54 protein-coding genes, 2 tRNA genes and 1 other RNA gene (1 of these 57 only partly in view) are annotated in these 56,077 nt (G+C 64.0%); 24 read left to right on the top strand and 33 right to left on the bottom strand.

The annotated features are described in order from the left end of the window. Both HKX24_RS05485 and HKX24_RS05480 read right to left on the bottom strand, forming a co-directional pair. Positions 1-776, bottom strand: partial view of a DMT family transporter gene (locus tag HKX24_RS05485; RefSeq protein ID WP_276153847.1) — the 5' portion only. It extends 154 nt beyond the left edge of the window; the window shows 776 of its 930 coding nt (coding positions 1-776); its start codon is at positions 774-776; its stop codon lies beyond the left edge, outside the window. Positions 777-831: 55 nt separating this feature from the next. After that, on the bottom strand, positions 832-1,431 hold the full coding sequence (locus HKX24_RS05480) for a LysE/ArgO family amino acid transporter (protein WP_209219057.1): 600 nt from the start codon (positions 1,429-1,431) through the stop codon (positions 832-834). A gap of 91 nt (positions 1,432-1,522) precedes the next feature. Here HKX24_RS05480 and HKX24_RS05475 point away from each other — a divergent pair, with 91 nt between their 5' ends. Further along, entirely contained in the window at positions 1,523-2,404 is an 882-nt protein-coding gene (locus HKX24_RS05475; protein WP_271693235.1) for a LysR family transcriptional regulator ArgP, read from the top strand. Here HKX24_RS05475 and HKX24_RS05470 read toward each other — a convergent pair. Beyond that, positions 2,401-3,141, bottom strand: coding sequence for a YebC/PmpR family DNA-binding transcriptional regulator (locus HKX24_RS05470; RefSeq protein WP_271693234.1), 741 nt, complete (start codon positions 3,139-3,141; stop codon positions 2,401-2,403). The two genes, HKX24_RS05475 and HKX24_RS05470, sit on opposite strands and share 4 nt — an antisense overlap. Before the next feature lie 119 nt (positions 3,142-3,260). Between HKX24_RS05470 and HKX24_RS05465 the strand changes: the two genes are divergently transcribed. Together HKX24_RS05465 and HKX24_RS05460 are read left to right on the top strand one after the other, a co-directional pair. Next, the gene (locus tag HKX24_RS05465) at positions 3,261-5,033 is read left to right on the top strand and encodes an SLC13 family permease (protein ID WP_271693233.1); all 1,773 of its coding nucleotides are present in this window, start codon (positions 3,261-3,263) and stop codon (positions 5,031-5,033) included. Between the two features lie 75 nt (positions 5,034-5,108). Next, the gene (locus HKX24_RS05460) at positions 5,109-5,966 is read left to right on the top strand and encodes a bile acid:sodium symporter (protein WP_271693232.1); all 858 of its coding nucleotides are present in this window, start codon (positions 5,109-5,111) and stop codon (positions 5,964-5,966) included. Between the two features lie 70 nt (positions 5,967-6,036). Here HKX24_RS05460 and HKX24_RS05455 read toward each other — a convergent pair whose 3' ends face one another. Beyond that, a complete protein-coding gene (locus HKX24_RS05455; protein WP_271693231.1) occupies positions 6,037-7,434 on the bottom strand; it encodes a hypothetical protein in 1,398 nt (465 codons plus the stop codon). 319 nt (positions 7,435-7,753) lie between these two features. On the opposite strand from HKX24_RS05455, the gene HKX24_RS05450 reads away from it, so the two are divergent. Beyond that, on the top strand, positions 7,754-8,788 hold the full coding sequence (locus HKX24_RS05450; RefSeq protein ID WP_276153846.1) for a hypothetical protein: 1,035 nt from the start codon (positions 7,754-7,756) through the stop codon (positions 8,786-8,788). 1 nt (position 8,789) lies between these two features. Here HKX24_RS05450 and HKX24_RS05445 read toward each other — a convergent pair whose 3' ends face one another. The 4 genes from HKX24_RS05445 to mgtE all read right to left on the bottom strand — a co-directional run bounded on the left by HKX24_RS05445 (position 8,790) and on the right by mgtE (position 13,495). After that, entirely contained in the window at positions 8,790-10,562 is a 1,773-nt protein-coding gene (locus HKX24_RS05445; protein ID WP_271693229.1) for an SLC13 family permease, read from the bottom strand. Positions 10,563-10,656: 94 nt separating this feature from the next. Beyond that, entirely contained in the window at positions 10,657-11,469 is an 813-nt protein-coding gene (locus tag HKX24_RS05440; protein ID WP_271693228.1) for a TIGR00282 family metallophosphoesterase, read from the bottom strand. Positions 11,470-11,507: 38 nt separating this feature from the next. Further along, a complete protein-coding gene (locus HKX24_RS05435; protein WP_271693227.1) occupies positions 11,508-12,095 on the bottom strand; it encodes a 5-formyltetrahydrofolate cyclo-ligase in 588 nt (195 codons plus the stop codon). Beyond that, positions 12,092-13,495 (bottom strand): magnesium transporter, encoded by a 1,404-nt coding sequence (gene mgtE / locus HKX24_RS05430; protein WP_271693226.1) that lies wholly within the window; start codon positions 13,493-13,495, stop codon positions 12,092-12,094. The genes HKX24_RS05435 and mgtE overlap by 4 nt, the downstream gene beginning before the upstream one ends. Positions 13,496-13,617: 122 nt before the next feature. On the opposite strand from mgtE, the gene guaD reads away from it, so the two are divergent. After that, a complete protein-coding gene (gene guaD, locus HKX24_RS05425; protein ID WP_276153845.1) occupies positions 13,618-14,919 on the top strand; it encodes a guanine deaminase in 1,302 nt (433 codons plus the stop codon). Positions 14,920-14,943: 24 nt separating this feature from the next. On the opposite strand, the gene HKX24_RS05420 is transcribed toward guaD, so the two are convergent. The 4 genes from HKX24_RS05420 to HKX24_RS05405 all read right to left on the bottom strand — a co-directional run bounded on the left by HKX24_RS05420 (position 14,944) and on the right by HKX24_RS05405 (position 18,084). Beyond that, entirely contained in the window at positions 14,944-15,363 is a 420-nt protein-coding gene (locus HKX24_RS05420) for a CAP domain-containing protein (protein WP_271693224.1), read from the bottom strand. Beyond that, complete coding sequence (locus HKX24_RS05415; protein WP_271693223.1) at positions 15,360-16,694, bottom strand: 8-oxoguanine deaminase; 1,335 nt, start codon at positions 16,692-16,694, stop codon at positions 15,360-15,362. Before HKX24_RS05415 ends, HKX24_RS05420 begins: the two co-directional genes overlap by 4 nt. 134 nt (positions 16,695-16,828) lie before the next feature. Next, a complete protein-coding gene (hisN, locus tag HKX24_RS05410) occupies positions 16,829-17,629 on the bottom strand; it encodes a histidinol-phosphatase (protein WP_271693222.1) in 801 nt (266 codons plus the stop codon). Between the two features lie 80 nt (positions 17,630-17,709). Beyond that, complete coding sequence (locus HKX24_RS05405) at positions 17,710-18,084, bottom strand: helix-turn-helix transcriptional regulator (protein ID WP_168612238.1); 375 nt, start codon at positions 18,082-18,084, stop codon at positions 17,710-17,712. Between the two features lie 625 nt (positions 18,085-18,709). Between HKX24_RS05405 and HKX24_RS05400 the strand changes: the two genes are divergently transcribed. After that, complete coding sequence (locus tag HKX24_RS05400) at positions 18,710-19,486, top strand: Bax inhibitor-1/YccA family protein (protein ID WP_271693221.1); 777 nt, start codon at positions 18,710-18,712, stop codon at positions 19,484-19,486. Between the two features lie 76 nt (positions 19,487-19,562). On the opposite strand, the gene HKX24_RS05395 is transcribed toward HKX24_RS05400, so the two are convergent. From HKX24_RS05395 to HKX24_RS05385, 3 genes are all read right to left on the bottom strand, one after another. Continuing rightward, on the bottom strand, positions 19,563-20,252 hold the full coding sequence (locus tag HKX24_RS05395; RefSeq protein WP_271693220.1) for a VIT family protein: 690 nt from the start codon (positions 20,250-20,252) through the stop codon (positions 19,563-19,565). Positions 20,253-20,268: 16 nt separating this feature from the next. Then, positions 20,269-20,427, bottom strand: coding sequence for a hypothetical protein (locus tag HKX24_RS05390; protein WP_156505794.1), 159 nt, complete (start codon positions 20,425-20,427; stop codon positions 20,269-20,271). A gap of 72 nt (positions 20,428-20,499) precedes the next feature. Further along, positions 20,500-21,192 carry a metal-dependent hydrolase gene (locus HKX24_RS05385; RefSeq protein ID WP_271693219.1) on the bottom strand — a complete coding sequence of 231 codons (693 nt, stop codon included), beginning with the start codon at positions 21,190-21,192 and terminating at the stop codon, positions 20,500-20,502. A gap of 304 nt (positions 21,193-21,496) precedes the next feature. Here HKX24_RS05385 and gatC point away from each other — a divergent pair, with 304 nt between their 5' ends. The 6 genes from gatC (at position 21,497) to rpmG (ending at position 25,585) form a co-directional block, all read left to right on the top strand. Then, positions 21,497-21,784: an Asp-tRNA(Asn)/Glu-tRNA(Gln) amidotransferase subunit GatC gene (gatC, locus tag HKX24_RS05380; protein WP_209219074.1), complete on the top strand. Its 288-nt coding sequence runs from the start codon at positions 21,497-21,499 to the stop codon at positions 21,782-21,784. Beyond that, positions 21,784-23,271 carry an Asp-tRNA(Asn)/Glu-tRNA(Gln) amidotransferase subunit GatA gene (gatA, locus tag HKX24_RS05375; protein ID WP_271693218.1) on the top strand — a complete coding sequence of 496 codons (1,488 nt, stop codon included), beginning with the start codon at positions 21,784-21,786 and terminating at the stop codon, positions 23,269-23,271. The genes gatC and gatA overlap by 1 nt, the downstream gene beginning before the upstream one ends. A 37-nt stretch (positions 23,272-23,308) precedes the next feature. Beyond that, on the top strand, positions 23,309-24,073 hold the full coding sequence (locus tag HKX24_RS05370; protein ID WP_271693217.1) for a hypothetical protein: 765 nt from the start codon (positions 23,309-23,311) through the stop codon (positions 24,071-24,073). Positions 24,074-24,076: 3 nt separating this feature from the next. After that, a complete protein-coding gene (locus tag HKX24_RS05365; protein ID WP_271693216.1) occupies positions 24,077-24,766 on the top strand; it encodes an N-acetylmuramoyl-L-alanine amidase in 690 nt (229 codons plus the stop codon). Positions 24,767-24,777: 11 nt separating this feature from the next. Continuing rightward, positions 24,778-25,258: RNase P RNA component class A (gene rnpB, locus HKX24_RS05360), an RNA gene on the top strand. Between the two features lie 159 nt (positions 25,259-25,417). Beyond that, a complete protein-coding gene (gene rpmG, locus HKX24_RS05355; RefSeq protein WP_007119221.1) occupies positions 25,418-25,585 on the top strand; it encodes a 50S ribosomal protein L33 in 168 nt (55 codons plus the stop codon). 259 nt (positions 25,586-25,844) lie between these two features. Here rpmG and HKX24_RS05350 read toward each other — a convergent pair whose 3' ends face one another. Then, the gene (locus tag HKX24_RS05350; RefSeq protein WP_067267564.1) at positions 25,845-26,300 is read right to left on the bottom strand and encodes a nucleoside deaminase; all 456 of its coding nucleotides are present in this window, start codon (positions 26,298-26,300) and stop codon (positions 25,845-25,847) included. Positions 26,301-26,362: 62 nt separating this feature from the next. Here HKX24_RS05350 and HKX24_RS05345 point away from each other — a divergent pair, with 62 nt between their 5' ends. The 9 genes from HKX24_RS05345 (at position 26,363) to dtd (ending at position 34,400) form a co-directional block, all read left to right on the top strand. Beyond that, the gene (locus HKX24_RS05345; RefSeq protein ID WP_271693215.1) at positions 26,363-27,457 is read left to right on the top strand and encodes a pseudouridine synthase; all 1,095 of its coding nucleotides are present in this window, start codon (positions 26,363-26,365) and stop codon (positions 27,455-27,457) included. A 113-nt stretch (positions 27,458-27,570) separates the two neighbouring features. Further along, the gene (locus HKX24_RS05340; protein WP_271693214.1) at positions 27,571-27,801 is read left to right on the top strand and encodes a hypothetical protein; all 231 of its coding nucleotides are present in this window, start codon (positions 27,571-27,573) and stop codon (positions 27,799-27,801) included. Positions 27,802-27,804: 3 nt separating this feature from the next. Next, complete coding sequence (locus tag HKX24_RS05335; protein WP_271693213.1) at positions 27,805-28,719, top strand: 5-bromo-4-chloroindolyl phosphate hydrolysis family protein; 915 nt, start codon at positions 27,805-27,807, stop codon at positions 28,717-28,719. Continuing rightward, a complete protein-coding gene (locus tag HKX24_RS05330) occupies positions 28,719-29,915 on the top strand; it encodes a toxic anion resistance protein (RefSeq protein ID WP_271693212.1) in 1,197 nt (398 codons plus the stop codon). Before HKX24_RS05335 ends, HKX24_RS05330 begins: the two co-directional genes overlap by 1 nt. A gap of 22 nt (positions 29,916-29,937) precedes the next feature. Beyond that, a complete protein-coding gene (locus HKX24_RS05325; RefSeq protein ID WP_271693211.1) occupies positions 29,938-30,900 on the top strand; it encodes a DUF2927 domain-containing protein in 963 nt (320 codons plus the stop codon). 35 nt (positions 30,901-30,935) lie between these two features. Further along, positions 30,936-32,057 carry an SPFH domain-containing protein gene (locus HKX24_RS05320; RefSeq protein WP_271693210.1) on the top strand — a complete coding sequence of 374 codons (1,122 nt, stop codon included), beginning with the start codon at positions 30,936-30,938 and terminating at the stop codon, positions 32,055-32,057. A gap of 108 nt (positions 32,058-32,165) precedes the next feature. Continuing rightward, positions 32,166-33,278 carry a TFIIB-type zinc finger domain-containing protein gene (locus HKX24_RS05315; RefSeq protein WP_271693209.1) on the top strand — a complete coding sequence of 371 codons (1,113 nt, stop codon included), beginning with the start codon at positions 32,166-32,168 and terminating at the stop codon, positions 33,276-33,278. Then, entirely contained in the window at positions 33,275-33,952 is a 678-nt protein-coding gene (locus tag HKX24_RS05310) for a nitroreductase (protein WP_271693208.1), read from the top strand. The genes HKX24_RS05315 and HKX24_RS05310 overlap by 4 nt, the downstream gene beginning before the upstream one ends. Position 33,953: 1 nt before the next feature. Further along, positions 33,954-34,400: a D-aminoacyl-tRNA deacylase gene (dtd, locus tag HKX24_RS05305; RefSeq protein WP_271693207.1), complete on the top strand. Its 447-nt coding sequence runs from the start codon at positions 33,954-33,956 to the stop codon at positions 34,398-34,400. 191 nt (positions 34,401-34,591) lie between these two features. Here dtd and HKX24_RS05300 read toward each other — a convergent pair whose 3' ends face one another. From HKX24_RS05300 to HKX24_RS05280, 5 genes are all read right to left on the bottom strand, one after another. Beyond that, entirely contained in the window at positions 34,592-34,852 is a 261-nt protein-coding gene (locus HKX24_RS05300) for a hypothetical protein (RefSeq protein WP_271693206.1), read from the bottom strand. Further along, entirely contained in the window at positions 34,842-35,084 is a 243-nt protein-coding gene (locus HKX24_RS05295) for a DUF1127 domain-containing protein (RefSeq protein ID WP_067267708.1), read from the bottom strand. The genes HKX24_RS05300 and HKX24_RS05295 overlap by 11 nt, the downstream gene beginning before the upstream one ends. A 259-nt stretch (positions 35,085-35,343) precedes the next feature. Further along, positions 35,344-37,224 (bottom strand): acyl-CoA synthetase, encoded by a 1,881-nt coding sequence (locus HKX24_RS05290; RefSeq protein ID WP_271687984.1) that lies wholly within the window; start codon positions 37,222-37,224, stop codon positions 35,344-35,346. A gap of 148 nt (positions 37,225-37,372) precedes the next feature. Beyond that, the gene (locus HKX24_RS05285; protein ID WP_271693205.1) at positions 37,373-39,184 is read right to left on the bottom strand and encodes an ABC transporter transmembrane domain-containing protein; all 1,812 of its coding nucleotides are present in this window, start codon (positions 39,182-39,184) and stop codon (positions 37,373-37,375) included. 154 nt (positions 39,185-39,338) lie between these two features. After that, a tRNA-Gly gene (locus HKX24_RS05280) sits at positions 39,339-39,412 on the bottom strand. A 168-nt stretch (positions 39,413-39,580) separates the two neighbouring features. On the opposite strand from HKX24_RS05280, the gene HKX24_RS05275 reads away from it, so the two are divergent. Beyond that, positions 39,581-40,522, top strand: coding sequence for a YihY/virulence factor BrkB family protein (locus HKX24_RS05275; protein ID WP_067267703.1), 942 nt, complete (start codon positions 39,581-39,583; stop codon positions 40,520-40,522). Here HKX24_RS05275 and HKX24_RS05270 read toward each other — a convergent pair. From HKX24_RS05270 to HKX24_RS05245, 6 genes are all read right to left on the bottom strand, one after another. Then, complete coding sequence (locus tag HKX24_RS05270) at positions 40,513-41,094, bottom strand: hypothetical protein (RefSeq protein ID WP_271693203.1); 582 nt, start codon at positions 41,092-41,094, stop codon at positions 40,513-40,515. The two genes, HKX24_RS05275 and HKX24_RS05270, sit on opposite strands and share 10 nt — an antisense overlap. Further along, positions 41,091-43,331, bottom strand: a complete 2,241-nt coding sequence (locus HKX24_RS05265; protein ID WP_271693202.1) for a molybdopterin cofactor-binding domain-containing protein — start codon at positions 43,329-43,331, stop codon at positions 41,091-41,093. Before HKX24_RS05265 ends, HKX24_RS05270 begins: the two co-directional genes overlap by 4 nt. 1 nt (position 43,332) lies before the next feature. Next, on the bottom strand, positions 43,333-43,791 hold the full coding sequence (locus HKX24_RS05260) for a (2Fe-2S)-binding protein (protein WP_271693201.1): 459 nt from the start codon (positions 43,789-43,791) through the stop codon (positions 43,333-43,335). Between the two features lie 126 nt (positions 43,792-43,917). Next, a complete protein-coding gene (locus tag HKX24_RS05255) occupies positions 43,918-45,078 on the bottom strand; it encodes a hypothetical protein (RefSeq protein WP_271693200.1) in 1,161 nt (386 codons plus the stop codon). 94 nt (positions 45,079-45,172) lie between these two features. Beyond that, the gene (locus tag HKX24_RS05250; protein ID WP_271693199.1) at positions 45,173-46,609 is read right to left on the bottom strand and encodes a TolC family outer membrane protein; all 1,437 of its coding nucleotides are present in this window, start codon (positions 46,607-46,609) and stop codon (positions 45,173-45,175) included. Between the two features lie 121 nt (positions 46,610-46,730). Continuing rightward, positions 46,731-47,384 (bottom strand): methyltransferase domain-containing protein, encoded by a 654-nt coding sequence (locus tag HKX24_RS05245; RefSeq protein WP_067267693.1) that lies wholly within the window; start codon positions 47,382-47,384, stop codon positions 46,731-46,733. Between the two features lie 143 nt (positions 47,385-47,527). On the opposite strand from HKX24_RS05245, the gene HKX24_RS05240 reads away from it, so the two are divergent. Beyond that, a tRNA-Cys gene (locus HKX24_RS05240) sits at positions 47,528-47,601 on the top strand. A gap of 116 nt (positions 47,602-47,717) precedes the next feature. On the opposite strand, the gene HKX24_RS05235 is transcribed toward HKX24_RS05240, so the two are convergent. Continuing rightward, positions 47,718-49,346 carry an alkaline phosphatase family protein gene (locus tag HKX24_RS05235; protein WP_271693198.1) on the bottom strand — a complete coding sequence of 543 codons (1,629 nt, stop codon included), beginning with the start codon at positions 49,344-49,346 and terminating at the stop codon, positions 47,718-47,720. 198 nt (positions 49,347-49,544) lie between these two features. Between HKX24_RS05235 and HKX24_RS05230 the strand changes: the two genes are divergently transcribed. After that, the gene (locus tag HKX24_RS05230; RefSeq protein WP_271693197.1) at positions 49,545-50,567 is read left to right on the top strand and encodes an NAD-dependent epimerase/dehydratase family protein; all 1,023 of its coding nucleotides are present in this window, start codon (positions 49,545-49,547) and stop codon (positions 50,565-50,567) included. A 9-nt stretch (positions 50,568-50,576) separates the two neighbouring features. Here HKX24_RS05230 and ptsP read toward each other — a convergent pair whose 3' ends face one another. From ptsP to HKX24_RS05205, 5 genes are all read right to left on the bottom strand, one after another. Further along, complete coding sequence (gene ptsP, locus HKX24_RS05225) at positions 50,577-52,820, bottom strand: phosphoenolpyruvate--protein phosphotransferase (protein WP_271693196.1); 2,244 nt, start codon at positions 52,818-52,820, stop codon at positions 50,577-50,579. A gap of 161 nt (positions 52,821-52,981) precedes the next feature. Then, a complete protein-coding gene (locus HKX24_RS05220) occupies positions 52,982-54,220 on the bottom strand; it encodes an aspartate kinase (RefSeq protein WP_136720516.1) in 1,239 nt (412 codons plus the stop codon). 87 nt (positions 54,221-54,307) lie between these two features. Continuing rightward, positions 54,308-54,952 (bottom strand): SDR family oxidoreductase, encoded by a 645-nt coding sequence (locus HKX24_RS05215; RefSeq protein WP_271693195.1) that lies wholly within the window; start codon positions 54,950-54,952, stop codon positions 54,308-54,310. A gap of 26 nt (positions 54,953-54,978) precedes the next feature. Continuing rightward, a complete protein-coding gene (locus HKX24_RS05210) occupies positions 54,979-55,446 on the bottom strand; it encodes a DUF1178 family protein (protein WP_271693194.1) in 468 nt (155 codons plus the stop codon). Positions 55,447-55,540: 94 nt separating this feature from the next. Further along, a complete protein-coding gene (locus tag HKX24_RS05205; RefSeq protein ID WP_067267814.1) occupies positions 55,541-56,008 on the bottom strand; it encodes an NUDIX hydrolase in 468 nt (155 codons plus the stop codon). Positions 56,009-56,077 lie beyond the last annotated feature (69 nt).

Raw genomic sequence — 56,077 nt, 5'->3', positions numbered from 1 at the left:
GCCCAGACCAATTGCAGGAAAGTGACCGGCTGCGTCACCGTCACCGGGGCGGCGGCAAAAGCCAGCGTCATGGTGAAATGCCCCGCCGTTGCGAAAAAGGCGACCCCGGCGAGGATCAGCAGTTCCTGCGGTGTCGGCGTGATCCAGACGGCAAAGGCGAAGGGCGCCAGCCCGATGGTCACGAAGATCGACAGCATGGTCACGATCATCACCGGGCGCGCCTCATCCGCCAGCACCTTGGCCAAGAGGTAGGACCCGGCAAAGACCACCGCCGCCAGCAACATCGCCAAATGCCCGGTAGAGACTTCGCGAAAACCGGGCCGCAGGATGATCGCCGCCCCCGCCAGCCCCAGACAGACCGCCACGATGCGCCGTGCGGCCAGCTTCTCCCCCAGAAAGATCGCGGCACCCACGGTGACATAGATCGGCGCGAGGTAGTTCATCGCGGTCACCTCGGCGATGGGCAGGCGGGTCATGGCGTAGAACCACAGGATCACCCCGCCCGCGTGGCACAGGCCCCGCATGCCGAAAAGCCCCCATTGCCGCCGGCTCACCGGTGTGGCCAGCAGCGACCGCAGGACCGGCAGGACAAAGACCAACCCCATGGCGTAGCGCAGGAAAGCGGCTTCTGCCGAAGGCAGCCGCGGCCCCATGTATTTCACCAGCGCGGTCACGCCGATGAAACAGGCCCCCGTCACCAACATCCAAAAGACCCCGACAAGCGGGCGGTTGGGCGGAGCGGGAATGTCGGGGGTGGTGGCGGGAGAGTGTGTCATGCCGCGACCCTTTCCCAAAGCGCTGCCAAGGGCAAGATGGGCGCGGCATTTTTATTCACATCGCAAGCAATTTGATGGCAATCGCCCACATGGTCACGGCGATGATGGCGTCCAAGACCTGCCAACTGCGCGGTCTGGCAAAGAGCGGCGCCAGCAGCCGCGCGCCATAGCCCAGTGAGAAGAAGAAGACGAAGCTTGCCAGCACCGCCCCGATGCCAAAGCTGAGCCGGTCGGGATATTGCGCCGAGATCGAGCCGAGCAGCACCAAGGTGTCGAGGTAGACATGCGGGTTCAGCCACGTCAGCGCCAGCAGCGTCAGGATCGCCTTGCGCAGGCTGCGGGTGGATTGCCCCTCGGCCTCCAGCGCCTCCCCGCCCTGCCATGCGGAAACCGCGTTGCGCCAGCCGTACCACAGCAGGAAAGCCGCGCCGCCATAGCGCATCAGCGGGCCGAACCACGGGGCCGCCTCGGCCAACGCGCCAAAGCCCGCGACCCCCGACATGATCAACACCGCATCCGAGGCGGCACAGACGAGCACCACCGGCAGCACATGTTCGCGGCGCAGCCCTTGGCGCAAGACAAAGGCGTTTTGCGCCCCGATGGCCATGATGAGGGTGAGGCTGAGGGCGAAGCCGGGAAGGAGTGAGGTGAACATCAAAGGCGTCCTATAACATGGGTTGCCTTTGCCTAGCCCGGCGGTTCAGATTACTCAAATTCAATAGTCTACGTTAGGATTAGCAAATCTTATGCAGCTCGACAGCGCGCAGCTAACCGCATTGGCCCATATACTGCGGCTCGGCAGTTTTGATGCCGCAGCGGCGGTGCTGGGGGTGACCCCCTCGGCAATCTCGCAACGGGTGAAGGCGCTGGAGGATCGTGTGGGGGCCACCCTCGTTCTGCGCGGCCAGCCCTGCACCGGCACGCCCATGGGCCAGCGTCTTGCCAAACATGCGGAGGATGTGGCCCTGCTCGAAGCGCAGGCGCTTGGCGCGGGCGATGCCACCGCCCCGCCCCGGCTGCGCCTTGCGGTGCCTGCGGATGTCTTGGCCACATGGCTGATCCCGGCGCTGGCGCAGGTGCCCGACATGCTCTTCGATCTGATGATCGACGACCAAGACACCTCTGCCGATTGGCTGCGTCGGGGGGAGGTCAGCGCGGCGGTGACGGCGCAAGCCCGCGCGGCACCGGGCTGCGACGTGCTGCCCTTGGGGGCGCTGCGCTACCATGCCACTGCCAGCCCCGCCTATCGCGAGACCTGGTTTGCCGAAGGCGTCACGACCGAGGCACTGGCCCGCGCGCCGATGCTCACCTTCGATCATAAGGATCAACTGCAAGGGCGATGGTTGATGCGAAAGACCGGGCAGCGACTGACCCCGCCAAGCCACCATCTGCCCTCAAGCCACGGCTTTGTCGCGGCGGCGCAGCAAGGGCTGGGTTGGGGGATGAACCCCGCGCCGCTGGTGGCCGAGGATATTGCGGCGGGCCAGCTCGTGTCACTGGACGAGGCGCTGCCGCTGGATGTGCCGCTTTACTGGCAGGTCGCGCGGATCATGGTGCCCGCGCTGGCCCCGCTCACCGCCGCCATAAGGGCCGCGGCACGCGAGGCGCTGGTGCAAATACCGCGTTAAAGCTGCGACATAACCTCGTCGGAGGCCTCAAAGTTGGTGGTGACGCGCTGCACGTCGTCATCTTCCTCAAGCGCATCGATCAGCTTCATCAGCTTTTCCATGTTCTCGAGATCCATCTCGGTGGTGGTGGTCGGACGCCAGATCAGCTTGGTCGATTCCGACTCGCCCAATGCGGCCTCAAGCGCGGTCGACACGTCGTTGAGATCGGTGTCGGCGCAATAGATCACATGGCCTTCTTCGGAGCTTTCCACGTCTTCGGCACCGGCTTCGATCGCGGCCATCATCACGGTGTCTGCGTCGCCCACGGAAGCGGGGTAGATCACCTCGCCCTTGCGCTCGAACATGAAACCGACTGAGCCTGTCTCGCCCAGATTGCCGCCATTCTTGGTGAAGGTCGAGCGCACAGTCGAAGCGGTGCGGTTGCGGTTGTCGGTCATCGCCTCGACGATCACCGCCACGCCATTGGGGCCATAGCCCTCGTAGCGGATTTCCTCGTAATCCTCGCCCTCACCGCCGACGGCCTTCTTGATGGCGCGTTCGATGTTGTCCTTGGGCATGGACTGGCCCTTGGCCTCTTTCACCGCCAGACGAAGACGCGGGTTCTTGTCCGGGTCGGGGTCGCCCATCTTGGCCGCGATGGTGATTTCCTTGGAGAGTTTGGAAAACACCTTGGCGCGCAGCTTGTCCTGACGGCCCTTGCGATGCTGGATGTTTGCCCATTTGGAGTGACCGGCCATGAATACCTCGTTCTGGCAATGCGTTTGCGCCACTCTATATGCCAGCATCACCGCTGGAACAAGCCACCCGGCCTGTGCTTAGCTTTCCGCCCGTGAAGCAACCAAGTTAGACCGGATCTATGACCACTGATCAGATTATCCTCTTCACCCTCTTCGGCGCGGTCTTTGGTCTGCTGCTTTGGGGGCGGTTCCGCTATGACATCGTGGCCTTCGGGGCGCTGATGCTCGGCGTGGTGCTGGGGGTGGTGCCCACGGAAAACGCCTTTGACGGTTTCGGCCATCCGGCCACGCTGATCGTGGCGCTGGTCTTGGTGGTTTCGGCTGGGTTGGTCCGTTCGGGCGCGGTGATGCTGATCACCCGCACGTTGGTCGACAGTTCGCGCAGCTTGGGCGCGCATATCACCATGATGGGTGCCGTGGGCGGGGTGCTGTCGGCCTTTATGAACAACGTCGCCGCCTTGGCCCTGCTGATGCCGGTCGACATCCAGACCGCACGCAAAGCGGGCCGCGCGCCGGGGCTGAGCCTGATGCCGCTCAGTTTCGCCACCATCCTTGGCGGCATGGCCACGCTGATCGGCACGCCGCCCAATATCATCATCGCCTCCATCCGGCAGGAATCCTTGGGCGCGCCTTTCAAGATGTTCGATTTCGCCCCCGTCGGCGGGTTGGCCGCCATTGCGGGGCTGATCTTTGTCGCGCTGATCGGCTGGCGGCTGATCCCCGCCCGCGAAGACGCCATGATCGAGGCCGAGGACATCGCCCAATATATCGCTGAGCTAACCGTACCCGAGGGCAACAAACAGATCGGCAAACGGCTGGCCGAGTTGCAAGAAGAGGCGCATCGCGCCGATGTGGCGATCTTGGGCCTGATGCGCGACGGCAAGCGACGCTATGGCACGGCGCGCAACGTGGTGCTGCAAGCCGGAGACGCGATCGTGCTTGAGGCCACGCCCGACGCGCTGGACGAGTTCCGCAGCACGCTGAACCTCGCGCTGGCTGACCGGGACCGCGAAGACCTGCTACTGGCCGATGGCGACGGGGTCGAGATTGTCGAGGTCGTGGTGACCGATGGCTCACGGCTCAACGGACGCACGGCGCAGGCGGTGGGCCTGTCGTGGCGTCAGCGCACGGTGCTGTTGGGCCTGTCGCGACAGGGCCGCAAGATCACCTCGCAACTGCGCACGACCGAGCTGAAACCGGGGGACATCCTGTTGCTGCTGGTCCCGCGCGACACGGTGGCCCATGTCACCGACTGGCTGGGCGTGCTGCCGCTGGCCGACCGGGGCCTTGCGGTGACGCAAGACAGCAAGACTTGGCTTGCCATCGCGATGTTCGCGGGGGCCGTGGCCGCGGCCTCTTTCGGGCTGATCTACCTGCCGATCGCCCTTGGCATCGTGGTGGTCGGTTATGTGCTGGCCAAGATCGTGCCGCTGTCGGAACTCTATACCCATATCGAATGGCCGGTGATCGTGCTCTTGGGCTCGATGATCCCACTGGGCGCGGCGCTGGAGACTTCGGGCGGGACCGAATTGATCGCGGGCGCGCTGGTGGGGCTGACCGAGGGGCTGCCCGCTTGGGTGGTCCTCACGGTTCTGATGGTGGTGACCATGTCGCTGTCGGATGTGCTCAACAACACCGCGACGACCATCGTCGCGGCGCCCGTGGGCATCCAGATGGCGCAGTCGCTCAGCGTCTCTCCTGACCCGTTTTTGATGGCAGTGGCGGTGGCAGCCTCTTCGGCTTTCCTGACGCCGATTGGGCATAAGAACAACACGCTGATCCTCGGCCCCGGCGGCTATTCCTTTGGCGACTATTGGCGCATGGGGCTGCCGCTGGAGATCATCGTCGTCGCCGTGTCGATCCCCGCGATCCTGTTCTTCTGGCCGCTTTAATCGCCACCCCCGCGCGTCGGACTTGCCAGAGCATATTTGCCGCCCCTAGGCTGAAGGTCAGCTTTGGGGGGACAAATGGACATTCTAATCAACGTCGTACTGCCGCTGTCATTGGCGATCATCATGCTGTCGCTGGGCGTGGGCCTCACGGTTTCAGACTTCACCCGCGTGGCGAAATACCCGCGCGCCTTTGCCTTGGGCGCGCTTTGCCAAGTGGTGCTGGTGCCCGCTGCCGCATGGGCCGTGGCCATGGCCTTTGGCCTGCGCGGAGAACTGGCCGTCGGGCTGATGATCCTCTCCTTCTGCCCGGGCGGCGTGACCTCGAATATGATCAGCAAATTCGCGCGGGGCGATGTGGCGCTTTCGGTGACTTTGACGGCGGTGGTCTCGCTTCTGAGCATCCTGACCGTACCGGTCTTCACCGCCATCGCTGTGCGGCACTTCATGGGCGATGCCGCGCCGGATGTTTCGGTCGCGGCGCTGGCGGTGGCGATGTTCGTGATCACCACCCTGCCCGTGGCGCTTGGGCTTGCCCTGCGCCACCTCGCCCCCGGCTTTGCCGCGCGGATCGAGCCGGGCCTCTCCGCCCTCGCCGCGCTGCTCTTCGTGCTGATTGTCCTCGCCGCATTGGCCGGAAATTGGAGCGTTTTCACCGAGAATCTCGCCCGGCTTGGTCCCGCGCTCATTAGCATGAACGCGGCGCTGATGTTGCTGGGGCTGGGTATTGCCGCAGCGGCCGGGCTGGCGTGGCAGACCCGCAAGACGATCTCGGTCGAAGTGGGCATCCAGAACGCCACGCTTGGCATCACCCTCGCCGGATTGATCTCGGGCCAAGCGTCGGGGTTCAGCGCCTATGCCCTGCCCTCGGCGGTCTATGGCATCACGATGTATCTGGTGGCCCTGCCCTTCGTCCTTTGGATGCGCGGACGCTGAGGGGGCGACGCCCGCCAAGCAAAAGGCGCGTCCAGAGGGACGCGCCTTTCGTTTTTAGACTGACGGCCCCTTAGGCCATGTCGAAGGCGTCATCCTCGCAGGTGTCGCCCCCTTCGTCTTCCTCCTCCGGCATGGAAGTGAGGGTCAGCGCGTCCATGAGGGCGCTCGCGGGGTCGGAGGTATCGGCATCGGGGTCCTCCATGTCAGGGTCGACCATACCGGACACCTCAAGCACCTCGCCGCCGCTCTCATCCGAGTCCACCACAACACGCATGCCGCTCAGATCGATATCTTCGAAAGACAGCGAGCCGGGATAGGTCCAGAGGGTGAAGTTCGTGCTTGTGACCTCATCATCGGAACTGTCAGCGGTCGTGCCGAACTGCAGACCCACATCGAAGCTGCCTCCCGCTTGGGGACCATCGTCGAAACCGTCGACACCGTCATCCACGGCCTTCACATCCGTCAGGTGATAGCCTTCGGCGTTCACATCAGGGAAGAAGTTCAGTTCTTCGATTGCGCTGCCATCAGTCACATTGAAGAAAAGCCCGTTGATGTCAGCGTGGGATTCCGCTTCGGGATCAGTGGGCGAAAGGTTGAAGTGCAGCTGCCCCTCCGGCGTTTCCGTGACGGCGATTGTGATCTCCCCACTCTCTCCCATCAGGAAATTAAGAACGGACTTATCGTCGCCACCGGTATGACCCCCTTGCGTACCACCCGAACCGGATCCCTTAGTGCCGCAAGAGCCGGAACCTTTGGTGCCGCCAGAGCCGGAGCCTTTAGTCCCGCCGGAGCCGGAGCCTTTCGTACCGCCAGAACCGGAACCCTTGGTGCCACCAGAACCGGAGCCCTTCGTGCCGCCAGAACCGGAGCCTTTCGTACCGCCGGAACCGGAACCCTTGGTGCCACCGGAACCGGAGCCCTTCGTGCCACCAGAACCGGAACCCTTAGTGCCACCCGAGCCGGAGCCCTTCGTACCGCCAAAGCCGGAACCCTTGGTACCGCCGGAGCCGGAACCTTTCGTGCCGCCAGAACCGGAGCCTTTCGTGCCGCCAGAACCGGAGCCTTTCGTGCCACCAGAACCGGAACCCTTCGTGCCACCCGAGCCGGAGCCCTTCGTACCGCCAGAGCCGGAGCCCTTCGTGCCACCGGAACCGGAGCCCTTCGTGCCGCCCGAACCGGAACCTTTTGTGCCACCGGAGCCGGAGCCTTTCGTACCGCCAGAGCCGGAGCCCTTCGTGCCGCCAGAACCGGAACCCTTGGTCCCACCCGAACCGGAGCCTTTGCCGTCATCGTTCCCGTCGAACTTCCCGGCCAAGTGCTTGTCATACCACGTCGCGAAGGAGGAGCCCTCTACCCCGCCGTTGTGATAGGACTTCGTTCCGCTGGCATCGCAACCGCTGCCCGCTTCACCGCCAGTGGACCAGCTATTGTCCTTGCTGTTCCAACCCTTTGAGAATCTGTAACCCATGGCGCCAATCCCTCATATGCATTTGCAGCCGCGGCCGCTTTGCAGCGCCGCATCCCCCACTGACCTGTGAAGCTAGCAGCGGCGCCTATTTCCGCCAAATTCTTTCCATTTTTTGGGTAAATTGGGCCGACAAAGCGTGATAAATCGAAACAGTGAGACACCCTGAGAGGGCATTGTTCTTTCGTGCAGGTCAAATGCGCTGATGGGGTGCGAATCACTCCCGTCGGGATAGGTGGAAATTGCCTTTGTTTTGCCCAAAACCCGCCGTACCCTCGTCAGCCAGCCGACCTAGACAGGCGAAAACACCAGCGGAGGCCCCATGGCACGACCCAAGGAACAAAGCGCTCAGGCCCAGATCGCCGCGGCGGCGCGCAAGCATTTCGGGCAAGATGTGGCGCGGGTATCGGCGCCGGGCGGCGAAAACCGGTCGAGCTTTCGGCTGCATCTGACCGACCGCACGGTGATCGCCACCCTGCGCCCGGACTTCCGCCGCACCCATCTCGAAGCCCATGTGCTGACCGAGCTTGGCCGCCACTGCAGCGACCTGCCCGAATGTCTGGGCGTTGTGGGAGAGATCATGTTCCAATCCGACGTCGGCAAACGCCGCCTCAACGTCGAGGTCGCGCGGGTGGAACGCGCCGAACAGCTTACCCTCGCAGCCGAGGCCGTCTCGGCCATCTTCCGCATCCACGGCGCCGCGCGCCAGACCGAGTTGAACGCGATCATGCCGCATCTGGGCAACAACCGCGACTGGGTGCTGAACTTCGTCGATGCGGTGGATTTTCTGAAAGACCTCGGCGGCGGCATCTCGGACCAGTTCGACCGCACCGCCGCCTATGAACGCATCAACGCCCCGGCGCGGCAATTCGTCAAATGGGACTGCCGCTCAGGCAATGCCGCGATTGGCGCGGATGACAAGCTGCGCTGGTTCGACTTTGAATATGCCGGTCTGCGCCACGGGGCCGAAGACATCGCTTGGCTGATCGGGGATGAGGCATGGCCCATCGCCCCGCCGGATATGGTGGATGTGGTGATCGACGCCTTCGATCCGACCTGCGGCATCGCCCTGCCCGACTACCTCGATTACCTCTCGGTCTACCTAACCTTCCACGCGGTGCAGCGGCTCAAACTGATCAGCAAAGAGGCCAAGAAGCGCGGCTGGCTGAGCAAGGACCGCATCCGACGCTATGACGACGCCGGGGTGCATCCTGAATTCGCGGCCCATATCTGTCGGGTCGGGGCCTATTTCTCGGACCAATCCGAACTCACCGCCCCGCTGACCCGTAACTTCCTTGAGGCGCAAGCGGGCTTTGACGCAATCGTCGCCCAGTCCGACGTGCCGCGCAGCGCCTAAGCTACCAAATGAGCGGGATCACCGCGCTGACCAGCACCGACATGCTCAGGTTCAGCGGGATCCCGATGCGCATGAAATCGGTGAAGCGATAGCCCCCCGGCCCGTAAACCAGCGTGTTGGTCTGATAGCCGATGGGCGTGGCAAAGGCGCAGGAGGCAGCGATCATCACCGCCACCACCAGCGGGCGCGGGTCCATGCCAAGCGCGGTGCTGAGGCTGATGGCAATCGGCGTCATAATCACCGCCACGGCATTGTTGCTGACGATCTCGGTCAGGATGGTGGTCAGCAGGAACACCGCCCAGATGATGAAAAACGGCGGCAATTGCGCCAGCCCCGGCGCGATATTGTCGACGATTAGCGTGATCGCGCCGGAATTCTGCAAGGCCGCGCCAACCGCCAACATGGCAAAGATTAGCGCCAGCAAACGCCCCTCCACGAAAGAGAAAGCCTCCTCCGCGTCGATACAGCCCGTCACCAGCACCACGGCCACGGCGATCACGGCCAGCAGGAGGATTGGCGCCACGTTGAAGGCCGCCAGCGCCACGATCCCCACGAGGGCGGCAATGGCGATCGGCGCATGCCCCCGGCGGAACGCCCGGGCCGAAGGTTGGGTCACATCGACAAGGTTCATCTCGCTCGCCAGCCGCTGGATGTCTTCGGCAGCCCCTTCCAGCAGCAGCGTATCGCCGACCTTGACGATCAACTGGTCAAGCTGCTGGCCGATGTTCTGGTTCCGCCGATGCACCGCCAGCGGATAGACCCCATAGCGCCGCCGCAGCCGCATTGAGCCCAAGCTGCGCCCCACCATCCGGCAACCCGGCGTGATCAGCACCTCGACGGTCGTGGTCTCCACTGCCGAAAGCTGGTCGACCCGGCGGAGTTCCTTGTTGTTTTGCAGACTGAGAAGCTCGGTCATCTGGGTGCGCAGCACGACACGGTCGCCGACCTGAAGCGCGACTCCTTTGAGGTTGCGACGCAATGAATCGTCGCCCCGCACCACGTCGATCAACCGCACGCCCTCGCGTTTAAAAAGCTGCACGTCCAGCACTTCACGGCCAATTAGGTTGCTTTCGGGCGGGATCACCGCCTCGGTAAAGAATTTCATCTTGGATCGGTCAGAGAGCATATTCGCCATGCTGTCGCGCGCGGGCAGCAGCCGGTCGGCGAGGAGCAGCATGTAAAGCAAGCCCCAAGCACAGACCACAAGGCCCACGGGCAGGATCTCGAAAATGCCGAAAGGGGCCATGCCCTGCGACCGCGCCACACCATCGACCAATAGGTTGGTGGAGGTGCCGATCAGCGTCAGAGAGCCGCCCATGATCGCGGCATAGCTGAGCGGTATCAACAGCTTGGAGGCCTTGGTGTTCAGCGTGCGGGTCAACTGTACCACCACCGGGATCATGACCACCACCACGGGCGTGTTGTTCATGATCGCACTGGCCGCCATGACCGACAGGATCACCCCCGCCACCGCCGTCTTGGGGTGGGTCTTGGCCGAGCGTTCGGCCAACCGCGTCAACACATCCAACGCCCCGGTGCGGACCAAGGCCCCCATGATGATGAACATCGCCGCGATGGTCCAAGGCGCGGGGTTTGAAAGCACCTCAAGCGCGTCATCATAGGGCAGCACGCCAAGGGCCAGCAGCAAGGCCGCCCCGGCGATGGCGACGACTTCGGTCGGAAAGGCTTCGCGCAGGAAAAGCACGAACATCATGCCGACAACCACGAGGGTAAGCACCGCCGTCTCCATCGGAGAGAAGCTGAAAAATTCCATCAAGAACCTGTCATTCGGGCAAAAGGCCGTTGTCCAGTTACGCCGATTGCAGCCCTCGGTGCAAGCGCGACGCACGGGCCGCGCCTTGCTGATCTTAAGGGGCGCTGGCCTGAAGGGCACCGCCCTCACGCACCGGGACGATCCGCGTGGCGCGGCCCGTGCGGTCGTCAGTCTCGATATAGACGCCCGACAGGGTTGCTTCGCCATTGGCGGGAGTAAAACGTTCGCGCGGCATGCCGGTGATGAAACGGCGCAGCGGCTCGGCCTTGTCCATGCCGATCACCGAATGATAATCGCCGCACATGCCGGCATCGCTCAGGTAGCCCGTCCCGCATGGCAGGATCATCGCATCCGCCGTGGGGACATGTGTATGGGTGCCGACCACAAGGCTCGCACGCCCGTCGCACCAATGGCCCATGGCCATCTTCTCACTCGTGGCTTCGCAGTGCATATCGACAATGATCGCCTGCGCCATGCCGCCCAAAGGATGGGTTTTCAGCACCGGCTCCAGCGCCGAGAAAGGGTCATCGAAGGGCCGTTTCATAAAGACCTGCCCAAGCGCTTGGGTCACTAGAACCTTCTTGCCGTTCTGCGCTGTGAACAGCTTGGCCCCTTTGCCCGGCGCGGATTTGGAGAAGTTCAGCGGTCGGATCACCCGCGGCTCCTGCTCGATAAAGCTGAGCATGTCTTTCTGGTCGAAAGCGTGATCGCCAAGGGTCAGACAATCGGCCCCAGCATCGAGCAGCGTCTTGGCATGTGCGCCCGAAAGCCCCATGCCGCCGGTCGCATTCTCGCCGTTGACCACAATGAAATCGAGCTTCCAGTCGCGCCGCAGCCGCGCCAGATTTTCGGTGATCGCCCGCCGTCCGGCCCGGCCCATCACATCGCCAAGAAACAAAATCTTCATGCCCATGGACTAGGACGCGCGCGGCTTGGCGGCAACCCTTATTCCGCGTGGGACGGAGGTAGGCCCGGCGTCACCTCGATCACCCCGGCCTCGGTCACGATCAGATCGAGCGGCGCGTCGGTGTCTTCCAGCGGGATGTCGTCCCACTCTTGCCCCGCGAAAGCAAAGCCGATGGCCAGCGTGGCCCGCCGCGCGCGCAGCATCGCCAGCGTTCGGTCGTAAAAGCCGCCGCCATAGCCCAGCCGTGCGCCCGCGCGGTTGAAGGCCAAAAGCGGGACGATCACGATTTCCGGCTCGAAAAAATCGGTCTCTGCGGGGATCATCGCGCCGAATGTGCCCGGCACCATCGGTGTTTCGGGCGTCCAACGGGCAAAAGACAGCGGGTGGTTCGGCTTTTCGATCACCGGCACGCCGACGGGACCATGGGCGCATGCCTCGGCCATGGCAGGGCGTGGATCAATCTCCGTTCGGATCGGCATGAAACCCGACAGCGGCACGCCGCGGTAGCCCGCCAAAACCTCGGAAAGATAGCCTGCCTGCGCTGCATTCGCCTGTTCGAACAAGGGCTTACGGCGGGCGAATGCCGCCTTGCGCGCCTCGGCCTTCCGAGCGGCGCAATCGCTCACAACAGCACCAAGGCGGCAAGGCCGAGGAAGGCGAAAAAGCCCACCACATCCGTCACCGTCGTCACAAACGCGCCCGAGGCGAGCGCCGGGTCCACCCCGAACCGCTCCAGCAAGATCGGGATGCCGGTGCCCGCAAGCCCCGCCACCACGAGGTTAATCACCATCGCCGTGGCGATGACATAGCCCAGCCCCGGCGAGCCGAACCAGAGCACGCCGACGATCCCCATGATCACCGCAAATATCAGCCCGTTGACCAGCCCCACCAAAACCTCACGCCGGATCACCCGCCAAACGTTGGAGCCGGTGAGGTCTTTGGTCGCGATGGCGCGCACCGCCACCGTCAAGCTCTGCGTGCCTGCGTTGCCACCCATGGAGGCCACGATCGGCATCAACACGGCCAGCGCCACGATCTGCGCAATCGCCGCCTCGAATTGCGAGATCACCACGGAGGCCCCAATCGCCGTCACAAGGTTCACCGCAAGCCACGGCAGGCGCTGCTTCGTCGTCTCCGTCACCCGGTCAGAGAGCGACCCCTCGCCCACGCCCGCCAGACGCAGGATATCTTCTTCGTGTTCTTCGTCGAGAACGGCCATGGCGTCGTCAATGGTGATGACCCCGATGAGCCGCCCCTCTTCATCGACCACGGGGGCCGAAATCAGGTGGTACTGGTTGAAGGCATAGGCCACATCGCCCTCATCGCGCATGGCAGGGATGATCTGAAAGGTCTCTTCCAGAATATCCGCCAGCCGCGTCTCGCGGCGCGAGCGCATGAGCTTGCCTAAGGTCACATTGCCCACCGGATGCAGGCGCGGGTCGACCATGACGATGTGATAAAACTGATCCGGCAAGTCTTCTTCCTTGGTGGCGCGCAGATGGTCGATGGCTTGGCCCACCGTCCAATGCTCTGGCGCCATGACAACCTCGCGCTGCATCAGACGGCCGGCAGAATATTCGGGCCAGTTCAGCGCCTGTTCCACCGCGACGCGGTCGGTCTCTTCCAGCGCGTCGAGGATGGTTTCCTGCTGCGCGTCTTCCAGATCTTCGATCAGGTCGACCACATCGTCGCTGTCCAGCTCGCGCACCGCTTGGGTCAGAACCTGCGGCGTCAGGATGCTGATGACTTCCTCGCGAACCGACTCGTCGAGTTCCGACAGAATCTCGCCGTCGAACTCCTGCCCGTAAAGCCGGATCAAGGCGGCGCGGTCGTCCTCGTCGATCTGCTCAAGAAGGTCGGCGATATCTGCCGCGTGCAGCGGCTCCATCAGTTGGGTCAGATGCGCCTGATCATTGGCCTCCACCGCCTCAAGGATCGCGGCCACGGCTTTCCGGTCGAGCACATAGGCCTCGGCACGCTCTTCAGGGGAGGCCGCCGGATCCAGCTCTTCGATCTGCTCTGACATCCGCTGCTCTCCGTCTCTGCGCCTTTATTGAGAACGATAGTATGCGAGCGCCCAAGCCGGTACAACGGCACCAGCGACGCTTCGGTATTGTTCCCCGTCCCGCCCTCACCTAAACCACTGGCATGACAAATCAACGACTCCTTTTGGGCGCGACGCTCACCTATTCCGGCAACCCGATGCAAAGCGCTTGGGAGGATGCCGTGAAGATCGACACCCAGGGCGGTGTGCTGATCGAAAATGGCCGGATCGCCGCCGTCGGCAAGGGGGACGCGCTGCGCGCCGCGCATCCGCAGGCTGAGGTGACGCGCTACACCGATGCGCTGATCTGCCCGGGTTTTGTCGATGCCCATGTGCACTACCCGCAGACCGCGATCATCGCCTCATGGGGCAAGCGGCTGATCGACTGGCTGAACACCTATACTTTTCCAGAAGAGATGCGCCTGTCGGATCCGGCCTATGCGGGCGAGATTGCCGCGCGCTATCTGGACCTGACGCTGGCCCATGGCACCACCACGGTCGCGTCTTATTGCACCATCCACCCCCATAGCGCCGACGCGCTGTTTCAGGCGGCGGCGGAGCGGGGCCAGCGGATCGTCGCGGGCAAGACCTGCATGGACCGCAACGCGCCCGAAGGGCTGCGCGACACGGTGCAATCGGCCTATGACGACAGCAAAGCGCTGATCGAGCGCTGGCACGGCAAGGGCCGCGCGACCTATGCGATCACGCCACGTTTCTCGCCCACTTCCACGCCCGAGCAGCTCTCCACCCTCGGCGCGCTTTGGGCAGAGCACCCAACCTGCCTGATGCAGACCCATCTCAGCGAGCAGACGGATGAGATCGAATGGGTCCGAGACCTGTTCCCAGAGGCGCGCGATTACCTTGATACCTATGAGGCCCACGGCCTGCTGGGCGAACGCGGCCTCTACGGCCATGCGATCCATCTGGAACCGCGCGAGATTGACCGGCTGGCGGAGGTCGGCGGTGGGCTGGTGCATTGCCCGACCTCAAACACCTTCATCGGCTCGGGGCTATTCGACATGACCGGCCTGGCCGCGCGGGGCATCCCGCTGGCGCTGGCGACGGATACCGGCGGCGGCTCGTCCTTTTCGATGCTGCGCACCATGGCGACGGCCTATGAGGTCGGCCAGTTGCGCGGCACGCCGCTGCATGCGGCACAGCTCATTTGGCTGGCCACCGCAGGCTCGGCCCGCAGCCTGCATTTACAAGATCATGTGGGTTCACTGGCCGAAGGGATGGAGGCCGACATCACCGTGCTGTCGCTCGACTCCACCCCCGCCATCGCGCAGCGCCACGCCGCGGCCAAGGACATTTGGGAAAGCCTTTTCGCCACGATCATGATGGGCGACGACCGCGCGATTGCGGATGTTTGGGTGGCGGGCACACGGCGGGGCGGCACGGCGTAAAGCGCCTCCCGCCGGGAGCTGGGCTCAGCAGGGCGCGCCCAGCACCATGACCCAGACCGCGTCATCGGCCCGGACCAGCCCCATCTCCTCGGCCCGGGCGTCGACCATGTTGCGGTAATGCCCCGGCGAGTTGGTCCAGCCGGTCATGACCTCATCGAGCGATTGCTGCCCCTTGGCGATATTCTCGGCCACGAAACACCATTCATAGCCCGCCACCGCCGCGCGGCGGCCGACATCGGTGCCATCGCGGCCTTGGTGGCTGAAATAGTCATGCGTGGCCATGTCGCGGGCGTGGTCCTTTGCCGCCTGTTCCAAACGGCTGTCATAGCTCAGGGGCTGCAACCCCTTCACATCGCGCAGGGCGTTCACCCTGTCCAATCCCATCGGATCGGCCAAAGCGGGCATCCCCGCCAGCATCAGTATCGAGAATAAAACCGGCTTCATTCAGCCAAGCCTTTCGCCAAATCATTCTGCCGCGCCACCTGAGCGGCCAAGTCGATGGTGGTAATCTGACCATCGCGCACCACCTGTCGGCCTTCAACGAAAAGGTCGCGCACCGCCGTGGGACCGGCAAGAAGCAGCGCAGCCGGGTCCCAACTGCCCGCGCTTTGCACGCCCGAAACATCCCAAATCGCCACATCGGCCCGTTTGCCGGGCATCAGCCGCCCGCAGTCAGGCCGCCCCAACACATCCGCCCCGCCGCGTGTGGCCAGTTCCAGCGCCGCGCGCGGGCTCATCGCATCTGCGCCGCGCGCCACCCGCTGCAACAGCATCGCCTGCCGCGCCTCGGCGGCCAGATTGCCGCTGTCATTGCTGGCCGACCCATCGACGCCCAGCCCCAGCGGCACGCCTGCGTCCAGCATCGCCCGCACCGGCGCGATGCCCGAGCCGAGGCGACAGTTCGAGCAGGGACAATGCGCAACCCCGGTGCGGGTTCGGGCGAAGAGGTCGATCTCGGCCCCATCCAACTGCACGCAATGGGCGTGCCAAACGTCGTCGCCAAGCCAGCCGAGGCTTTCGGCATATTCCCCCGGGCGACAGCCGAATTTCTCCTGCGAATAGGCCACATCCTCGGCATTCTCGGCCAGATGGGTGTGCAGCATCACGCCCTTGTCGCGCGCCAGCAGCGCCGTGTCGCGCATCAATTCGCGGCTGACCGAAAAGGGCGAACAGGGTGCCAATCCGACGCGGCACATCGCCCCTTCGGCGGGGTCGTGAAAGGCGTCGACCACGCGGATGCAGTCTTCCAAAATGGCCGCTTCACGCTCCACCAGTGCATCGGGCGGCAGGCCGCCATCGCTTTCGCCGATGCTCATCGAGCCGCGGGTGGGGTGAAAGCGCAGCCCAAGTTCGGCGGCGGCGTGGATCGTATCCTCCAGCCGCACGCCGTTTGGGTAGAGATAAAGGTGGTCCGAACTCAGGCTACAGCCCGAAAGCGCCAGTTCCGCCAGCCCGATCTGGGCCGAGACGAACATATGCTCCGGCCCCATGCGCGCCCAGATCGGGTAGAGCCGTTGCAGCCAGCCAAAGAGCAGCGCATCCTGCGCCCCCGGCACGGCGCGGGTCATGCTTTGGTAAAGATGGTGGTGGGTGTTCACGAGACCCGGTGTCACGACACAGCCCTTCGCCTCGACAATCTCACCCTCTGTCCAAAGGCCCTGCCCGATCTCGGCAATCACGCCGTCGCGCAGCAACAGGTCCGCGCCCGCAAGCTCCCGCCGGGTGTCGTCCATCGTGATAAGGTAATCCGCGCCGCGGATGAGGGTCTCTGCCATAGGTCACACTTTCGCTATGCCCGTCTCATGCAAAGCGTGTGTGATCGGTGGAAAACGGGCGAGAGAACCGACCTTCTGCGGGATTTATCGCATCCCGCCGGGGCCGGTCAATCCGGGCTTTCCCGACAATTGGATCAATAGGCGGAAAGGACCGCAAGCGCTTGGGCGTGGATGTCGCGGTTGGCCGCGGCCAGCGCCCTGCCCCCTTCATGCACCGGGTTGCCCTGCCAATCGGTGACGATGCCCCCGGCGGCTTGGATCACCGCGATCGGCGCTTGAATGTCATAGGCGTTCAGCCCCGCTTCGATCACCAGATCGACCTGCCCCGCCGCGACCAACGCATAGGCATAACAATCCATGCCATAGCGAGTCAGCAACGCCTGCGAGGCGACGGCGCGAAAGGCGCTGGCCTCCTCACTGCTGCCGACCTCGGGGAATGTGGTGAAAACGATGGACTGCCGCAAATCCCGCGCCGCGCGGGTCTGCAAGGGGTGGCTGCCGTGGGGCCCGCTCAACAGCGCGCCATCCGGCGCCCCCTCGAACCGCTCCCCGATATAGGGCTGGTCAATGATGCCATAGAACGGCCCCGAGACGTCGGAGACCGCAATCAGCACGCCCCAAGTCGGTGTCCCGCTGAGAAAACCGCGCGTCCCGTCGATGGGATCGAGCACCCAAGTCAGCCCCGATGTGCCGGGCTGCGCGCCATATTCCTCACCCAGAATACCATCCGCGGGCCGCTCGGCGGCCAAGATATCGCGCATCGCCCGTTCGGCGGCGCGGTCGGCCTCTGTCACCGGATCGAAACCCGTGCCGAGCTTGTTGTCGGCCTGCAAATCGAGCCTGCGGAAATAGGGCAGGATCACCTGCCGCGCCGCATCCGCCATCAGATGGGCAACGCGGCGGATATCGGGATCGAAGTCACTGGTGTTCATCATGGCAAAGACCTGACAGTTTGCGCCCCTTTGCGCAAGCCTATCAGTGCGTTAGAGCCGCGTCCAGACGCGGGCGGGCAGGCTCAGGCCACGTCACTCAAGACGCGGGCCAGTTCGAACAACCGGCGGCGCTGGTTCTCGGGGATGGCGTAGTAAGAGCGCACCAGTTCCATCGCCTCTTTGTCGGCCATCAAATCGGCAGGCAGCCCATCCATCGGCGCGCCCTCGGCGACTTCCTCATCCTTCAACCCTTCGAAAAAGAAGGACACAGGCACCCCAAGCGCATCGGCGATATCCCACAGCCGGGACGCGCTGACGCGGTTCGCGCCGGTTTCGTATTTCTGTATCTGCTGGAACTTGATCCCGACCAGTTCCGCCAGTTTCTGCTGGGTCATCCCCGTCAGCCAGCGGCGCTGCCGGATACGTTTGCCTACATGTACATCTACCACATGCACCATATTCTCTAATCCTTATAGGGCACATGCGACCGTGCCAATCTCAGTTCCAAACAAGGACGAAGTGTGCCGTCGCCTCGCACGATACCGCAGGGGTTGCGCGAACGTTCTGCCTCCCATCATAGCGGTTGCGTTGAGTTCGGCCAAGAATTTTCACGGGATGGTAAAAATCTGCCCTGTATCGACTGCAACCTCAGGCGGTGCACTGCCCCTCTCTCTCTGCGACCGGCGGGTGCGAAATCCCCAAGTTTCCTTGGGCCTGTCGGTTTCCCGCTCGGCAACCACTGGATGAACGCGAAGAATATCAATCGGTTCCCGTCGGAATGCGTCAAATGCCATCTTTCCGTGTTTGGGGCGGTGGGAATGGCTGCCGCCCGCGCGCGCGCCGCTTGAAATGCATCGGTGCTTTTCCGCCGATCGACCGCTCGCGGCAGTCCCGTCCAAGGCGCGCGCAGGGCAAGCCGACGCCCCGCGCACGCCCCGAACATCCCTACCCGTAAAACCCGCGATTATTGCCGTGTTATCAGCCCGCAAGACACTTGAAATTCGCCCCCTCAGGCCCGATATTCAGACCCAAGAACGTGTCGGCCGGGTTTCGACACGCAACTTTGCCAATGGGAGTCACTAAATGGCTGACGTCAATTCAATTCGCTCTGCTGCCGGGTCGCGCGTCTCCGCGATCGACGAGGGTCTGCGCGCTCATATGAACAAGGTGTATGGCACCATGTCGATCGGCATGCTCATCACCTTCGCCGCGGCCTGGGCCATCTCGGGCCTGTCGGTCACCGCCGACCCCTCCGCCGCCGTGGCGCAGCTCAGCCAGGATAAATACCTGACGCAATTGGGTTATGCGCTCTATGCCTCGCCGCTGAAATGGGTCGTGATGTTCGCACCCCTTGCCTTTGTTTTCGGCTTTGGCGCCATGATCAACCGCATGTCCGCCGCCACGGCGCAGGTCGTGTTCTACGCCTTCGCCGCCGTCATGGGCATCTCGATCAGCTCGATCTTTCTGGTCTTCACCGGCTATTCCATCGCGCAGGTCTTCCTGATCACCTCTATCGCCTTCGCGGGTCTGTCGCTTTGGGGCTACACCACCAAGAAGGACATCTCCGGCTGGGGCAGCTTCCTGATCATGGGTGTGATCGGTCTGGTCGTCGCGTCGATCGTCAACATCTTCCTCGCCTCCTCGGCGCTGATGTTCGCGATTTCGGCCATCGGTGTTCTGATCTTCGCGGGCCTGACCGCCTATGACACCCAGAAAATCAAGACCGAGTATCTGGCCCATGCCCATCATGGCGACACCGAGTGGCTGGGCAAGGCCGCGATCATGGGCGCGCTGAGCCTCTATCTGGACTTCATCAACATGTTCATGATGTTGCTGTCGCTCTTCGGCAACCGCGAGTAATCGCATTGCCAACCGATACGAAAGGCCGGCTCCGAAGGGGGCCGGCCTTTTTCTTTGGTGCTATCTCAGCCTGCGGTCATCCAATTGCACCAAAGAGATGCCCGACCCCGGCGGTCACAGCCATCGCCAGCCCTCCCCAGCAAAGCACGCGCCCGATGGCGGGCCGCTTTGGCGCACCGCCCAGTTGCGCGCCGCCCGCGCCGAGCAGTATCAGCGCTAGCAACGCCACCAAGGCAATGGTCACGCCGCGCAGCCCCGCCGGGGCCAGAACCGCCGCAAACAGCGGCAGCCCGCCGCCCAGGGCAAAGGCCAATGCCGAAGCGCCCGCCGCCTGTAACGGATCGGCCTGACCGGCGAGGCCGAACATGCCCAACTCTTCGCGCGCATGGGCGCCGAGGGCGTCATGGTCGGTCATCTGGGTGGCGACCTCTAGAGCCAGGTCGCTTTGCACGCCCCGGTTCTCCAGCCCTTCGGCCAGTTCGCTGAGTTCATAGTCCGGGTCTTCGATCAGGGCGACGCGCTCGCGCTCCAGATCGGCCTTCTCCACATCCGCCTGCGCCGAGACCGAGACATATTCCCCCGCCGCCATCGAAAGCGCCCCGGCGGTAAGCCCCGCAAGCCCCGTCAGCAGGACGTTGCCCTGCGTCATGCCCGCCGCGCTCACCCCGACCAGCAGGCTGGCCGAGGAGACGATACCATCATTGGCCCCCAAAACGGCGGCGCGCAGCCAATTGCTGCGGTTGATGAAGTGACCTTCTTTGGGCATCTGACCCGCCTTGCGTCTACTGCGGCTGATACACCAACAGATGCGCCGGGAAGATGACCGGCCTGTCGCCGCCCACCCCGGTAAAGCCGACACTGCCGGTGGGCTCCGCCCGGCTCAACGGGGCGCAGGCCCCCAGTGTCAGCAGCAAGATCACGGCAGTCGATTTGGCAAACATAGCATTCCCCGGCAGTTCCTTCAGGTATCCCCCGTTCCGCCCCGGCGCGCAAGGCGTCGGGGCGGAGGAGGATCAGACGGTGATCGGCTGCATCACCTGCGGCTCCACCACATCGACGCCCGGAAGCCCGTCAATCAGCGTCTGCGCAGATTGCTCCAACGCGTCGAAGGTGCGGTAGTGGCAGGGAATGACGGTCTTGAAATCGAAATAGCGTTTGGCGGCATAGGCGGCCTGCGCCATGTCCATCGTGAAATGCCCGCCCGCCGAGAGAATGCCGATATCAGGTTTGTGGTAGTCGCCCATCCAATCCATATCCGCCATGATCGCCGTATCACCGGAATGGTAGATCGTATGCCCTTCGCCCGAGATCATGAAGCCGGTCTCCATCCCGGTGTAGATCGGGCCGTTCTCGCCATCTACCGATGAGGAGTGCGATGCCGGGACCATGGTGATCGCCACCTCGCCCGCGCGGATCGTCCCGCCTTTGTTGAAGCCCGTGGTCTGCTGCACGCCTTTGCTTTCCAGCCAGCCCATCAGCTCGACCATCCCCGCGACCGGAGCGTTGGTGCGGCTGGCGACGTCGGCGATATCTGCCGTGTGGTCGAAATGGCCATGGGTCACGAGGATCTGCGTGGCGCCTTTGATTGCATCGGCATGGTGCGCGTCGTCCAGCATGGGGTTTTCTTTGAGCCAAGGGTCGATCAGCAGCACTTGGTCTTCGATCTCGATGCGGAATGAGCCATGGCCGAGCCAGATGATGTTCATGGGGGTCCTCCTGATTGCGGTGGGTCTAACATCAGATTTGACCCTATGCTGCGCGGAATCAAGTAACCCCGAACATGCCACCCTAGCCCGGAATCAAGGGCGCATGCCCGACGGGCTGGCGCTTGCGCAACCCGGACGCCATCCCGACATCACCGAATACCGCCGCGGCCATAAATTGCCCAACTGCCTCCGAGCAAAGCACCATCCCCCGGTCTGGCGCCGCCCGGCTCCGTTCCGAACCTCTCAAACCCTTGCGAGGCCCGCCCCCAAACGGTAGAGGAGCCTCAAAGAGATGGAGATGTTCATGTCGATCGACGAAAACACCGCCGCACGCGTGGCGAAACTGGCCCGGATCAAGGTTGAACCCGACGCGCTGCCGGCGCTGGCGGAAGAGTTCAACACCATCCTTGGCTTTATCGAACAGCTGTCCGAGGTGGATGTCGACGGCGTCGAGCCCATGACCTCCGTGACCCCGCAGCGCCTGAAACGGCGCGAAGACGTGGTCACCGATGGCGACCAGCAGGACCGCGTGCTGGCCAATGCCCCCGATGCCCGTGAAGGGTTCTTTGCCGTGCCGAAGGTGGTGGAATAATGACCGATCTGAACAAATTGAGCTTGGCCGAGGCCCGCGATGCCCTGCGCAAGGGTGAGACCACCTCGAAAGACCTGACCGAGGCCTGCATCCAAGCCATCGACGGCGCCGGCGCGCTTAATGCCTTCGTGCACCGCACGCCAGAGATCGCGATGGAACGGGCCGCCGAAGCCGACGCCCGCATCAAACAGGGCGACGCCCCCGCGATGTGCGGCCTGCCCATCGGCATCAAGGACCTTTTCTGCACCAAGGGCGTACCGAGCCAAGCGGGCAGCCGCATCCTCGAAGGTTTTTTGCCCGAGTATGAAAGCACCGTCAGCCAGAAGCTGCGCGACAGCGGCGCGGTGATGCTGGGCAAGCTCAACATGGACGAATTCGCCATGGGCTCGTCCAACGAAACTTCGGTCTACGGCAACGCGGTGAACCCGTGGCGTCGCGAAGGTGACACTGCAGAACTGACACCCGGCGGCTCCTCGGGCGGCTCTGCTGCCGCCGTGGCAGCCGACCTCTGCCTTGCCGCCACCGGCACCGACACCGGCGGCTCGATCCGCCAGCCCGCCGCCTTCACCGGCACCGTGGGGATCAAGCCGACCTATGGCCGCTGCTCGCGTTGGGGCATCGTGGCCTTCGCCTCCTCGCTCGATCAGGCCGGGCCGATGACCAAGACAGTGCGCGACGCGGCCATCATGTTGGAGGCCATGTGCGGCCATGACGCCAAGGACAGCACCAGCGCCGATCTGGCCGTGCCGGACTTCGAAGCGGCGCTGACCGGCGACATTCGCGGCAAGAAGATCGGCATCCCGCGCGAGTACCGCATGGATGGCATGCCCGAGGAGATTGAAAAGCTGTGGGCCGACGGCATCGCCATGATGAAGGACGCGGGCGCCGAGATCGTCGACATCTCGCTGCCGCACACCAAATACGCCCTGCCCGCCTATTACGTCATCGCGCCCGCCGAGGCGTCGTCGAACCTCGCGCGCTATGACGGCGTGCGCTTTGGCCACCGCGCCAAGCTTGACCACGGCGACGGCATCACCGAGATGTACGAAAAGACCCGCGCCGAGGGCTTCGGCCATGAGGTTCAGCGCCGCGTGATGGTCGGCACCTATGTGCTCTCCGCCGGTTTCTACGACGCCTATTACAACCGCGCCCGCAAGGTCCGCACGTTGATTAAGAAGGACTTCGAAGACGTCTTCGCCCAAGGCATCGACAGCATCCTGACCCCGGCAACCCCTTCCGCCGCCTTCGGTCTGGGTGAGATGAAGGACGCCGATCCGGTGGCGATGTATCTCAACGATGTCTTCACCGTGACGGTGAACCTCGCCGGTCTGCCCGGCGTGGCGCTGCCCACCGGGCAAAGCAGCACGGGTCTGCCGCTGGGTCTGCAACTGATCGGGCGCCCGTGGGAAGAGGCAGACCTGCTGTCCTCCGCCTATGCGCTGGAGAAGGCCGCCGGTTTTGTGGCCAAGCCTGAGAAATGGTGGTAAGCCGCAGAGCGGTGAACAAGAAGCGAGAGCGGGTCAGATGATCACACGGACACTTCTAGCGATGACGGCAGGCGGTCTTTTGGCAGCCTGCCAACCGGCGATCCCCGATTCCGGGAACGTCAACACCGGGCGCGGTGTCGGTTTTGGCGACGGCAGTTTCGAGGCCGAGCAGCGCGCGCGCGATGCCGCGCTGGCGGGCGACGGCAGCTACATGCCCGCCGCCTCAGAGGTGACCGCCCAGCCTTTGGATGACGGCTCTCCCGAAGCGACGGCGGCGGAAACCGCCCGCGTTCTCGCCGCCACCCGTCCGGGTGGGGCCAGCAACGGTCTGGGCAATGATGCGGCCACCAACTCGGGCGTGGCCCCGGTGAACGCCAGCCCGTCGAACCCGCCCCCCGCCGCGGTCAACGCCGTGGGCATCTCGAACGAGAACAACTTTGACGCCGTGTCGGGCCAGCGCAGCATTCAAGACGACGCCGCCCGCGTGGCCGCCAACCGCGCGCAATATGAGGTCGTCCAACCCGAGGCCCTGCCCGAGCGCCGCAATGTCGGCCCGAATATCGTCGCCTATGCGCTGCAAACCAATCAGTCGGTCGGTCAGCAGATTTATAGCCGCATCGGTTTCAACAAGGCCCGCAAGTTCGAACGCGCCTGCGCGCAATACGGCCACGCCGACCAAGCACAGATCGCCTTCCTTGAGGCCGGTGGCCCCGAGAAAGACCGCCTTGGCATGGACCCCGATGGCGATGGTTTCGCCTGCGACTGGGATCCCACCCCCTTCCGCCGGGCTGCACAGGGCTGACAGATGTCTGCCGCGCCTGACGTGACGGCGCATCCCTCGCCCAATTGCGGCCCGCGGCGCGGTGGGCTGCGCCCCCGGCTGATCGTCTTGCACTACACCGCCATGACCAGCGCCCAAGCGGCGCTGGATCGGCTGTGCGACCCCTCCGCCGAAGTCTCGGCCCATTACCTGATTTCAGGGCGCGGAGAGGTCATTAAGATGATCGAGGAAGAGCAACGCGCGTGGCATGCAGGCGCGGGCGAATGGGCGGGGTTGGAGGACATCAACTCACGCTCCATCGGGATCGAGCTGGACAACCGCGGCGATCACCCGTTTTCCGAGCCACAGATGCAGGCGCTCGAAACCCTCCTGCCCGGCATCATGGCCCGCCACGGCATCCCGCCCGAAGGGGTGATCGGCCATTCCTGCATGGCACCGGGCCGCAAGATCGACCCCGGCCCCCGATTCGATTGGGCCCGGCTCGCAGGGCGCGGGCTGGCGCTGCCTGCGGGCGATGGCCCCCTTCCTGACAGCGTAACCACCGAAACCTTCCGCGCCGCCGCGCAGGCCGCAGGCTTCACAGCGCCTTGCGACGATGACACGCTGCTAGACACCGTGCGGTTGCGTTTCAGGCCATGGGGGCGCGGCCCTCTCACCCCCGCAGACCTTGCCGCCCTGCCCGCCCCCATTGACGCGCCGCGCGGCGGCGTCTAGGGCGGGGCTGCGCGGAAGGCTGGATGGCCGCTGCGTCGACTCGCGTCGCATGACCGACGACCGCTCTCGTCACACGCATGTGTGACATCCGCGGTGTCGCTTTTGCGGGGCAAAAGCGACGTAGAGGAAAGTCCGGACTCCAAGAAGAAACGGTGCCGGGTAACGCCCGGGCGGGGCAACCCGACGGAAAGCGCCACAGAAATGAAACCGCCCTTCGGTCCGGCCCTGCCGGATCAGCCGAGGGGTAAGGGTGAAACGGTGGGGTAAGAGCCCACCGCGGGGCTGGCAACAGCCCCGGCATGGCAAGCCCCACCGGGAGCAATGCCAAATAGGGACCGCGCGCCGATGATCTTCGGGTCAAAGGCGGGGCTCTTCTGCCCCAGCAGGTCCGGGTTGGCAGCTATAGCCGCATCGGCAACGGTGCGGTCAGAGGAATGGTCATCGCCTGTTTTCGGACAGGTACAAAATCCGGCTTATAGGCCTTCCGCGCATATTTCTGCTCTTTCGACGGTGAAAGGCAGGTTTTTCGACGAAACCGGCGTCTTTCGGCACCGGGCGGGCAAATAGCGGTTGACTCGGGCGCGGGTCTGACTAGAACCCGAAATTCAGAATTCACGCAGGCCTGCGCGGCGCTGCAGCAGGAGAAGACACATGGCGAAGCCAACCACGATCAAGATCCGCCTGAACTCGTCCGCGGGCACAGGCCATTTCTACGTGACTAAGAAAAACGCACGCACCATGACCGAAAAGATGGTCATCAAGAAGTACGACCCCGTTGCGCGCAAGCACGTCGAATACAAAGAAGGCAAGATCAAGTAAGATCGCCTGACTTTTGAGTTTCAAAGGGCCACGCGGTTTCGCGTGGCCCTTTGCATTGTGCAGGGCTGGATCGCGCCCGACCCGGGGCCGATGGCCGTCTTGCAAAAGGTCCGGTGGACCTTTTGAGGCCAGCGGGTGCTTCAGCACCGGAGGCGCATAGCGCGCCCGCCCTGGGGGCGGGTCGGGCGCGATCCGGACGCGGGGCGTCCGGATAATCGTTGAGACGCCTGAATGCCATCCCCGGTCAGGCGCTGCCCGGCTAGCGGTCTCTCTTCTCGCGGAAAAACCTCACCAGCATCTCTTCCGCCTCTCCCGCCGCGATCCCGTCGAACACCTCGGGCACATGGTGACATTGGGGATGCGAGAATACCCGCGCGCCCTGTGCCACGCCGCCTGATTTTGGGTCCGCCGCGCCGTAGTAGAGCCGCTCCACCCGGGCGGCGGCGATGGCACCGGCGCACATGGCACAGGGCTCCAGCGTGACGTAAAGCGCGTGACCGATCAGCCGTTCCGAGCCGACAGCGGCGCAGGCGGCGCGCAGGGCCAGCATCTCGGCATGGGCGGTTGGGTCATTGCGGGCGCGGGTCTCATTGCCTGCGGCGGAAACGATCTGCCCTTTCGGAGAGACGACGACTGCCCCCACCGGCACTTCGCCGCGCGCGGCGGCGGCGCGGGCCTCGGCCAAGGCCTGTCCCATATACGAGCGAAACTCCATCCCGTCACATGGCCGCAAACGCCACCCTTTCGCAAGCCCGTGAAACAGGGTAAGCGCAGTGTATGAACGCAAAAACGCCCCCCTCCGGCTCCGGCCCGCAAAACCCCGATACCGATGCAAGTGCAGGCACCCCCACCGGCGACCGCATTGCCAAGGTGCTGTCGCGCGCGGGCATCGCCTCGCGCCGCGAGGCCGAGCGCATGATCGAAGCGGGCCGCGTGCGCGTGAACGGGGAGCAGATCACCTCGCCCGCGCTGAACGTCACGCCCGAGGATAAGATCACCGTCGACAACACCCCCGTCGGCGCGCCCGAACCGCCGCGCATGTGGCTGTATCACAAACCTGCCGGACTGGTGACCACCGCCCGCGATGAAAAGGGCCGCGAGACGATCTTTGACGCCCTGCCCGAGGATATGCCCCGCGTGATGACCGTGGGTCGGCTCGACCTCAACTCCGAAGGGCTCTTGCTGCTGACCAATGACGGCGGGGTGAAGCGCAAGCTGGAACTGCCCAGCACCGGCTGGCTGCGCCGCTACCGCGCGCGGGTGAATGGCCGCCCCACCGATGAGATGCTGGAGCCGCTGCGCAAAGGCATCACCGTTGAGGGCGAGAACTTTCAGCCGATGGACGTGACACTCGACCGCCAACAAGGGGCCAACGCTTGGCTGACCGTCGGCCTGCGCGAAGGCCGCAACCGCGAGATTCGCCGCGCGATGGAGGCCGTGGGCCTGACCGTGAACCGGCTGATCCGCATCTCCTACGGCCCATTCCAACTGGGCGAATTGAAGATCGGCGAGGTGGAAGAGCTGCGCCGCAAGGTCGTGCGCGATCAACTGGGGCTCGAGTTGGAAGACCCCAGCGGCACCGCCACCAAGAAACCCACCGGTCTGCGCCGCCCGCCGCGCCGCAAGCCCGGCGGTTTCGGCGGCGCGGGCCAACCGGGCCTGCCCGTGCAACGGGGCGAAGACGACGAACCGCCGCCCCGCCGTGGCGGCGGCAAGGCAAAGAACGCACCGCGTGGCAAGGCCGCGATGGGCAAGACGGCTGGCAAAGCAGGCGGCAAGGCGAGCGGCAAACCGGGGGCGCGCCCGACAGGGCGACCGAATGGCAAACCGGGGCCAAAACCCACAGGCCGGGGGCCAAAACCCCGCCGCTGACCGGCCCTGCCCCGAGCTGCCCCTGCGCGTTTCCGGAACGCGGCCGACCTGCGTGCGTTGAATAGAGAACGGCAGGCAAGATCAGCGCGAAACCGCTGTCAGAAAAGGGCAATATGGCGCGAATAGTGATGTTTTTGGTGGCCTTGGCCGCGCTCGTGGTTATCATCCTCGGCGCAGCCTCGCTCGTGGGGCGTGCGGCTGACAGTGCTGGCACAGCGTTGCGCCCGATCTGGGGCAGCAAAAGGGGAAACATGATGGCGCCAACGACCTTTCAGAAAATCGCCTTTGCGGCGTTGCTGGTGCTGCTGCTTGGGCTGACCAGCGGTTTTCTCGGGGGGCTTTGATCCATGGCGCAGCGCTTTGGCGGCAAATATAGCCCTGACACCGACGCCACCCCCGGCAGCGCCCCGCGCAAAACCGCGCGCCTGCGCGTCGATCCGGCGGGCGGTCGGGTGAACCTGATGTTCCTGCCGCCGGTGCTTTTGGCGGCAACCTCGCTCATCGGGGGCGCGGGCACGCTGGTGCTTGGCCTTGGTGGCGCGTTCCTGCTGGCTTCGGGCGTCTGGTTGCTGCGCGATGGCTTGCTGGCCGAGGCGGAATACCACGAGCGCAAAGTCGCCCGCCGCCCCGTCCTGCCGCGCAAGATCCTCGCTGCTCTCTTGGCCGGTGCGGGCGCGGCCCTCGCCGCTTATAGCAACGATCCCAGTCTCGCCGCGGCCCTGCTCTATGGCATCGCCGCCACTGCGCTGCACCTCGCCGCCTTCGGCATCGACCCGCTACAGAACAAGGGCATGGAGGGCATCGACACCTTCCAGCAAGGCCGCGTCGCCCGCGTGGTGGATGAGGCCGAAAAACTGCTCTCGGGCATGAGCCAAGCGATCCTGCGCGCGGGCGACCGCCGCGCAGAAGCGCGGCTGGCGGAGTTTCAAGAAACCGCCCGCCATTTGATCCGCACCGTAGAGGAAGACCCCCGCGACCTGACCGCCGCTCGCAAATACCTTGTCGTCTATCTGCGCGGCGCGCATGATGCGACGGTGAAATTCGCCGACCTCTATGCCCGCAACCAGGACGCCCAAGCACGCGATGACTACCTCGCCTTGCTGGACGATCTGGATCAGAACTTTGCCGCGCGCACGGCCAAATCGCTGCTGGACGACCGCAGCGATCTAAACGTGGAAATCGACGTGCTGCGGGCGCGCCTCTCTCGCGAGGGGGTCCGACTGGAACAACCCACCCCTGCAAATACTAAGGAAGATCAGTGATGACCGATGCCCTCCGTGACAAAGCTGCCCAATCGCAAGGGTTGGTGGAAGAAGTGAACGCAACCGTCTTGCCGGAACCGGCGGATGCCAATGCCATCGTGCCGCTGAACAAAGCCGATCCGACGCAGAGCGCGGAAATCCAAAAGCGCATGGCCGAGATCGACGTGACCGATACCCAGTCCATCGTCAGCTTCGGCTCTGCCGCACAGGCCGAGTTGCAAGAGATCAGCCAATCCATGCTGGCGGATGTGCGTAACAAAGATGTCGGCCCCGCGGGCGACAGCCTGCGCACCATGGTCAGCGCGATCCGGGGCTTTTCGGTCTCGGAATTGGACGTGCGGCGCAAGCAAAGCTGGTGGGAGAAACTGCTGGGCCGTGCCACGCCCTTTGCCAAGTTCACCGCCCGTTTCGAAGAGGTGCAGGGCCAGATCGACCGGATCACCGACAACCTGCTGGCGCATGAGCATACGCTGTTGAAAGACATCAAATCGCTCGACCTGCTTTATGAAAAGACGCTGCAATTCTACGATGAACTGGCGCTTTATATCTCTGCTGGGGAGGCCAAGATCGAAGAGTTGGATCACAAGACCATCCCCGCCAAACAGACCGCGCTGGATAAGGCGGGCGAGGACGATCAGGTGATGCGCGCGCAGGAGCTGCGCGATCTGCGTGCCGCCCGTGATGATCTGGAGCGTCGGGTGCATGACCTGAAACTGACGCGGCAGGTCACCATGCAATCGCTGCCCTCGATCCGTCTGGTGCAGGAGAATGACAAAAGCCTTGTGACCAAGATCAACTCGACCTTGGTCAACACCGTGCCCCTGTGGGAGACGCAATTGGCGCAGGCCGTCACCATCCAGCGCAGCAGCGAGGCGGCAAATGCAGTGCGCGAGGCCAATGACCTGACCAATGAACTGCTCACCTCCAACGCCAAGAACCTGCGCGATAGCAACAAGGTGATCCGTCAAGAGATGGAGCGCGGCGTCTTCGACATCGAGGCGGTGAAACAGGCCAATGAAGACCTGATCGGCACCATTGAGGAATCCCTGCAAATCGCGGATGAGGGCAAGGCGAAACGCGCCAATGCCGAGAAAGAGTTGCAGGAGATGGAAGGCCGCCTGCGCGACACGCTCGCCGCCGCCAAGGCCCGCGAAACGGGGTTGGGCGATACCACCGGCAACGCGGTGCCAAGCTAAGACCGACGTGAGGGAACAGGCCATGCAAGGACGTCTGCGCAGAAATCTGCGCGCCGCAGGGGCGCTGGCGCTGAGCACGCTGCTCTTGGCCTGCGCCGAACCTGCGCCCGTCTTGCAAAAGGTCGCCAAACCGCAGGCCCGCCCTGCCGCCGCCTCGCCCTCCCCGGCAGCGGTGGCCAAACCGACCTCGCAAAAAAGCGCCATGCTGCGCAGCTATCTGCATCAGGTCGAAAAGGCGCAGTTGGGCCAAGATCTGCTGCGCCAAGACGGGGGCGGAGAGGACACGCCCTTTACCAGCGAAATGCTGGCGCGCAATTTCGAGCAGATCGCGCTATATAACGAATATGACGGCAATTTCTCAGGCCAAGGCGGCGCCAGCCCGCTGCGCCGTTGGGATGCCCCGGTGCGGATGCAGATCATCTTTGGCGACAGCGTGCCGCCCTCGCAGCGCCGGTCCGACACCGCTAAGATCAACGCCTTCGCCCGCCGTTTGGCGCGGGTGACCGGGCATTCGATCTCGATCGGCGATAGGCCCAATTTCATGGTGGTCGTGGCCTCGGAAGATGACCGCGTCGATGCGCTGGCTCAAGCGGCAGAAGAGGTCGCGGGCGTGAGCAAATCCTCGCTCCGGGCCATGCGCAACATGCGCCGCGACACCTATTGCGCCGTGGCCGCCTATGCCGCGGGGGACAACCCCAATGTCTATACCGCCGCCGTGGCCGTGATCCGCTCGGAAAACCCCGAATTGCTGCGGCTTTCCTGCATTCACGAGGAATTGGCGCAGGGCTTGGGCCTTGCCAATGACAGCCCCGCCGCGCGCCCGTCGATTTTTAACGACGACGACGAATTCGCCCTGCTTACCAAACATGACGAACTTCTGCTCAAGATGCTCTACGACCGGCGCCTGCGCCCCGGCATGACGGCAGAGCAGGTCAACCCGATCACCCGGATCATCGCGCGCGAGTTGACGGACGGCCCGGTGTAACGCAGCATTACGACGAAAGAATAAGGACCATCCCCATGGGCATTTTCGATTTCCTCTCTGGCCAGTTCATCGACGTCATCCATTGGACCGACGACACCCGCGATACGATGGTTTGGCGGTTCGAGCGTGAGGGTCATGAGATCAAATACGGCGCCAAGCTGACAGTGCGTGAGGGGCAAGCGGCGGTTTTCGTGCATGAGGGGCAGCTGGCGGATGTCTTCACCCCCGGTCTCTATATGCTTGAGACCAACAACATGCCGATCATGACGACCCTGCAACACTGGGATCACGGCTTTCGCAGCCCGTTCAAGTCTGAGATCTATTTCGTCAACACGACCCGCTTCAACGACCTGAAATGGGGCACCAAGAACCCGATCATCGCCCGCGACCCTGAGTTTGGCCCGGTGCGCCTACGCGCCTATGGCACCTATTCGGTGCGGGTGAGCGACCCCGCGAAATTCCTCACCGAGATTGTCGGCACCGATGGTGAGTTCACCATGGACGAAATCTCGTTCCAGATCCGCAACATCATCGTTCAGGCTTTCTCGCGCACGCTCGCCTCCTCCGGCATCCCGGTGCTTGACATGGCCGCCAACACGCGCGAGTTGGGGCAGTTGGTGGGCAAGGATATCGCCGCCCAGATTGCGGAATACGGGCTGGCGATGCCCGAGCTTTACATCGAAAACATCTCCCTCCCGCCCGCGGTCGAGGCGGTGATGGACAAGCGCACTTCGATGGGCGTGGTCGGGAACCTCAACGAATACATGCAATTCCAAGCGGCTGAGGCGCTTGGCCGCGAAGGTGCGGGCGGGGCCGCGATGCAAACGGGCCTCGGCGCGGGGCTGGGGATGAGCATGGCCCAAGCCGCCACCGCGCAGGCTGGTCCTTGGGGCGCGCGCCCTGCCCCCACCGCCGCCGCACCGGTGCCGCCGCCCCCGCCGCCGGTCGAAAAGGTCTGGCATATCGCCAGGGACGGCGCGACCTCTGGCCCGTTTTCCAAGGCCGCCATGGGCCGCAAGGCGAGTGAGGGCAGCCTTACCCGCGATTCTCTGGTCTGGACGCCGGGCCAAGATGGTTGGCAGCGGGCCGAGGATGTGGCCGAACTGGCGCAGCTTTTCACCGTGATGCCCCCGCCACCGCCGCCGCCCCCGGCCTGATCCGCAGGCGCGTGGGCAAAAGACCTTCGCGCGTCCCGCCCGTGGCCCCTCAGGTCCACGGGCCACCCCCATCCGCTCCGCCGCGATTGACCTTGCAAAGCACCCCTTATGTCCGCCACCGATCTGCCCCCCGCCGCCCCGCTAGAAGAGCATCGTTTCCCCTGTGACACCTGCGGGTCGGACATGCGCTTTGATCCGGCGCAGGCGCTGCTGATCTGCGATCACTGCGGCAATGTCGAGCCGATCGACGGCAGTGGGCGCCACGCCCATGCCATCGCCGAACAGGACTTTCGCGCCGGATTGCAGGCCGCCCTGCCCGCCGCCGAGATGGAAGAAACCCGCGTCACCACCTGCCCCAACTGCGCAGCGCAGGTGGAATTCGAGCCCGGCAAACACGCCGCCGAATGCCCTTTCTGCGCGACGCCCGTGGTGATCGACACCGGCACCAACCGCCATATCAAACCCCGCGCCGTGCTGCCCTTCGCCCTGCCCGAAGAACGCGCCCGCGACGCGATGAAAGACTGGCTCGGCAGCCTTTGGTTCGCCCCCAACGGGCTGCAACAATATGCCCGCAAGGGCCGCCGGATGCAGGGCATCTATGTGCCCTTCTGGACCTATGACGCACAGACGGCCTCCAGCTATCGCGGGGAGCGTGGAACCGTCTATTACGTCACCCGCACCGTCATGCGCGATGGCAAGCGGGTGCAGCAGCAGGTGCCAAAAATCCGCTGGCGGGCCGCTTCGGGGCGGGTGGCACGCTTCTTTGACGATGTGCTGGTGCTGGCCTCCCGATCGCTACCCAAGAAACACACCGACGCGCTGCACCCTTGGGACCTCTCGGCGCTGGAGCCCTATGCGCCCGAATATCTCGCCGGTTTCCGGGCCGAGGCTTACGGCATCACGCTGGAGGAAGGCTTTGTTCAGGCCCGCGCCCATATGGACCGGGTGATCGAGCGGGACGTGAAGTTCGACATTGGCGGTGACCGCCAGCGGGTGCATGACATCAATACCCAAGTCAGCGATGTGACCTTCAAACATATCCTGCTGCCGGTCTGGCTTGCCGCCTATAAATACCGCGGCAAGACCTATCGTTTCGTGGTGAACGGCCATTCCGGCAAGGTGCAGGGCGAACGCCCCTATTCCGCCGTCAAAATCACCTTTGCCGTGGTGTTGGGGCTGATCGCCGCCGCCATCGTCGGCTATTTCATGGCCCAGCAATGACCCAGACTTACGAGCAGTTCACCGACCTTTTGCAGGCGCGCTATTCCTGCCGCGCCTTTCGGCCCGATCCCGTCCCCAAAGAGAGCATCACCCAGATCGTCAACGCCGCGCGCCATGTGCCCTCGTGGTGCAATGCGCAGCCATGGCAGGTGACCATCACGCGCGGCGCAGGTACCGATGCCTTTCGCGCAGCCCTCCTTGAAGCCGCCAGCGCCGACACCCCGGTCGCGCCAGACCTGCCATGGCCTACGGGTTACTCCGGCGCCTATGCCGAACGCCGCCGCACCTGTGGCTTCCAGCTTTACAACGCGGTGGGCATCGCCAAATCCGACCGCGCCGCGCGTCAGGCGCAGATGCTGCGCAACTACGCGCTTTTCGACGCGCCGCATGTGGCCATCGTGACCGCCCCGGCCGAGCTTGGCCCCTATGGCGCGATGGACTGCGGCGGCTTCGTCACCGCCTTCACCCTCGCCGCGACGGCGCTTGGCGTGGCCAGCATCCCGCAAGCCGCCATCGCCGCCTATGCGCCCTTGGTACGCGAGACGCTGGCGTTGCCCGAAGACCGGCTGGTGCTCTGCGTGATCTCCTTCGGCTATGCCGATAAGACACATCCCGCGAACGCCTTTCGCACCGAACGTGCCGCCCCCTCTGACATTATCGATTGGAAAAACTGACATGCGCGCATTGCTGCAACGGGTGACCGAGGCTTCGGTCACGGTCGAGGGTGAGGTTATCGGCGAGATCGGCTCCGGCCTCCTGATCCTCGTCTGCGCCATGCCCGAAGACACCGAAGAAACCGCCGAGAAACTGGCCTTGAAGATCTCCAAACTGCGGCTGTTCAAGGATGACGGCGGCAAGATGAACCTGAGCCTTGCCCAGACCGGCGGCAGCGCTTTGGTGGTGAGCCAATTCACCCTCGCCGCCGATACCGCGCGCGGCAACCGCCCCGGCTTTTCCGGCGCGGCGAAGCCCGAGATGGCCGAGGCGCTCTACACCCATTTCGCCCGCAGCCTCGCCGGGCTCGAGATCCCCGTGCAGACCGGACAGTTCGGCGCGGATATGGCCGTGGCGCTGGTCAACGACGGGCCGGTGACCCTCTGGCTCGACACGGCGGCGCCCTGATAATTCGGTGGAAAGCATGGGCCGGCAAGCTTGGGAGGAGGTAAGCTTGCCGGCCGGTATAACGGGTCCGGGAGGAGGAGGACCGTTAATATGCGGTGTCGGATCAACCCGGGAAGGAGCGGGGTCCGGCACCTGACAATGCAGCGCGTAAGGCGCGACATTGATGGCTGAGGGTCTAAAAGCGCAATGGCTTAGAGACCGTCGTATTCTTCGGTCACCAGCGCTTGGGCGTGCTGGGGAATTTGGTTCCGGTCGATGCCCGCACGCTCAAGCTGCGCGTCGCTCATGCTGTTGAGGACGGATTGCATGCGCGAGATCTGCATCTGGGTGACGCCACGCGCCAGCAGGCTGCCGACCTTGCCCGCAGCGGTGCCAAGCGCACCGAGAACCGGAGCGGACGCATCACGCAGGGAGAAACCGTGGGGGGCGGATAGGGTGTTGTCATACTTCATAGGTCTGTTCCTTTGAAAGTTCTTCCGACGCCACACGCCGGATCTCGCACCGCGCGATGCCGATATCGGACAGTTCGCGATCGCTCAGTACGTTGAGTTCTGTGAAAGTTCGGTTGTAAGCTGCGCGCCGGGCTTTGATCTGGGCCACGCGACGGCGCATGCCGTCAACGCTGTGATGAAGCCCATCGAGCGCGGAGCTCAGGGTAGTGCCACGTGAGATTGCCATCGTCATAAGCGCAACTCCTTTCAGAATGCTGCAAGTGCACTATCAATGCTGCAATGCAGAAGTAGTACGCTCCGACCCTATTTTGAACCCGCAGAATTTGCATAGGCGCTATGCCCGAAACGAAAGGCCGGGGGCTAACCACAGGTAAACAGCCTAAAATTTTTGCGCCGATACACAGGAAATGTGCATCGGCGCAACGCAGCGGGGCTGCAATCTGGGATTTGGGGACGGGCGGCGGCGTGCCGCCCTTTCTTGTGTGAGTCGATTAGCTCACCGGTTCCCAAGGGCGTGTGTAGACGCTGAGCACCTTTGACACCTCGTCATGGGTCGCGTCGTTCATCGTGACCTGCGCCACCAAGCCGCGTTTCTTGTCGTCCACCACCTCGGTTACCCGCGCGGCACAGCCCGCCTTTTCAAGGCTGCCGTTATAGACCCGCGTGATCGCATCCTTGCGCAGATCGGGTTTGAAGATCTTGCCAACAGCCGTCTTGGGCAGCTCGTCCATGATCTTAAGGTGCTTGGGCTGGGCTGCGCGTTCGGCGACATGCTCGCGCGCATAGGCCAGCAGCTCCTCTTCGGTGACATTGGCACCCTCAACGAGTTCGACAAAGGCGCAGGGCACCTCGCCCGCGTGGGGGTCGGGCTGGCCGATGGCACCCGCAAAGGCGACGGCCTCATGGCCCAGCAGCGCCTCTTCGATCTCGGCAGGGTCAATATTATGACCGCCGCGAATGATCAGGTCCTTGGCGCGGCCCGTGATCCAGATATAGCCATCGCTGTCGATCCGGCCCAGATCGCCGGTGCGCAGGTATTTGCCGTGGTAGAAGAGGTCTTTGTTCTTGTCTTCCTCGACATAGGTATGGCCCGAGAAGACGCCGGGGTTCGACACGCAGATCTCGCCAATCTCATCCGTCTCCGCGTCGATCGGCCCATCCACAGTGCCCTTGATGATCCGCACGTCTGAATAGGGGAAGGCGATACCGATGGAGCCGACCTTCTTGATGCCGTCCGTCGGGTTGCAAGAGACAAGGCAGGTCGCCTCGGTCAGACCGTAGCCTTCGACCAGCGTGACGCCCGTGGCCTTCTCAAACCGGCGGAAGAGTTCCAGCGGCAGCGGGGCGGAGCCGGAGAAGGCGGTTTTCACCGTGCTGACATCCGCATCGATTGGGCGCTGCATCTTGGCCGAGATCGCCGTAGGCACGGTGATGATAAAGGTGATCTTCCACCGCTCCACCAGCTTCCAGAAGTTGTCAAAGACGCCATCCCCGCGATAGCCCTGCGGCGTCGGGAAGACCACATGCGCGCCCGACGACACGGCAGCCATCAAGATCACATGGCAGGCAAAGACGTGGAATAGCGGCAGCGGACACATGATATTGTCCTGCTCGCTGAACAACAGCCGATGCCCCAGCCAGCCGTTATAGATCAGCCCCGAATACTTGTGCTGCGCCACCTTTGGCATCCCGGTAGTGCCGCCAGTGTGGAAATAGCAGGCAACGCGATCTTCTTGCACATCCTCGAAGTTGAGCGAGGTGTTCTGCTTGGCGATCTCCGCGTTGAAGTTGAGGTATTTGGCTTGGTTGTTCACCATCCCCTTAGGCCGTACCAGCGGGACGATCCAGCTTTTCGGCGGGGTGAGATAGCGCACCAGATCGACCTCGAGCACCGTGTGCACCTTGGGCGCAAGCCGCACCGCTTCGGCGGTCTTTTGGGCCACATCGGTTTTGGGGAAAGGCCGCAGGGTGACGACCACGGAGGCGCCCACTTCGCGCAGGATGGCACCGATCTGTTCGGCGTCCAGCAGCGGATTGATCGGGTTCACGATCCCGGCCACGGCACCGCCCAACAGGGTGATCGTCGTCTCGTTACAGTTGGGCAGCACATAGGCCACCACGTCCTTCTCACCCACGCCGAGGCTGCGGAAGAGGTTCGCCGCCTGCGTCACGCGGCCATGCAACTCTTTCCAAGACAGCGTTTCGGCCTTGTCCTTTGGGCCCGAGAAAATCTGATAGCTGACAGCATTGTGGTTGGGGAATTTCGCGGCCGTATTGCTTAGCATTCCGTAAAGCGTCTTGGCCACGTCGCGGTCTTCCCACGGCATTTCCGCCGCGATGGCATTGCGGTCTTCGATCCCGGCGAATGTCATGGTGTCTCCTCCCCTGTGCCGGTGTTCCGGCTTATTCTCCTCGCGCCAGATTGCGGCGAAACGCGCCGTTTCGCAAGCAATCGGCGGCAACAAACGCAACGTCACACTAGGGTGACGTAACGCCGGGGTTGCACTGTTCAAGGGCAGCTCAGGCTGCGGCGGCGGCCCCATCGGTGAACTGAAGCCGCGCCAGACGCGCATAAAGCCCGTCACTGGCGACCAATTCGTCATGGGTGCCGATGGCCGCGATGCGCCCGGCCTCCATCACCACGATGCGGTCGGCCTTTTTCACGGTGGCCAGACGGTGGGCCACGATCAGCGTCGTGCGATCCGCGCTCAGCCGGTCGACGGCGGCCTGCACCAGACCTTCGCTCTCGGAATCCAACGCCGAAGTCGCCTCGTCCAGCAGCAGGACCGGCGCGTCGCGCAGGATGGCGCGGGCGATGGCGATGCGTTGTTTCTGCCCGCCCGACAGCATCACGCCGCGTTCTCCCAGATAACTGTCATAGCCATCGGGCAGCGCGGTGATGAAGTCATGCGCGGCGGCGGCGCGGGCGGCTTCCTCGACCTCGGCGTCACTGGCATCGGGGCGTCCGAACCGGATGTTCTCAGCCGCCGTGGCGGCAAAGATCACCGGGTCTTGCGGCACCAGCGCCACCGAACGGCGGAAGTGGTCCCGCGCCACATCGCGCAGGTCGACCCCATCCAAGGTGATCCGCCCCGCCTGCGGGTCATAAAAGCGCAGGATCATCTGGATGATCGTCGTCTTCCCCGCGCCCGAGGGGCCGACAAAGGCCACCGTCTCACCGGGGTTGATCTCAAGGTCGACACCATCCAACGCCGCCACATCGGGGCGCGCCGGATAGGTGAACTGCACGTTCTCAAATGCGATCCGGCCCGCGACAGGCTGCGGCAGGCTGCTCTGGCTTGCGGGCGCCGGGTCTTGCACCGTGTCCTCGCTTTGCAGCAGATCGATCAGCCGTTCCGTGGCCCCTGCGGCGCGCTGTAGCTCACCCCAGATCTCTGACAAAGCGGCGACCGCGCCCGCCACCATGACAGCATAGATCACGAATTGCACCAGCGCGCCTGCGCTCATCACATCCGCCCGCACGTCGCGCGCGCCGATCCACAGCACGCCCACCACACCTGCGAAGACCAGAAAGATCACGATCATCGTCATCACGGCGCGGGTTTTGATCCGGCGCTGTGCGGCATCAAAAGAGGCTTCGGTCATCTGCGCGAATTGGCCCCGGCTTGCGGCCTCATGGGTAAAAGCCTGCACCGTTTGCACCGCGCCCAGCGTCTCAGAGGCATTACCCGAACTTGCCGCGATCCAGTCTTGGTTCTCGCGGCTAAGCACCCGCAGGCGGCGGCCCAGCGTCAGGATGGGGATCACCACGGCGGGCACGATCAGCAGCACCAGCCCGGTCAACTTGGCCGAGGTCAGCAGCATCAGCCCCAAGCCGCCCACAAAGATCAGCAGGTTGCGCAGCGCGATCGAGACCGAGGAGCCGATCACCGAGAGGATCAGCGTCGTGTCGGTGGTGATCCGGCTGAGCACTTCGCCAGTCATGATGCGCTCATAAAAGGCGGGGCTCATGCCCACGACACGGTCAAACACCGCGCGCCGGATATCGGCCACCACCCGTTCGCCCAACCGTGTCACCAGCGCATAGCGCAGCCCGGTGCCAAGGGCGAGCAGCCCCGCGATCAACAGCGCGGCGATGAAATAGAGGTCGAGCAATTCGCTCTCCCCCGTGCCGAAATTGTCGATCACCCGCCGCACGGCCAAGGGCAAGGTGAGCGAGATCATCGCGGTCAGCACCAGCGCCGCCCCGGCTGCGGCCATCAGCCAGCGATAGGGCGCCATGAAGGGCATCAGCGCCGCCAAAGCCCCGATCCGCCGCGACTTTTCGCGTTCGTCTTTGGCGCTTGGTGCGGGGGCTGGGGTGCGTGCCATGGGCTTTCCTTTGTCTTTCCACATCGGTCATGGCGCGGGGGCTGGGCGGGGTCAAGCAAGACCGCCCCGATAAGGACAATCTGCCGCCCCCGACAGACAGCGGCGGGCGCATCTATCCCGCGCGGCGGCGGTCATGAAAGCTTCGGGGAAAGAGTGGAGCGGGCGACGGGAATCGAACCCGTATCATCAGCTTGGAAGGCTGAGGTCTTACCATTACACAACGCCCGCGCTACGGCTCCTCTCCTATTTTATCGCTCCCTGAGCGTCAAGTGGAGCGATGCCCCTTTGGCAAGATCAATCACATGAGCCTGCTCTCGCCTGTGGCCCGTGATGAAGGTGGCAGCCCGGCCCAAGGGGCACTAGCTTAACCTCACGGGATGAAAACGAGGCATTGGAATGGACGCCAGACCGGCCCAAGACCAAAAGCGCGAGGTCGTCATGACCCACGGTGTTCTCAGCGAGGACCCCGAGGATCTGTTTCACGGCACCGGGTTGCGGGTGGTGCGGGCCGTTCTGCACGAAGCGGTGCTGCGGCTGTGGAGCGATGATGCTTTCGGCATGGCCGGAAACGTGGCCTTCCGCGCGCTGCTGGCGATTTTTCCGTTTCTGATCTTCACCAGTTCGCTCACTGCCTTTGTCGGCGACCGGTCGATGGCCGATGACCTGATCCATTTCCTGATCGCCATCGTCCCCCCTGCCCTGATCGAGCCGATCGTGTCGGAGGTGGAAAAGGTCATGACCGTGCCGCGCGGCGATCTGCTGAGCGTGGGTATCCTGCTGACCGTTTGGTTCGCCGTGGGCGGGGTCGATGGGGTGCGCGTGGGGTTAAACCGCGCCTATGGGCTGCGCGAGACGCGGTCGGTCTTCACGATCTACGCGGTGCAGGTGGCCATGGTGCTGCTGGCGAGCCTGATCCTCGTGATCGTGGGGTACCTGTTGGTGCTGGCTCCGCGTGCCGGGTCTTGGCTGCATATGCTGATGCCGGGCTTCGATCCGCGCTCAGTCACCGTGGGGCTGGTCCGTTTTCCCGCCTCGGCGACGATCCTGCTGGTCGCGCTTTTTGCCGCCCATGTGATCCTGCCCGCACGGCGGACGCGGTTTAACAACATCTGGCCCGGCGTCGTCGCCACCGCCGCCGCTTGGACGGTGCTGGCGGTGCTGTTTTCATCCTACCTGCGCAGCTTTGGCACCTATGCCAGCTATTACGCAGGCATGGCGGGGATCATCGCGGCGCTCTACTTCATGTATCTCGCGGCACTGGTGCTGATCTTTGGCGGTGAGTTGAACCGCGCGTTGCGCATCCGCAGATTGGCCCGCGCGATGAGCGATCAGCCCTGATCTCCTTCGCAGGGCGTGCCCGCAGCGCCCCAAACCGTCACCTCATGCACCAGCGCGTCGAGCGACCCTTCGGGCACCGACCGCCCCGCGCCGGGGGCGAACCCCCAATTCACGAAGGCCGAGTTTTGCAGGTGATCGACCAGTGACGCGATGTCGTGCCCGTCATTGGTCTCAGGATCGCGCAGCTGGGTGCAAACCTCTGCCGAGGTCTTGCCGAACCACGCCAGCTCCACGGGAGGCAACCGCCAAGCATCGTCGATATGCGGTGGCGCATGGGGCACGGTGTTCGCGGCGGCAGAGGTGACGTGGCAGGCGTCGCAAGGGATGCTCTCGGCCCCGATCCGGCTCTCGCCCGCGCGCACATTCATGCCGTGCTCCGCCTCCGGCCCATAGCCCAAGCCCTGCCACATCGGCTGCCCCTGTTCGCCGACATGGCAATTGGTGCAACGCGGATGCGCGGTGACGGTGAAAATCCGATCCCAAGCCGCCAGCCCTTCGGCGCGATCAGGCGCCTCCTGCGCAAAGACGGGGGCGGCCAGCATGAGTGCGGCGCAGATCGATAGATATCTCATGCGAAATCCACGGATCTGGAGAGGGGGAGTTCACGGATCCGCTGGCCCGTGGCGGCGAAGATTGCATTGGCCAGTGCGGGGGCGGCGGGCGGCACCCCCGGCTCACCAATGCCGCGCAGCTTGCCGCCATTCTCCAACCCGCGCACCTCGATCTTCGGCGTCTGATACAGCCGCAGCCCTTCGTAGAGGTGATAATTGTCCTGCTGCGGCACCCCGTCGCGATAGGTAAGCTCGCAGTTCATCGCATGGCCCAGACCCCAGATCACCGCGCCGGAGAGTTGCGCCTCGAAGTTCACCGGGTCCATCACGCGGCCCACTTCGGCGACAACGAAAACGCGGTCGATCTTGAGACCCGCGTCGGTCTGGCTGACCTCGACCACCTCGGCCACCGGCACGCCGAAGGACAGGCAGAACGCCAGCCCCCGGCCCCGCCCCGGCCCAAGGTCAGCGCCCCAATCCGCCATCTCGCCCACGGCCTCCAACACCCCGCGCGAGGGCGCATGGGTGCAGAGCCGCAACCGCTCCTCCAACGGATCGACGCCTGCAGCATGGCACATCTCATCCATGAAGCTTTCGTGCAGGAAACCGTTGCCCGACGCCCCGACCGAGCGCCACGAGCTTACCGGCACCATCGCGGGCACCCGGTGGCCGGTCACACGGTAGTCGGGGATCGCGAAGGGCTGATCCCATGCGCCCGCCACGATGGCGATGTCAGGGCCGAAGACCGGTTGGTTCAGCCGCGCCATCTGCGATTCCGCTGTCGAAGGTGCCGCGATGGCCAGATCATAGGCCTCGATCTGCCCGTCCGAGACCTTGCCACGCGCCCGCGCCATGGCCAGCGGGCGGGGGAAGTCATGGGTGAAATCCTCTTCGCGCGACCAGACCATCTTGATCGGCGTGCCGGGCAGTTGCATCGCCACTTCGACGGCGCGCAGGGTATAGTCATCCTCAAGCCGCCGCCCGAAACTACCGCCCGACATCAGCACATGGATATGCACGTTCTCGGCATCGATTCCGGTCAGCGCGGCCACATTGGCCTGCATGAAACGCGGGATCTGCGTGCCGGTCCAAATGTCGACGCGGCCCTTCTCAAGTTTCACCACCACGCTCATCGGCTCCAGCGGGGCGTGGGCTAGATAGGGGATGCGGTACTCGGCCTCCAGCACTTCCCCACCCGTCAAAGCGGCGCTCACATCGCCGTCATCGCGAAACCGGCTGTCCTGCCGGTCATCAGTGAAGGAGGCCGACACGGCTTTGAATTGATCCGCCGTGTCGCCGATATAGGGCGACGGGCCCCAATCACATTTCACCGCCTGCGCGGCCTGAAAGGCCCGCCAGGTGTTGTCGGCCACCACCGCGACACCGCCGGTGATGGGCAAGACCGCCTTCACACCGCGCATCTTTTCGGCGCTGCCTGCGTCAAAGCCCATGATCGCCCCGCCCTGCGCCGGGTTGGTGCGGGTCGTGGCGTGGAGCATCCCCTCCATCGCCATGTCGATGCCATAGGTCTGGGTGCCGGTGGATTTCGCCATGATATCCGTGCGCATCTGCGGCTTGCCAAGGTGCCGCCAGTCGCCGGGATCGCGCAATATCACCTCGGTCACCGGGTCGATCTCCGCCGCGGCGGCGGCGAGGTCTTGATAGGCCAGCCGCATGCCGTCGGGCAGCACCACCGCGCCCGCCTCGGTCTTGAACTGTTCGCGCTCCAACCCGGTCTGCGCCACGGCAGCGGCCAGCAGCGTTTCGCGCGCCACGGCCCCGGCCATACGCAGCCGGTCATACATATCCGGCACGGTCGAACTGCCGCCGGTCAATTGCAGGCCAAGCAGCTTTCCCGCCACATCCGAGGCGCCGCGCCCGGTCCGCGCCAGCAGCGTTTCCGAGGTCGCGGCAATCGGCATCGCCTCAACCCCGACCACGCCGTTGTAATAGACCGGCGAGGGCGGCCCGGGCGTGATCTGCACCGTGTCGAGGTCGACATCCAATTCCTCGGCAATCATATGGGCTTGGATCGAATAGGCCCCCTGCCCCACATCGGCGCGCGGGGTGATCAGGGTGACGCCGCTTGCATCAATCTTGACATAGGGCGTGATCGCCGCCGCACCGGGCGGTAAGCCTTCAAGCAGCGGGTTCTTCAGGTCACGTTTGTACAGATAGGTGCCAAAGGCCACGCCCCCGGCAATGGCGGCGGAGCCAACGATAAAGCTCCGGCGGGTGATGGTGCGCAGGCGCGACATGTCAGGCCCCCCGCAGCCGCGCGGCGGCGCTGTGAACAGCGGCACGAATGCGCGGATAGGTGCCGCAGCGGCAGAGGTTCCCGCTCATCGCGGCGTCGATCTGATCGTCGGTCGGCTCGGGGTTCAGATCCAGAAAAGAGGCCGCCTGCATGATCTGCCCCGATTGGCAGTAACCGCATTGCGCGACCTGATGCTCCACCCATGCCGCCTGCACCACATGCAGCGCTTCGGGCGTGCCCAAGCCTTCGATGGTGGTGACATCGCCGTTCACATCCGCCGCTCGCAATTGGCAAGATCGCACGGCCAGCCCGTCGACATGCACCGTGCAGGCACCGCATTGCGCGATGCCGCAGCCGTATTTCGGCCCGGTGATTCCCAACTCGTCGCGCAAAACCCAGAGCAGCGGCATGTCGTCTTCCACGTCCACCTCGTGGACCGTGCCGTTAACCGTCAATTCCATCGGTGATCCTTCCGCGCTGGTGCCCCCCAATGTAGCCGGCAGCGCCTATCGCGCAAGACCGCGCGAAGCGGGTCGCGCAGCGTCACCTTGGCGGGGCGGGCATGGTGGCGGGTGCCGCCGCTTCGCTTATTCGAGGTCTTGCGCCGTCAGCGCGCGGTGAATTTCGCGGCGGACCAATTTGCGTACATTGCGGGTGATCCGCTCGCCCAAGGCACCCTGAAGCTCGGCGCGGACGATCTCGGTCACCATGTCGCGCAGTGCTTCCTCGTCGAGGAACTGATCCTCACCCGCGCTGCCCGCCTCCTGCGCGGGGGCGGCATAGTCGAATTCCGGCGCGGTGGCGGCGGGATCGGCCACACGCGGGCCGCTGTCTGCGAAACGGCGCACCTGCTCTTCGAGCTGCGGTGTCGTGGGCTGCGGGCGGTTTGGGGCGGGCGTCTCAGCCTCTACCGTCGCCGTATCGGCAATCGGGGCCTCAGGCGCGTCAAGCTCCGCATCGTCTTTCCACTCCATCGCCGGAGGTTCGGTGCCGGAATAGTCATTATCGCCGGGCGCGTCCGGATCCCAATCATCAGAAATCTTGCCAATGGCCGTCTCAAGCGCCGCCAGCTTGTCGCTACGGCTGGCCCCGGTCGCCTTGGCCACGGCGTCGGAGACGGCGCGGGCCCGGGCCTCATCCGCGGTCTCCGGCGCGGGGGCGCGATAGTCCTCCGCATGCAGATCGCTCGGATCGTCATGCAGCATGTCATAGTCCAAGGGCGAGACCTTGGCCGGATCAACGGCAGCGGCCTTTGGGTGATCCTCGCCATCCGACGTGGCGACTCTAAGCGCGGGGGTCAGCACCAACCGGTCGCTCGACGCCGCGGGAACCTTCTCGGCAGGCGGGGTCGCGGGGTGACGGGCCGAGACGAATGGACGCTCTGCCTCATCGACACTGTCTTCCGCTTCGGTCTGCATGGCTTGGGTCAGGCTCAGCGGCTGCGGCGTGGCTTTGGATACTTCACCGACGCCCTCGTCAGAAGCGGGACGCGGCGTGCCGCCCGAGGCTGTGCGCAGCGACAGATGCGGGGTGAAATCCTCGGACGTGACGCTGTCCGATGTCGGCTCGTCCAATGCGCCCCGCATGCTTTTGAACGCGGCCCCGGTGTCATCAGCAGAATTGCCAGCCTCTGGCTTGGAAACCGGCGTAGGGTTGGACGTTTGCAGGGGACGCTTGTCTTCGGACACCAATCGGCGAATCGACGACAGGACGTCTTCCACCTCCGCGTTTGTGACGGGTTCGGACATATTTCTCTACCACTCTTGCCTCGCGGATAGCTTAACCGCGTGGGAGGATTCTCACAATGGGGCGGTGTAAAATGCCAAACGACCGCGCAAACCGTCAGTCTTTTTGCAGCGCGCGCAGCACGCGATCCAACGCTTGGCCCTCTTTGGAGTATTTAGCAGGGGCGTCCTTAACAAGGTTGTAATAGGCCCCCGCGTCATAGATCTGCACCGGCAGTTTCAGATCCTGAGCGGTCAGACGGCCCGTGGCAGCCAGCACGGAATAGGCCGCCACATAGAGATTGGCACGGGCCGATACGCGGGTCGATTCCGCATCGAGCAACGATTGCTCTGCATCCAGCACGTCCAAGGTGGTGCGCGCGCCGAGGGTGGCTTCCTCGCGGACGCCGCGGAAGGCGATACGCGCCGCCCGGATCTGCCGGTCGGAGGCTTCCAACTGCGCCCGCGCCGAGGCCAGCGCGGCATAGGCGTTGCCCACTTCCTGCTCGACGTCTTGGCGCACCACATGCAGGTTCGCGCGCTGCGCGTCCCGCTGCGCCATCGCGCTGCGCACGGCCGAGGACAGCGCTCCGCCCTGATAGATGGTCTGACCGACCTCGACCCCAACGCTGCCGCTGCGGGTATAGGCTTCGCTGTCGAAAGTCTCGTTCAGACCATATTGCCCGTTCAGCGTGATCCGCGGGGCCATGGCGGCCTCATTCGCTTCGACGCTCAGATCGGCTGCCGCCACCTGATGCTGTGCGGCGATGATCGACGGGTGAGTGCGCACAGCCAAAGCCTTGGCAGAGGCGAGATTGCCACCGACATTCGGCAGGCTCGGTGGTTGGCTGAGGTTGCCGGGCGCATGGCCCACGGCGTTGCGATATTCCTCGACCGCGCGCAGCAGCACGCCTTCGGCGCCCGCCAGTCCGCTGCGGGCATTGGCAAGCTGCGCTTCGGCCAAGGCCACATCGGTGCGGGTGACTTCGCCCACGTCGAAACGATCCCGCGCGGCGCGCAGCTCTTGGGTCAGCAGACGCAGGTTGTTGTTGCGCAGCTCAACCGTTTCCGAGGCTTCGATCACGCCCATATAGGCCGCAACCGCGCGCAGCAGCACCTGCTGCTCTAGGTTGACCAAGGTCTGGCGGGTGGCCAGCACGGCCTCTTTCGCCGCCTCCACCCGATAGGCGCTCGCGCCGAAATCATAGAGTAGCAATTCGCCAATCAGGCTGATCGACGCCTTGAGGCTTTCCGTCGACTGGGCTGGCAAAAGGGAGGAACTGCGCGTGGTGCCAAAGCTCTGCGTCAGCCCGGCGGCCCACCGCAACACGGGTTTCAGCGCCGATTTCGCCGCGGCCACATCCTCATCGGCGGCGCGCAAAAGCGCACGGTTCTGTTCCAGCAGACCGGAATGCTCATAGGCCCCCACCAGCGCATCGGCCAATGTCTCGGCGGCAGCCACACGCGGCAGGGCAGCGCCGCTGGCGAGGACAAGGCTCATCGGCACGGCGATGGCAAAACGTTTGAGGGATTTCGTGAAACTGTTCGCGCTCATGGCTCAATGCCCCTGAATGGCTTTTATAGACCTTTGGACCGGCCCGTAGGCCGATCGGGGCGGGTGCCCCTCCCCTGAAGGCGAAGTGGCGCGCGGTATGATCGGCGCGCCATCCTGTCGCTTACAGCTGGAATTCTGCCTGACGTTCAAAGCCACGCAGCACCGGCGCACCGGCGTTGAATTCGGGCCGCCAAGACACCTGACCGCCGCGTTTATAGCCCAGGCGTACCTCGCCCAGACCCCGATCCATAAAGAGACAAGCGATCCGCCCGCCCTCTTTCACCTGTTCCACCAGCGCTTCGGGCAGCTCACCTACCGCACCCTGGACGATGACTACATCATAGGGCCCATGCTGCGGCGCGCCTTCGGTCAGCGGGGCGACATGGACGATCACATTGTCTGCACCCGCCTGCGCCAGCGCCTCTTGCGCCTCGGCGGCCATGGCTTCGTCTTCCTCAACGGCGACGACGGCCTCAGCCATATGCGCGATCACGGCGCTGGAATAGCCCATGGCGCAGCCGATATCGAGCACGAGTTCTTCGTTGGTGATGTCGAGGTGATCGAGCATCTTGGCCAATGTCCGTGGGTCGAGCAGCACCCGGTCCTGCCCCAGATCGAGGTTTTCACCCAGATAGGCAGCCTCGCGCTGTGCCGCCGGCACGAAGTCTTCGCGCTGCACGGTCAGCATCGCGTCGATGATTGGAAACTTGGTCACATCCGAAGGACGAACCTGCGTATCTACCATGGTTACGCGGCGGGCGGCGAAATCACTCATCAGCTAAACTCATTCGTTCAGGGTGTCTGAAGAGTGATGTGCCACATTGCCGGGCCAGCGGCAACGCCCTGACCGCATTTTCGCGCGCATATGGGACTTGCGGCCTCCTTCGTGATCCGTTAGCAGTGCGCCAACCACCGGTCGGCGAGTTGGCGGAGTGGTTACGCAGCGGATTGCAAATCCGTGTACACCGGTTCGATTCCGGTACTCGCCTCCATTTCCTCCAGCATGAGCGGTTACGCGATACCGCCCCCCCCCGGCGAAACCACTATTCGCGCGCGCTCCTCTTAAAAGCCACCCAGGACCCCTCGTCATCAACGGCGCGGCCATGCCTCACCCCCCACCACCTTTCCCCGCCGCCGCCAAAACCTCGCGCAACTCATCCTCATTCCGATAGCCGATCAGAATACCCGCCGTCGCCTCGCCCATCGTGGCATCGCTGGCTGCAATCTTGGCGTCGGAAATGGTGGTGCGCTGAGCGGTGCGGCGCGTCCAGCGGAACAGCAGTTGCTCCAGCCGGGCGCGCTCAGGCGCATGGGCGGGGTTGGCCCCCAGATCGACCAGCTCATCGGGGTCGCTTTCAAGGTCGAACAGCATCGGGCGGAACCCTTCGGCAAAGACGTATTTCCACCGCCCGTCGAATAGCATCGTCAGCTTGGCGTCCCTCACCTCGACCCCCAAGCGTTTGCGCACGTCGCGCTGCGCGTAGTCGTATTCCGAGACCACGAAATCACGCAACCGCTCGGCCTTGCCATGTAACAGCGGCAAGAGGGATCGGCCCTCGATGATATGCGGCACGGCGGCGCCGCCGAAATAATCAAGAATGGTGGGCACCACGTCGATCGCCTCGACCAGTGCCGAGGATTTTGCGCCGCGGGTCGCATCGGCCTCGGGGCGGGGATCAACGACGATCATCGGAATGCGGGCGGAGGGGTCGTGAAAAAGCTCTTTCTCCCCCATCCAGTGGTCGCCAAGGTAATCGCCGTGATCCGAGGTGAAGACGATCATCGTATCATCCGCGACTCCCTCTTCGGTGAGAAACGCCATCAGCCGGCCGATCTGGTCGTCGAGCTGTTTGATCAGCCCCATATAGGCAGTCAGAACCCGGCCTCGGGTCGCGTCATCGGAAAAGGCTTGAGAGACGCGCTCCTGCATGAATGCGCCATAGACGGGATGCGGATCGCGCTTTTCCGCCGCGCTTCGCACCGGGTCCAGATGGCGCTCAGGCCCATAGAGATCATGGTAGGGCGCGGGGACGATATAGGGCCAGTGCGGTTTGATATAGCTCAGGTGCAGGCACCACGGCTGATCGCCGGCATCGCGGATGAAATCCATGGCGCGGCCCGTGATATAGGGCGTCTCGCTCTCCTCATCCGCGGCGCGGGCCGGTTTGTCGGCGTGGTCCAGAAACCAGCCGCTCAGGATATTGCCCTCTGCATCTTCGGCGCTGTTGGCGACGGAATGCCACGGGTTCTCATCCTGCCACCCGCGGTCCTTCATATGCGCGTCATAGGCGGGGTTGCGGGCGTAGGGCCCGCCGTCGGGGTGCAGCCCGTCGTCCCGCTCATAGGGCTCGAACCCGCATTCCGAAATCAGCACGCCAATATCGCTGTCGGGCGACAGGCCAAGGCGGCGCAGCCCTTCGATATCGGCGGCCATATGGGTCTTGCCGCAAAGCGCTGTGCGCACGCCCAAGGGGCGCAGATGGTCGCCCAGCGTCATCTCCCCCACCTTCAGGGGGATGCCATTCCAAGTCGACCCATGCGAGCTGACATAGCGGCCTGTGTAGAACGACATGCGCGAGGGGCCGCAAATCGGCGATTGCACATAGGCGCGGTCGAAAAGCACTCCGCGCGCGGCCAGCGCGTCAATATGCGGCGTGTGCAGATGCGGATGGCCCGTGCAGGACAGATAATCCCAGCGAAGTTGGTCGCACATGATGAAAAGAACGTTCTTGGGCATGGGGCGCTTTCCCTGCGATGGTCCTTCGCGCAGCTTAGCTCGCGAAGCATTTCGTCGTGCTGTGATTTGATTTTTGGCCTGCCTGACAATGCCTTGCAGTTTCTAGCCCAAGTTTAACCAAATTTTTAGCATTCACCGCCCAACCTCTACCAGGACATTGGGAAAGGCAACTCAAGCCGGACCAGCGAGGATGCCAGAATGAACAGCACGCAAAGGATACTTGTCACCGGCACGGGCGGTTTCATCGGCTTTCACCTTGCCCGGCTATTGCTGGCCGAAGGCGCACGGGTGCAGGGCTATGACGGGATGACCGATTACTACGATGTCGCCCTGAAACAACGCCGCCATGCGATGCTGCTTCAGCATGAGCATTTCACCACCAAAGAAGCCCTGCTGGAAGACCGCGAGACCTTCGACGCGCTGGTAGATGACTTCGCGCCCGACATGATCGTGCACCTTGCCGCACAGGCGGGCGTGCGTCACAGCATCGACCACCCCCGCGCTTTTTTGGAGGCGAATATCACCGGCACCTTCAACGTGATGGAGGCTGCGCGGCGGTTGGAGGTGAAACACCTGCTCATGGCCTCCTCCTCGTCAATCTACGGCGCCAATACCGATATGCCTTTCGCCGAGGCCGGGGCCACCGACCGGCCCCTGTCGATCTACGCCGCCACGAAAAAGGCGAATGAGGGGATGGCCCATGCCTATGCTCATCTCTGGGGTCTGCCGACGACGATGTTTCGTTTTTTCACCGTCTACGGGGCTTGGGGTCGGCCCGACCTTGCCCTGAGTAAATTCGTCGACGCGATCCTCGATGGCCGTCCGATCGACATCTACAACCACGGCGAGATGTACCGCGATTTCACCTGTGTCGACGATCTGGTGCGCGCCATTCGGCTGCTGATGGATTGCGTTCCGCCGCAACCGGGCACGGCGCCACCGCCGCCGGACTGGGATTCGCTCTCCCCCGCGGCCCCCTACCGTGCGGTGAATATCGGCAATTCCGAAAAGGTGCGCCTGCTCGATTTCGTCGAGGCGATCGAAGCCGCGCTCGGCAAACGGGCGGTCCGCAATTACATGGGGATGCAGATGGGTGATGCCCCCGCCACATGGGCCGACGCGACCCTGCTACATAGGCTCACCGGCTACCGCCCACAGACCGACATTCACGAAGGCATCGCGCGTTTCGTCGCTTGGTTTCGGGACTATCACGGCAGATAGCCGCAGCGCTTAGTGCTGGTGCTGCTGGCGGACGTAGTCCATCACCGCGCCCCTGACCGACATCTCGCCCCGCTCTCGCGCCGCGTGGATCACCGCGCGCACGTCGTCGAGATTGCAGCGCCGCAGCAGGCTTTTGACCGGCCCGATGGAGGCCGGGCGCATCGACAGGGTCTTGAGCCCGATGGCCGCGAAACACAGCGCCTCGACCGGGCGGCCCGCATCCTCCCCGCAAAAAGACAGCGCAGTATCTGTTTCGGCGCAGCGTTCTACGATGCCCTCGAGGAAGGTCAGGAAAGAGACGTTCAGCGTGTCATAGCGCCGCCGCACCCGCTCGTTCTCACGGTCGGCGGCGAAAAAGAACTGCTTGAGATCATTGCCCCCGATCGACAGGAACTCGACCTCCTCAAAGAATTTCTTTGGGGCAAAGGCGAGGCTGGGGGTCTCCAGCATGGCGCCGACCTCCAGCTTTTCGGGCAGGACATGGCCCAGAATACGCTCACGCTCCATCGCCTTGTCGACCTCCGCGCGGGCGGCGCGGAATTCCTCGAACTGGGCGATAAAGGGGAACATCACCGCCAGCGGGCGGCCCGCGGCGGCGCGGATCAGGGCTTGCAATTGCATCCGCATGACACCGGGCTTGTCCAGCCCCACCCGGATCGCGCGCCAGCCCAAGGCCGGGTTCGGCTCATCATGGGGCTTCATATAGGGCAGCACCTTGTCCGACCCGATGTCGAGCGTGCGGAAGACCACGCGGCGGCCATGGGCGGCATCGAGCACGCGCGCGTAAAGCGCGGCAAGCTCGGTCCGGCGGGGCATCTGGTTGCGCACCAGAAACTGCAACTCGGTGCGGAAGAGCCCGACCCCTTCGGCCCCCGACCCTTCGAGCGAGGGCAGATCGGCCATCAGACCTGCGTTCATCTGTAGGCTGATGATCCGCCCGCATTTCGTCTCGGCCGGTTTGTCGCGGATCGAGGCATAGCGTTCCTGCGCCGCTGCCTGCATCGCGATCTTGTCGCGAAAGGCCGTGGCCACGGTATCGTCGGGGCGCAGATGCACCACGCCCTGCTCACCGTCGACCATGATGTGATCACCGTTCAGCGCGTCATTGGTCACACGGCTGGCGTGGACGATCAGCGGAATCGCCAGCGCCCGCGCGACAACAGCGGCGTGAGAGCCGACCGAGCCGCCCTCTAACACGATGCCGCGCAACGACCGCCCGTAATCCAGCAGTTCCGCCGGGCCGATGTTGCGCGCCACGAGGATCGGATCGACCGGCATCTCGGCCCCGGTATCGCTGCCCTGCCCCGTCAGATTGCGCAGCAACCGGTTCGACAGATCGTCCAGATCCGACAACCGCTCCCGCAAGTAGGCATCATTGACCTGCCCCAGACGGGCGCGGGCCATGGATTGCTCTTTCTCGACCGCGGCCTCAGCGCTCAGCCCGCTTTGGATATCCTCCACCATGCGCCGCATCCAGCCTTTGGAATTGGCGAACATGCGGTAGGCTTCGAGCACCTTCTGCTGCTCTTTGTCGGCGGTAAGGCTTAACAGTTGGTCAACGCTGAGCCGCAATTGCTCAACCGCTTCGGTCAGCCGCTCCGTCTCGCGTTCAGGGTCATCGGCAATGGGGTTTGAGACCACCACCCGCGGCTCATGCAGCCAGACGTGCCCCTCGGCCACACCCTCCTGCCCCACAGTGCCGCGCAGCAGCACCGGCTGGCTATGCCGGGCCGACATCGCAGCCCCCTCGCCGACAAAAGCGCCAAGCTCGGCCATTTCGGCCAGCACCATCGCCACGACCTCAAGCGCATAGACCTCATCGGCGGAGAACTCCCGCGCGACTTTGGACTGCACCACCAGCACGCCCAGCGTCTCACCCAGACGTTGCACCGGCACCCCAAGGAAGGAGGAATAAATCTCCTCCCCCGTCTCGGGCATGAAGCGGAAACCAGCGGCTTGGGGCGCATCGGGCGTGTTGATGACCGTGCGCCTCTTGGCGACCCGACCGACCAGACCTTCGCCCAGTTTCATGCGCGTTTCATGCACCGCCGCTTCGTTCAGACCTTCGGTGGCGCAAAGCTCAAGCGTGTCTTCGTCGCGGAACAGATAGATCGAGCAGACTTCGCAGCCCATGGAATTGGCGATCAACTGGGTGATCTTGTCCAGCCGCGCCTGGCCCGCCACATCGCTGGCCATCGCATCACGCAGCCGCCCCAGCAGCTTGCGGCTTTCTGTCTCAACCCGTTCGGCCATATGATCCGGTCCCTGTCCCTCTGGAGCAGGGTTTAGCGCACTCGCGCAAGGATAGAAATGCTATTCGCGCCATACCCTACATCCTCAGCCAGCATATCGGCGGGATGCTGCAGATTTACGCAAGGGGTCACCTTGCGTAAAACCCGTGTCATCGCAGGTGTTTAGGCCGCTTTATCAAGCTCGAAAGCGTCGTGCAGCGCTTGCACGGCCAATTCCATATACTTGCGGTCGATCAACACGCTGATCTTGATCTCGGAGGTGGTGATCACCTTGATGTTGATCCCCTCGTCCGAGAGCACCTTAAACATCTTGGCGGCCACGCCGGTATGGCTGCGCATGCCGATCCCCACCACGGAAACCTTGGCCACGGCCTTGTCGGCGATCAACTCCTGATAGTTGATGATCCCCTCTTCATGGGCCTTTTCCATCGCCTTTTCAGCGCGGATCACCTGATCGACGGGGCAGGACCACGTCATATCGGTGCGCCCCTCTTCGGAAATGTTCTGAACGATCATATCGACGTTCACGCCGCCCTCGCTGAGCGCGGTAAAGATCGTCGCGGCGATGCCGGGGCGGTCCGCCACGGACACCAAGGTCATCTTTGCCTCATCACGGGAAAACGCGACCCCGGCCACCACATTGCTTTCCATGATTTCCTCCTCATCGCAGACGAGCGTCCCGGCATCGTCAGATTGTTCTTCGAAACTGCTCAGCACCCGCAGTTTAACCTTGTAGCGCATCGCCAGTTCGACCGAACGGGTCTGCAAAACCTTCGCCCCGAGAGAGGCCAGTTCCAGCATCTCTTCAAAGGAAATCTTGTCAAGTTTGCGGGCCTTGGATTCGACCCGCGGGTCGGTCGTGTAGACGCCGTCCACGTCGGTATAGATATCGCAACGCTCCGCGCCAAAGGCGGCGGCAAAGGCCACGGCGGTCGTGTCCGATCCGCCCCGGCCAAGCGTGGTGATCCGGCCCTGCGGGCTGATGCCTTGGAAACCTGCGACCACGGCCACCTTCATGCCTTCACCGAACTTGGCGTTGATGTTGTCGGTGGGAATCTCTTCGATCCGCGCGGCCGAATGGGCATCGGTGGTGCGCACCGGCACCTGCCAGCCCTGCCAAGACCGCGCGGGCACGTCCATTTCCTGCAAAGTGAGCGCCATCAGCCCGGCGGTAACATTCTCCCCGCTCGACACGATGGCATCATATTCGCGCGCATCATAGAGCGGCGAGGTCTCATTGACGAAGCCTACCAGCTTGTTCGTCTCGCCCGACATGGCGGATACGATGACGATCACGTCATAGCCCTTGGCCACCTCGACGCCGACGCGCTTTGCCGCGCGGCGGATACGGTCCAAAGTGGCAACCGAAGTCCCACCGAATTTCATAACCAGAACAGGCATATTGTCCCCCGCGCAACAGTCCAGCGCGGTCTAAGCCCACGGCACGGCAAGGGCAAGCCTATTTAACATGACGTTATGTAGCGCCGCCTAGAACGGATGCGCGCGGCCGTCCCATGTCTCGAAGCAGCCCGTTTGAGCAAGGTCCAGCGTGGCGATCCGTTGTGCAAGACCTTGGGCAGACTCCGCCACGCTGATTTCGCCCTGATCACCGCCCATATCGGTGCGCACCCAGCCGGGGTGATAAATCCCCACCGCGATGCCCTCGGGCTTCAGGTCCACCGCCAGATTGCGCCCCAGATTGATCGCCGCCGCTTTGGAGGCGCGGTAGATATAGCTGCCCCCCGGCGCCCGCGTTTGCGACCCCATCTGCGAGGCGATGATCGCGATTTTCGCCCCCTGCGCCGCACGCAGGTTGGGCAGCAGGGATTGCACGGTGAGGAAAACCCCGGTCACATTGGTCGCGAAACTCTGCGCCCAGAGGTCGGGGCCAAAGCCGGTATCCAAGTCATCGCCCTTGTCCAGATACACACCCGCATTGCAGATCAGCAGGTCCAGCGGACGGTCTTGCAGGTTTGCGGCGAAGGACGCGTGGCTTGCCGGGTCGGTCACGTCCAGCACGGCCTGCGCGCCTGCGCCGCGTGCGGTGCCGATCACCTCTTCGCCCGCGTCTTTATACTGGCGGGCCAGCGCCGCGCCGATGCCGCGGCTGGCGCCTGTGATAACGATGGTCATGGGCGATCCTTTATGAAAATGGGCTTTTAGGAAAGTTGGCGTTTGGGTTTGAACGGGAGCGGCATCAGGGGCACGCCCTCGGCCACCAATTCCCGCGCCTGATCCAGCCGCGCCTCGCCATAGATCGGGCGCTCGGGGCTGCGCCCTGCGTGCATGTCCCGCGCCTCGCGCACGAAATTCTTGCCAACGTAATCGGAGGTGGATTCGACCTTTTTGCGCAGGGCCGTCAGTGCCTTTTCCACATCACTTGCCTGATTGGACAGGGCCGGGGCGGGTGTCTCGGCAGGCTTCGGTTTCTCCGCCGCTTCCGGCGCAGCCGGAGCGCTGCCGCCTGAGGTCACCCGCGGGGCCATCAGCGATTTGCTCACCTCCGTCGAGCCGCAGACCGCACAGCTCAGATGGCCCGCACGGGCGAGGCTGTCAAAGGCCGCCGCGGATTGGAACCAACTTTCGAAACCATGCCCGGCCTCGCATTTCAGTGCATAACGGATCATTCGCCCGGTCCTCAAACTCTCTGCTTTAAATGGGCTGCGGCGCAAAAGAGGTCAAGACAAGCGCGGGCGCGGCGCGGATCGCAACGCGGCGCGGTCAGCCCGCCAAACCACCGCTGCGCGGATCGAAATCACGGATCAGCCGCGCCAGATCGGGGGCCTCCACCAGCCGGGCGGCCTTGCGGCGCGAACACCACATCCGCTTGCGCTGTCCCTTCTCGGGGAAGTGTTTGGCCAGCGCCTTGACCTTTACCGGGTAGAGCATCGCCAGACAGGGCAAGGTCCCATCCGCGCCGGTTTTGGCATAGCTGTAGACGCCCAGACATTGCCCCCGCGCCTGCCCCACGACGCCGCCTTCCTCCCAAGCCTCGACCAAGGCCGAGGCGGCGGGGGTCTTGCCTTCCATCGGCCAACCCTTGGGAATGATCCAACGTTTGCTCCCGCGCGAAGTGATCAGCAGGATCTGCAACTTGCCCCGTTTACGACGCCAGCAAAGCGCCGCGAACTGAATGCGCAGCTCATCCTTCTGTCCGCCGTTCAAGGATATCGGAGCCTGTTTCACCATCCGTTGCAGCCGCGCCCCTTGGCAGGTTGTTTCCCCTTGACCCTAGCGCGGCGATCCCCGTCTGGCCAT

Origin of the sequence: Sulfitobacter sp. M85, assembly GCF_029285915.1 — a bacterium.
Taxonomy (GTDB): domain Bacteria; phylum Pseudomonadota; class Alphaproteobacteria; order Rhodobacterales; family Rhodobacteraceae; genus Sulfitobacter; species Sulfitobacter faviae.
The sequence above is the reverse complement of the archived record's forward strand: the minus strand, read 5'-3'. Positions and strand labels throughout refer to the sequence as shown.

Coding starts and splice junctions, on each gene's coding strand:
- HKX24_RS05480 (WP_209219057.1), bottom strand. CDS start 1,431: ATGTTCACCTCACTCCTTCCCGGCTTCGCCCTCAGCCTCACCCTCATC.
- HKX24_RS05475 (WP_271693235.1), top strand. CDS start 1,523: ATGCAGCTCGACAGCGCGCAGCTAACCGCATTGGCCCATATACTGCGG.
- HKX24_RS05470 (WP_271693234.1), bottom strand. CDS start 3,141: ATGGCCGGTCACTCCAAATGGGCAAACATCCAGCATCGCAAGGGCCGT.
- HKX24_RS05465 (WP_271693233.1), top strand. CDS start 3,261: ATGACCACTGATCAGATTATCCTCTTCACCCTCTTCGGCGCGGTCTTT.
- HKX24_RS05460 (WP_271693232.1), top strand. CDS start 5,109: ATGGACATTCTAATCAACGTCGTACTGCCGCTGTCATTGGCGATCATC.
- HKX24_RS05455 (WP_271693231.1), bottom strand. CDS start 7,434: ATGGGTTACAGATTCTCAAAGGGTTGGAACAGCAAGGACAATAGCTGG.
- HKX24_RS05450 (WP_276153846.1), top strand. CDS start 7,754: ATGGCACGACCCAAGGAACAAAGCGCTCAGGCCCAGATCGCCGCGGCG.
- HKX24_RS05445 (WP_271693229.1), bottom strand. CDS start 10,562: ATGGAATTTTTCAGCTTCTCTCCGATGGAGACGGCGGTGCTTACCCTC.
- HKX24_RS05440 (WP_271693228.1), bottom strand. CDS start 11,469: ATGAAGATTTTGTTTCTTGGCGATGTGATGGGCCGGGCCGGACGGCGG.
- mgtE (WP_271693226.1), bottom strand. CDS start 13,495: ATGTCAGAGCAGATCGAAGAGCTGGATCCGGCGGCCTCCCCTGAAGAG.
- guaD (WP_276153845.1), top strand. CDS start 13,618: ATGACAAATCAACGACTCCTTTTGGGCGCGACGCTCACCTATTCCGGC.
- HKX24_RS05420 (WP_271693224.1), bottom strand. CDS start 15,363: ATGAAGCCGGTTTTATTCTCGATACTGATGCTGGCGGGGATGCCCGCT.
- HKX24_RS05415 (WP_271693223.1), bottom strand. CDS start 16,694: ATGGCAGAGACCCTCATCCGCGGCGCGGATTACCTTATCACGATGGAC.
- hisN (WP_271693222.1), bottom strand. CDS start 17,629: ATGATGAACACCAGTGACTTCGATCCCGATATCCGCCGCGTTGCCCAT.
- HKX24_RS05405 (WP_168612238.1), bottom strand. CDS start 18,084: ATGGTGCATGTGGTAGATGTACATGTAGGCAAACGTATCCGGCAGCGC.
- HKX24_RS05400 (WP_271693221.1), top strand. CDS start 18,710: ATGGCTGACGTCAATTCAATTCGCTCTGCTGCCGGGTCGCGCGTCTCC.
- HKX24_RS05395 (WP_271693220.1), bottom strand. CDS start 20,252: ATGCCCAAAGAAGGTCACTTCATCAACCGCAGCAATTGGCTGCGCGCC.
- HKX24_RS05390 (WP_156505794.1), bottom strand. CDS start 20,427: ATGTTTGCCAAATCGACTGCCGTGATCTTGCTGCTGACACTGGGGGCC.
- HKX24_RS05385 (WP_271693219.1), bottom strand. CDS start 21,192: ATGAACATCATCTGGCTCGGCCATGGCTCATTCCGCATCGAGATCGAA.
- gatC (WP_209219074.1), top strand. CDS start 21,497: ATGTCGATCGACGAAAACACCGCCGCACGCGTGGCGAAACTGGCCCGG.
- gatA (WP_271693218.1), top strand. CDS start 21,784: ATGACCGATCTGAACAAATTGAGCTTGGCCGAGGCCCGCGATGCCCTG.
- HKX24_RS05370 (WP_271693217.1), top strand. CDS start 23,309: ATGATCACACGGACACTTCTAGCGATGACGGCAGGCGGTCTTTTGGCA.
- HKX24_RS05365 (WP_271693216.1), top strand. CDS start 24,077: ATGTCTGCCGCGCCTGACGTGACGGCGCATCCCTCGCCCAATTGCGGC.
- rpmG (WP_007119221.1), top strand. CDS start 25,418: ATGGCGAAGCCAACCACGATCAAGATCCGCCTGAACTCGTCCGCGGGC.
- HKX24_RS05350 (WP_067267564.1), bottom strand. CDS start 26,300: ATGGAGTTTCGCTCGTATATGGGACAGGCCTTGGCCGAGGCCCGCGCC.
- HKX24_RS05345 (WP_271693215.1), top strand. CDS start 26,363: ATGAACGCAAAAACGCCCCCCTCCGGCTCCGGCCCGCAAAACCCCGAT.
- HKX24_RS05340 (WP_271693214.1), top strand. CDS start 27,571: ATGGCGCGAATAGTGATGTTTTTGGTGGCCTTGGCCGCGCTCGTGGTT.
- HKX24_RS05335 (WP_271693213.1), top strand. CDS start 27,805: ATGGCGCAGCGCTTTGGCGGCAAATATAGCCCTGACACCGACGCCACC.
- HKX24_RS05330 (WP_271693212.1), top strand. CDS start 28,719: ATGACCGATGCCCTCCGTGACAAAGCTGCCCAATCGCAAGGGTTGGTG.
- HKX24_RS05325 (WP_271693211.1), top strand. CDS start 29,938: ATGCAAGGACGTCTGCGCAGAAATCTGCGCGCCGCAGGGGCGCTGGCG.
- HKX24_RS05320 (WP_271693210.1), top strand. CDS start 30,936: ATGGGCATTTTCGATTTCCTCTCTGGCCAGTTCATCGACGTCATCCAT.
- HKX24_RS05315 (WP_271693209.1), top strand. CDS start 32,166: ATGTCCGCCACCGATCTGCCCCCCGCCGCCCCGCTAGAAGAGCATCGT.
- HKX24_RS05310 (WP_271693208.1), top strand. CDS start 33,275: ATGACCCAGACTTACGAGCAGTTCACCGACCTTTTGCAGGCGCGCTAT.
- dtd (WP_271693207.1), top strand. CDS start 33,954: ATGCGCGCATTGCTGCAACGGGTGACCGAGGCTTCGGTCACGGTCGAG.
- HKX24_RS05300 (WP_271693206.1), bottom strand. CDS start 34,852: ATGAAGTATGACAACACCCTATCCGCCCCCCACGGTTTCTCCCTGCGT.
- HKX24_RS05295 (WP_067267708.1), bottom strand. CDS start 35,084: ATGACGATGGCAATCTCACGTGGCACTACCCTGAGCTCCGCGCTCGAT.
- HKX24_RS05290 (WP_271687984.1), bottom strand. CDS start 37,224: ATGACATTCGCCGGGATCGAAGACCGCAATGCCATCGCGGCGGAAATG.
- HKX24_RS05285 (WP_271693205.1), bottom strand. CDS start 39,184: ATGGCACGCACCCCAGCCCCCGCACCAAGCGCCAAAGACGAACGCGAA.
- HKX24_RS05275 (WP_067267703.1), top strand. CDS start 39,581: ATGGACGCCAGACCGGCCCAAGACCAAAAGCGCGAGGTCGTCATGACC.
- HKX24_RS05270 (WP_271693203.1), bottom strand. CDS start 41,094: ATGAGATATCTATCGATCTGCGCCGCACTCATGCTGGCCGCCCCCGTC.
- HKX24_RS05265 (WP_271693202.1), bottom strand. CDS start 43,331: ATGTCGCGCCTGCGCACCATCACCCGCCGGAGCTTTATCGTTGGCTCC.
- HKX24_RS05260 (WP_271693201.1), bottom strand. CDS start 43,791: ATGGAATTGACGGTTAACGGCACGGTCCACGAGGTGGACGTGGAAGAC.
- HKX24_RS05255 (WP_271693200.1), bottom strand. CDS start 45,078: ATGTCCGAACCCGTCACAAACGCGGAGGTGGAAGACGTCCTGTCGTCG.
- HKX24_RS05250 (WP_271693199.1), bottom strand. CDS start 46,609: ATGAGCGCGAACAGTTTCACGAAATCCCTCAAACGTTTTGCCATCGCC.
- HKX24_RS05245 (WP_067267693.1), bottom strand. CDS start 47,384: ATGAGTGATTTCGCCGCCCGCCGCGTAACCATGGTAGATACGCAGGTT.
- HKX24_RS05235 (WP_271693198.1), bottom strand. CDS start 49,346: ATGCCCAAGAACGTTCTTTTCATCATGTGCGACCAACTTCGCTGGGAT.
- HKX24_RS05230 (WP_271693197.1), top strand. CDS start 49,545: ATGAACAGCACGCAAAGGATACTTGTCACCGGCACGGGCGGTTTCATC.
- ptsP (WP_271693196.1), bottom strand. CDS start 52,820: ATGGCCGAACGGGTTGAGACAGAAAGCCGCAAGCTGCTGGGGCGGCTG.
- HKX24_RS05220 (WP_136720516.1), bottom strand. CDS start 54,220: ATGCCTGTTCTGGTTATGAAATTCGGTGGGACTTCGGTTGCCACTTTG.
- HKX24_RS05215 (WP_271693195.1), bottom strand. CDS start 54,952: ATGACCATCGTTATCACAGGCGCCAGCCGCGGCATCGGCGCGGCGCTG.
- HKX24_RS05210 (WP_271693194.1), bottom strand. CDS start 55,446: ATGATCCGTTATGCACTGAAATGCGAGGCCGGGCATGGTTTCGAAAGT.
- HKX24_RS05205 (WP_067267814.1), bottom strand. CDS start 56,008: ATGGTGAAACAGGCTCCGATATCCTTGAACGGCGGACAGAAGGATGAG.